The sequence below is a fragment of the Coprococcus sp. AM100_B19A genome (assembly GCF_027662015.1).
GTDB classification, from domain to species: Bacteria; Bacillota; Clostridia; order Lachnospirales; family Lachnospiraceae; genus Allocoprococcus; species Allocoprococcus comes.
The window spans coordinates 173,015-230,685 of sequence record NZ_JAQDKN010000002.1 but is presented as its reverse complement, the minus strand read 5'-3'; the positions used below and the strand labels follow the sequence as shown (position 1 = coordinate 230,685).

The following is a 57,671-nucleotide window of genomic DNA, read 5'->3' as shown; positions in this document are numbered from 1 at the left end:
AGTGCGTCAGGATCCAGGTGCTTACCATCTGTGGGATTTGCATCAAAGTCAGAACTCTTGAAAATGCAATCGATGCTGCAAGGATAAACATGATCGGTGCATAGGTGCGCACGCCTTCCACCAGTGCCGGCCAGATATCTTTAAACGTCATCGTCTTATAAATAAACAGGCTGACGATCAGTGCGTAAAACACTGAAATGACTGCCGCTTCTGTCGGCGATGCGATTCCGGAATAGATGCATCCCAGAATGATAACCGGACTCAAAAGTGCCCAGAAGCTTTCTTTTAAAACCTTCAGGAGTCCTTTCTCATGAAGTTCTCCGACTACTTTCTGGATCTTTTCTTTGTCCTCTCCATTCTTTTTACAGTAATAAACTGCATAGACCATCAGAAGTCCGCCGATCAGAAGTCCCGGAATGATCCCTGCGATAAACAGGTCACTTACTGATTCACCGGAAGCACTTCCGAACATGATAAACGGAATACTTGGTGGAATAATAACTCCAAGACCACCTGCCACGGCTACGATCGCCGCGGAAAAATCCTTATCGTATCCAAGCTCGATCAGAATCGGGATCGTCATACTTCCGACTGCTGCAACCGTCGCCGGTCCGGAGCCTGAAATTGCACCATAAAACAGACAGGTTACAATGACCGCGCACGGCAGACCCGCTGTCAGATTTCCAAGAAAATAGGAAAATACATCAAATAATTTTTTGGAAATGCCGCCTCTTGCCATGATGATTCCGGAAAGTACGAACATCGGAACCGCAAGGAGCGGAAAGCTGTCAATTCCTCCCAGCATAGAACGGATCACAAACTGTCCGCTGGCTGTGAAGGATGGATCAAAAGCACCCGGAAGGACCGATGCGATCGTAAGCGCGATTGATACCGGAATGGCAATGATCAGACAGATTACAAATAAGATAAATACTACTGCTGCCGGCATGCTTTTTCTCCTTTCTCATCTTTTTCTCTTACTACTTTTAATTCTGCAAACCACCGCTGGATAATACGGATCGCTACCAGGATAAAACTTACAAGCGGTGCTGCCTGCACATAATACATTGGGATGTGGCACGCCGGACTTACCTGTCCGCTCTCTACTGCTGACATCATATACTTAAACGCAAACGGTATCAGGTAAAGAAATACCATCAGTTCAAAGGTATGGTTGACCAGTTTAAAAAGTGCCTTCCCTCTTCGTGGGAAAATTGACACAAACTGTTCGATCTTAATGGAAATACATTTTTTTGTGCAATAGCTGACGCTCAAAAATCCCGACCATACAAACAGGTAACGGGTAATCTCCTCCGACCAGGACGGCGCTGAGCCGAGTACATATCTGGAAAACACCTGGATCCCCATGATCACTGTCATCAGGATCAGGCTTATCACCATAAAAAATTCTTCCAGATAGTTATCCAGCCAGATTACTGTTTTCTTCATTCTCATTTGCCCTCCATTCATGTAATCATACAAAAATGATATCAATTACCGAAGAATTTGTCTATTTTTTCTATTTGCTTTTATCTCTTTAAATAGCAAAATTTTCTATAATTTTTTCACTTTCAGAAATCGGTTAGTTTTTTAACAAAACCAGAATATGATAAAGGCCCGCAATCCACCGGAATCCCCGGTATGACTGCGGGTCTTTATCCTGCCTTTTTCACTCTTCATTCAGGTTAAACATAACGGATCCGCCACAGGACTTCTCCGGATGTTTCTTCACTAGATGCTCTTATCGATCAGAGTCAGGATTTCTCTTAAATCTGATGCATTCATCTGTCCAGGTGCAGAAGCTTTTCCTACTGCCCCGAAAGTAAGTGCTGAACCAAATACTTCACCGCACAGGCGACTGATCAGTCCGGTACCTGCCATAGCCATTGTAATGATCGGACGGTCTGCATGTTCTTCTGCCATTTCACGTGTTGCTTCAAGAAGTGTAAGTACATCCTTTTTGCACTGTGGCATTACTGCAATTTTCGGGATATCTGCGCCGAGTTCCTGCATTTTCACAAGGCGTCCTACGATATCGTCTTTGTCCGGTGTCTTATCGAAGTCATGGTTGGATGCAACAACTTTTACGCCGTGTGCATGCGCGCCTTCGATGATATCTTTTACAACTTCGTCCCCTGTAAATGCTTCTACATCCACAAGGTCAACCAGTCCTGTTGCTGCTGCTTTCTTGTTCAGCTCTGCATATGCGTCAGCTTCGATTGCTTTTTCGCCGCCTTCTTTGGAAGTACGGAATGTGAAAAGAATCGGAGTTTCGCCAAGTGCCGGACGAAGATCTTTTAATACATCTTCAACCTGTGCGAAGTCAAATACACCTTCGAACCAGTCTACACGCCATTCTACAACATCAAGCGCAACATTCTCAAAAGATCTTGCTGCTGCAAGAATTTCTTCTTTTGTCTTTCCGACGATCGGTACACAGATTTTAGGTACTCCTTCACCGATCTTAACGCCACGAACTTCTACATATTTACTCATGTCTGTTTTCTCCTTTTTCTAGTTGTCAGCCTGAGCCTGTTCTACCATCTTAGTATAACGTAAGTTTACAAATAATCCAAGAAGGACTCCAACTGCTGTAAGAACGATATTCATAACCATAACCTGTGACGGCTGCATTTTGGATGCTGCTGTAAGGATGGTGTAGTTACACAGGGAAGATGCGATCATAACAAGTGCTGTTACAGTTCCTTTGATCTTCGGGAAAAGCATGTTGCATACAGAAGTTGCGATCTGAAGAAGTCCGCCTGCTCCTGCCCATCCGATCAGGAATGCACCTGCAATCATAAGTGTCTGGCTCTTTCCAACCAGAACAGCGATCATTGTTACAAGACAGATTACCGGGTATCCCAGGATAAATCTTACGTCTTTGATCTTTCTTGTTAAAAGTGCAGTTACAACGAGTGCAAGCATTGTTCCTGCTGAATAGTATGTCTGCATGATGGACGGATCAGCCCAGCCAACATTCTCTTTTGCAAAGTTCTGTGCACAGTTCAGCCATAACTGGAAGGTACCTGTACATGTGAATCCGATCAGGATCATTGCGATGGATTCTACAGAGAAATGGGTATGCTTTAAGCTGTCGATCAGGCCTTCTTTCTTTCCCGCTGCTTTCTGATCTGTATCCGGGAGTGGGAAGATCATAACCAGTACCAGAAGTACAAGATAAGCGATTCCACATGCATAGAACAGTGTGTTGTAAGAGGTTGCTCCTGTTGCTGTTGTAGCGACAGTTACACCAAGTACGAACGGTAAAAGCATCTGCGATACAGAAATAAAGAATTTGATCCCCATAGTTGCAACGCCCGGTGCTTTGTAAATGATTTCTGAAACAGCCGGGTAAATTCCTGTATCCAGGAAAGAGTTTGCGATACCACCAACGATTGCACAGATATATGCGATCTGGTATCCGCCATTTGTTCCTGCATTAAATGCAAGTGCAAGTCCGATCAGGTAGATTGCATAGGATCCACTACCGATCGCTGTTGAAATACGACGTCCGAGTTTGTCAGAAAGCGGTCCGGCGAACGGAAGCGCGATCAGACGTCCAAGTCCGAGTGCTGCTGAAATTGCAGTGATTGCCATAACTTCTACGCCCCAGGAAGCGGCAAGTGCTTCCTTGATGACTGCCTGTCCAAGGATGGAACATCCGACACCATGGATAAAGTAGTTTAAATAAAGGATCAGGGCGCTGGGTATGTATTTCTTATTCATCTCTTTTCCTCACATTCCTGTTTTTCAAATTTTTTCGATTTCTTCTTAAATTCAATACAAGCCTGCCGGGTATTAATCATCGTATCTGATGTTTAATACTTCTTTCATGTGTTCGATCGGCATTTCTTTTCCTGTCCAGAGTTTGAATGCTGCTGCTCCCTGGAATAACATCATTCCAAGACCGTTCATTGTCTTACATCCAACTTCTTTTGCCATAGAACGCATCTTTGTTTCCAGTGGTGAGTAAGGAACATCAATAACAATAAGTTCCGGACGGAAGAATGATTTATCCGGTACAACTGACATTCCTTCCAGTGGTTTCATACCAACACCTGTTCCGTTTACGAAGATGTATGAATCGTTCATTTCTTCTCTTAATTTTTCTTTGTCATCCAGATCGTAAAGAGTAGCTTTGCAATTTGTCTTTTCATTGATCTTTCTTACTGTTTCTTCAGCATTTGCCCAGAATTTATCATGAATATTGAAAATAGAGATTTCTTTTACGCCGTCAAGTGCAGCCTGGATTTCAATTGCTGTAGCAGCTCCGCCTGCGCCTGCGATTGTCATCTTCTTTCCGATCACATCGATATCGTTATCTTTTAATGCCTGCATGAATCCGATGCCGTCTGTGATGTGTCCTGTTAAAACACCATCTTCATTTACGATTGTGTTAACTGCTCCACAAAGCTCTGCTGCCGGAGATAATTTGTCCAGATACTGTCCAACAACTGTTTTATTTGGCATAGACACGTTAGATCCTACCATTTTCAGAGCACGAAGTCCTTTTACTGCATCTTCCAGTGTGCTGTTGTCAACTTCAAATGCAAGGTAAGCATAATCCAGTCCAAGGTAAGCAAATGCTTCATTATGCATTGCCGGTGAGCTTGAATGTCTGATTGGATAAGCCATAAGTCCGATAAGTTCTGTGTGTCCTGTAATTCTCTCTGCCATGATTTGTTCTCCTTTTCTTCTTCCATCGAAATTTATTTCTTTGTTCTTTGAGAATGTTTTTAACGTTTGCCCAATTTTTGTTAATTTTTAAACAACCTCTTGATAGTTAAATTATAGACGATATCATTTGATAGTTCAAATACATCTTATATGTGTTTTTGATAGTTTTTTGGCATCAGTTATGGTATGATTATTTTATATAATATAGAAAGGATTTTTTACCATGACGCTAAATCAGCTTGAATATTTCCAAAAAGTAGCAACCCTGCAGCATTTCCGGCAGGCTGCAGAAATACTTAAGATCTCCCAGCCAAGCCTCAGCCGGTCCATGTCGCTTCTGGAAGAAGAACTTGGACTGATGCTTTTTGAACATCAGGGACGCAATGTTGTCCTCACCAAATCCGGCCGCGTCTTCCTGGAACATGTCAACCGGATCCTCGAGGAGGTACATATTGCCGAGCATAAGATGAAGCAGCTTGCCGGAAGCGGCGGACATATTGATATCGCCTATGTATTTCCGCTGGCAAACTACTATATTCCGCATACAGTGCGATCCTTCCTGGATATAGACCGCAACAAGCATGTAACCTTCAATTTTAACCAAACGCACACTGCAGATATGATCCAGGGGCTCAAATCCGACCGCCACGATGTGATCTTTGGTTCTTTCGTTGCGGATGAACCGGATATTTCCTTTGTACCCATTCTGAACCAGAATATGGTTGTAATTACTCCAAAAGAACATCCTCTTGTCCAGAAAGAATCCGTCTGTTGCAGTGACCTTACCGACTATCCTCTGATCGGGTATGACCGCTATTCCGGACTCGGTGGCTTCACCCGTAACTTCTATAAAGAAAAGAAGCTGAAGGTAAACATCATCTGTGAGTGTCCGGATGAAAACGCAATTGCTGCCCTGGTTGCCGAAGATTTCGGAATCGCCCTTGTTGCCAGGGTCGATGCGGTTGATCAGGCAAATGTAACCGTACTCCCGCTTGCCGATGCAGACCTTACCCACACCGTTTATATGGGATACATCCGCGACAAATACCAGATTCCCGCTGTCAAACGTTTCATCCAGTTTGTCAAAAGAGATGGGAAGGCCTATTAAAGTGCCTTCCCATTGCTTTCTTTTACATATTCAATAAATTCTTTTACAACCGGCGCCAGATATTTTTCCTTCAGCTTCGCCAGATATATATAACGTTCATATGGTGGATTCTCAATATCCAGTACATCTACATTCAGATTTTTAAGTATAGGAATCTCCGGCATTACCGCAATTCCAAAATTTTCTGCCACAAGACCTGCCATCGATGCATCTTCCAGAATCTCATATGCTATCTTCGGCGTCCCTCCGGTCTGTTCAAACAACTGGTCGATCACCGGTCTGAGCCCGCTGTTCTTGGTGAAATATACCTGGGGATAAGGAAGTGTTTCCTTCAGATCAACAGATCCTCTTCCGGCAAGCTCATGGTCTCTTGGAACAACAACAACCAATTTTTCCTTAGCGATCGGTACAAAATCAATCCCGGATTCTTTTTCTTTTCGCGAGCAGAAAGCGATGTCATACTTCTCCTCTTTCAACCCCTGTATGATCTCTGTCGTATTTCCGACAGAAAAACGGAAATTCACATCCCAGTCTTCGTGTTCCTTCAAAAAACCGCCTACAAGCTGTGGAACAAATACACTTCCAAGCGTAAAAATATATGCGAGATCGATCACCCCGCCGGTGTCACTTGTCAACGCCCTTGTCTTTTTTACACCACTGTCCAGAATCTTTAAAGCTTCTTCTACATATTCCAGAAATACTTTTCCGTACTTTGTCAGTACAACGTTACGCCCTCTTTTTTCAAACAGGTTTGTCTCAAGCTCCTGCTCCAGCATACTGATGGCATGGCTCAGACTTGGCTGCGTAATGGACAGCATTTCCGCCGCTCTGGTATAGTGTTCTATATGTGCTAGTGTCACAAAGTAATGCAACTGATTCAGATTCATAAAACCATCACCCTCTTTCCTGTTCTTATATTAAACATAGCATAAATTATTTAATTATTCTATAGTTTTGTTTAAATTGTCTATCTTTTTCCACTTCTCGTCTTCCTGGTATAATTTTGTTTTTATCTTTTTCACTGTTTCTATAGTTATATTCTATTATTTTTCTATGTATTTTCAATTTGTATTTTTCAGTTTTTTGTAGTTATAATGGATTTAACAAAAACCGGTACGCCCAAGCCGGTATAAGACAACCTCGTGTGACTAAGATTTTTTGAGGATTGCAGGAATTGCATAGCAATGGAGCAATCCGATTACATCAGTGAGTGGCAAAATTTACTTTTGACACTCACATCATTTTATTTTGATTATTAAGTCATTTTTACGGAGGAATTTCTAATGAAAAGCAAATACAAACACATTTTCGAGCCATTTACCATCAAACATATGACGGTCAAGAACCGTATCGTCATGACTCCAATGGGAACCAACTACGGTGAACAGAATGGTGAAATGAGTTTTCTTCATATCAATTATTACGAGCAGCGTGCAAAAGGCGGTACAGGACTTCTCATCGTAGAGAACGCCAGCGTTGATTCTCCACAGGGATCTAACGGAACCACACAGCTTCGTATCGATCAGGATAACTACATTCCAAGACTTTTCAAACTTTGCGAAACAGTACACAAACATGGATCCTGCATTGCAATCCAGATCAATCATGCCGGTGCTTCTGCACAGTCAGCACGTATCAATATGCAGCCGGTTTCTGCTTCTGATGTTCCTTCAAAAGCAGGCGGTGAAATTCCGCGTCCACTGGAAAAAGATGAAATCATGCATATTGTTAAAAAATACGGTGAAGCCGCAAAACGTGCTCAGATCGCAGGGTTTGACGCTGTAGAAATCCACGCAGGACATTCTTACCTTATAAGCCAGTTCCTTTCACCTCTTACAAATAAGAGAACAGACGAATTCGGCGGATCTTTGGAAAACCGTGCAAGACTTGCAAAACTTGTTATTGAAGAAGTTAGAAGACAGGTTGGACCATTCTTCCCTATCTTTGTTCGTATCAGTGCGGACGAATTTATGGATGGCGGAAATACTTTGGATGACTGTCTTGATTACCTGCAGTACTTCCAGGAAGAAGTTGACGTATTCGACGTATCTGCCGGTCTGAACGGATCCATCCAGTACCAGATTGATGCCAATTACCTTCCGGATGGATGGCGTTCTTATATGGCAAAAGCTGTAAAAGAACGTTACGGCAAACCATGTATGACAATGGGTAACATCCGTAACCCACAGGTTGCTGAAGATATTCTTGCAAGAGGCGATGCTGACCTGATCGGTATGGGACGTGGACTGATCGCTGATCCGGAATGGGTAAATAAAGTAGAATTCGGTGATGAATGTGATATCCGTAAATGTATTTCTTGTAACATCGGATGTGCAGGACACCGTATCGGAATCAACCGTCCGATCCGTTGTACTGTTAACCCGTCTGTAAATGGCGGCGAAGATTACAAAAAGCAGAAAATCAACAAGCCTTGCAACGTTGTTGTGATCGGTGGTGGTACTGCCGGACTGGAAGCTGCATGTACAGCTGCCGAGGTTGGATGCACTACTTTCCTGATCGAGAAGAAACCGGAACTCGGCGGACTTGCCGCCCTGATCTCCAAGATCCCGGATAAGAAGAGACTTGCTGACTTCCCGAACTATCTGATCCATCGCGCAAGCAAGCTGAAAAACCTGTTCATCTTCAAGAACACGGAAGCTACGATTGAAATGATCAGAAGCATGAACCCGAACATTATTGTAAATGCTACCGGTTCTAATCCGCTCCTTCCACCGATCAAGGGTCTTCATGAGAATATTGACAAAGAGAGCGGAAAAGTTTCTTCTATTACAAATATGATCAACCATGTTATGGAATATCCAGAAGATCTGAAAGGTAAAAAAGTCGTTGTTATCGGTGGCGGTGCCGTAGGTCTTGACGTAGTAGAATTCTTTGCTCCACGTGGCGCTGATGTAAGCATTGTGGAAATGATGCCGGTAATCGGTAACGGAATTGATCCGGTATCCAAAGTCGGAACCTTTGCACTGATGGATAAATATGGTGTAAAACAGTGTCCAAATACTGCTCTTCTTGAAGTTAAAGCAGATTCCTTCCTTGTTAAAACGCCAGAAGGAAATGAAGAAGAAATGCTATTTGATTATGGATTTGTATGTCTTGGTATGAGAGCAAACGCTCCAATCCTCGATGCAGTCCGTAAAGAATTCGAAGATGAAGATGTTGAAATCATGAACATCGGTGATAGTGTACGTGCCCGCCGTATCATCGAAGGTACAGAAGAAGGACGTAACATCCTGAATGTTCTTGCCAAACATGACTACTTATAAGATTTTGTAAATATAGTATCCCCCCTGATGTCCCCTGGTTCTCGTTATGAGAACCGGGGGATTTCTATTTACTTTACTAAAAAGAATGTGCCTTGGCACATTTTCGCGCCGAGCGCAGTCGCTTGCAACATTCTTCATCTTCGTGCGAGTGCACATTTTCGGCACGCAGTGCCTTTTATTTGATAGGAAGTTCCTTCGGAATTTCCTATCAAAAAATGCCCTGCCTACTTGCAGGACATTCTCTTTTCGTTCTCTTTTTTATAGAAATGTAATACAATCTTCTCCAGATATCTTTTCAGCACAATCTGAATCTCTTCTTTTGGATAGATTGGCTTCACCAGAATACTCTTCATCCCGGTACGCTTCGCTCCCCACACATCCGTAAAAAGCTGATCTCCGATAAATACAGTGTTTCCTCTGTCCGTTTGCATCAGCTCCATGGCTTTTATATAATTCTTCGTGGAAGGCTTATGCGCATTAAACACATACTTGCTCTGCACCTTTTCGGCAAAAGGCTTTACACGTGGTTCCTGGTTATTGGAAATCAGGCATGTATCAAACCCGATGCTGCGCAGCCTGTCAAAAAGACAGATTGCTCTCTCATCTGCCGGTGCTCCATGCGGAACCAGCGTATTGTCAATGTCAAATACCAGTCCACGACAGCCTTCCCGATACATTTTTTCAAAATCCAGTACATAAGTGGACGCTACATATTCGTCCGGATAAAAGGTCTTAAACATGATTCTCATCCATTTCCAGAAGCTTCTGAATCAGATCTTCACAGATCTGCAGAACCGTCTTGTTATCTGTATCTACAACGATATCTGCAGCCGCCTCGTATTTTTCTCTTCTTGCTTCCATCAGCTGCTCGATATATTCTACATTCTTGTGTCCATTGAGCAGCGGTCTGTCGTCACTGTCTTTTACACGGTCAAGAATGGTCTGTGGATGTGCAGTAAGGAGTACTACACGACCATTTTTCTTCATCTCCGCGACATTGCGTTCACGCATTGCCACACCACCACCACAGGAAATGATCACATTCTTCTTCTCCTGCATCTCGATCAGAAGATTGGTTTCCATATTACGGAAGTATTCCTCCCCATAGGTCTCAAAAATATCGGAAATACTCATGCCTTCGCGTTCTGCAATCAGCTGGTCCATCTCAACCACTTCCATGGCAAACATGGTACTAAGATAATCAGAGATCGTACTTTTTCCAGCTCCCATAAACCCGATCAGGACAATGTTGTAATCAAAAAGCTTCCTAGCCTGGATCTTCTTACTGTTGCGCTGGATACGCTCAAATACATCATAAATCTCGTCTCTGTGCTTATCATTGTGAAGGCTGAACATCAGTCTCTTCTTCTGCTTTTCTTCCTGTTCCGGCTGCAGGATCGGTATACCATACTCTTCTTTGTATGCCATGATCTTTTCAATGATCGCATATCTTTCTTTTAATGCCTCTGTGATCTTCGCATCACAGTTTGCAAGCTCTTCACGGTATAATTCCAAATCGTTCATCTATCAATTCCTCGTTTCTCACTCTACTGCTTTCCGGGTGCCTTCAATTGCCCGTTATATTAAAACATTATAGCAGACACTTTGAAAGTGAATCAATAGATATTTTTTATTTTGCGTTATCCAGGACCGCTTTTACATCACTTTTAAACTGCTTCCAGGCATCTTCATTTTCGACAAAGTATTTCGGACAGATTTTCCCTGTAATATCATAATGTCGGATCACATCTTCTTCTGTCAGCGAAAACTTTTCACACAGCCATGCTGTAAGTTGTACCATGCTCTTATAAGTTGCCTCGTTGAACTTTCCGGTCTCATCCGGATGACAGCACTCAATGGACACCGTATCAAAATTCCGTGTATTGGACGCATAAGCAACCTCCCAGGTTGGTACGCACTGTACGATTTCCCCGTCCAGTCCTACTACAAAATTACTGCTTGCCTGCGTAATGTGACTGTCCTTCAGTCCCTCAAAATAGTCTCTGTTCTCCATCGCTGTCGAACCAGGATTGGCAGTGTAATGAATGACTATTCCGGTAATCTCATTGGTTGAAAGTCCCGGTCTTGAATATTCATTCACAGTTAACAGTTCTACATCAATATCCGGCTTTTGGGCACTGATCACTTCATCAGAAAGCTCACTGTATGCTCTCTGTGCAAAGATTCCTCTTCCACTGATCTTCATAATAGAAAGTGCAAGAAGCAGTGTGATCAGGATCGTACTTCCCACCTTTATATAACGGCTCATTCTGCGCCTCTTATTCGCCTCATAATAGCTTTTTCCATCGCCACCCCTGTACAGGTTGGCTCTGGTGTTTTTCTTCTTTCTTCGGTTCATTTCGTCATCTCAATCTTTTGTGTTTTTTGCAAATTTTCTGTTGGAATCCCAACTATATCCAGACTATCATAAAATGGTGAGAAATTGTTGAAAAAATTATTATTTTTTTATTAAGGTAGTCGGAAGGGGACGTGTACCCCTCCGAAAAAACAATTGCCGCTGGATTCAGTTGACTGTTGAAGGTTTGGGTGAAGTTTGAAAATAGTTGGATAATGTAAGAGAGAAGAATCGTCTCTCCTACGGAAATGATTCTTCTCTCTTGATTAATTTTGCATCTTATTCATCTACGCTGTAGTTTGGTGCTTCTTTTGTGATGTGAATGTCGTGTGGATGGCTTTCTTTGAGGGATGCGGAAGAAATTTTTACGAAACGTCCTGTTGTCTTGAGAGTTTCGATGTCTGGTGCTCCACAATAACCCATTCCGGAACGGAGACCGCCCATTAACTGGAATACAGTATCTTCTACAGATCCTTTATAGGCAACTCGTCCTTCTACGCCTTCCGGTACAAGCTTCTTCGCATCTGTCTGGAAGTATCTGTCTTTGCTTCCGTTCTCCATTGCTGCGATAGATCCCATTCCACGATATACTTTGTATTTTCTTCCCTGATAGAGTTCGAATGTTCCCGGGCTCTCATCGCATCCTGCGAAGATACTTCCCATCATACATACGTTGGCTCCGGCTGCGATCGCCTTTGTCATATCACCTGAGTACTTAATACCACCATCTGCAATAATCGGAATTCCCGACTCTTTTGCTGCTTCGTAGCAGTCCATAACAGCTGTGATCTGTGGTACACCGATACCGGCTACGATACGGGTTGTACAGATGGATCCAGGTCCGATACCAACCTTTACTGCATCAACACCTGCATCGATCAGCGCTTTTGTTGCTTCTCCTGTTGCAACGTTACCTGCGATCACCTGAAGATTCGGGAATGCATCCTTGATCATTCTTACGGTACGAAGTACATTTGCTGAATGTCCGTGTGCCGAATCAAGTACTACTACATCAACTTTTGCTTTTACAAGAGCTTCTGCTCTTTCAAGACAGTTCGCTGTAATACCGATCGCTGCACCACACAGAAGTCTTCCCTGCGCGTCTTTTGCTGACAGTGGGTATTTGATCTGTTTTTCAATATCTTTAATTGTGATCAGACCTTTTAAGTTAAAATCTTTGTCTACGATTGGAAGTTTTTCTTTTCTTGCTTTTGCGAGGATCTTCTTTGCTTCTTCCAGGGTGATACCTTCCTGTGCTGTTACAAGACCTTCGCTTGTCATGGATTCTTTGATCTTCTTGGAGAAATCTTCTTCAAACTTGAGGTCACGGTTCGTAATGATACCTACCAGCTTTCTTCCCTCTGTGATCGGAACTCCGGAAATACGGAACTTCGCCATCAGTTCATTAGCATCTGCCAGTGTATGCTCCGGCGACAGATAGAATGGATCTGTAATAACACCATTCTCAGAACGCTTAACCTTGTCTACTTCTTCTGCCTGCTGTTCAATCGACATATTCTTGTGAATAATACCGATACCTCCCTGGCGTGCCATAGCGATCGCCATACGATGTTCGGTAACAGTGTCCATTCCCGCACTCATCATCGGTATGTTAAGCTTAATGCCCTTTGTAAGATAAGTTGATAAATCAACCTGATTTGGAATTACTTCTGAATAAGAAGGTACCAGAAGTACATCATCGAAGGTGATTCCTTCTCCAATAATCTTTCCCATGATTTTTCTTCCTTTCTCTCTCGTCTGTAATTTTGATTATCTGCTATGATAACGCATAAATCTATGCTATGTCAAGTCCTTTATCGAGTACATTCGTCCGTCCGTGACAATCACATTTCTACAGATCACTGATAATTTTACGTAACCGTCTTTCCGGATGCAATTGTACCTCGGAACCTGCAAGCTTTTCTGCACGTCTTTCGGGAATTATTTACAAAATACTTTTCTTGGTGCCAGCATCTTCAGTCCTTCACAAACTGTCTTATTTGGCTCAAAAATAATTTTTTTCTTTTCCCCGTTATTTACAACGATCAGCTCATATGTATCTGCCCCCGGCATACCTGAACTGTAATCGGTTCCTTTCAGTCCTTGATAAGGTCTGAGTTCCGGCGAACCGGAAGGTGCCATCATCTCAAGATCCGTCATCTCCATGGAAAACATATTTTTCCGACGGGATTTTGCCATAATCTTATCAATATCAAGACTCCCATTCACAAATAAATACTCATATTCAACATCCATACTCCGGAACAAAAAAACATCCAGTGCGATCATGATCACCGGACCAATTATTCCGAATGGGATCATAAATATAAGTACGACCGACAGAACAGTAAGTATGATAAGTATTGCTTTGATCAGCGTCGTCGAAGATGCTTTCTGCCTCTTCACCAGCTGTTCTGTGTAAAAATCACCCATATCCTAACCTCCAAATTTATATATTAGAACTATTGTAACACTTTTATAATAAAAAGAAAACTCCTCTTCTGAGGAGTTTTCTAAAAATCATATTTTTAGCTTACATCATGCCCATTCCCGGAGCTCCGCCCGCCGGCATAGCCGGTGCATCTTCTTTGATGTTAGCAACAACGGATTCTGTTGTAAGGAGTGTAGATGCAACACTTGTAGCGTTCTGCAGTGCGCTTCTTGTTACTTTTGCAGGATCAAGGATACCTGCTTTCACCATATCTACATATTCTTCATTGTAAGCATCAAAGCCATTTCCCGGTTCAGCTTCTCTTACCTTGTTGATGATAACTGCGCCTTCAAGACCTGCGTTAGCTGAAATGTGGAATAATGGTGCTTCCAGAGCTTTGAGGACTACTTTTGCCCCTGTCTTTTCATCACCTTCCAGAGTTTCTGCAAGTTTGGCAACTTCTTTTGATGCATGGATGTATGCTGATCCACCACCTGCAATGATTCCTTCTTCTACTGCTGCTCTTGTTGCATTAAGAGCATCTTCCATACGGAGTTTTGCTTCTTTCATCTCTGTCTCAGTAGCAGCACCTACACGGATAACTGCAACTCCGCCGGCGAGTTTTGCAAGTCTTTCCTGAAGTTTTTCTTTATCAAAATCAGATGTTGTCTCTTCGATCTGAGCTTTAATCTGTCCGATTCTGGCTTCCAGAGCAGCCTTATCGCCCATACCATCAACGATGACTGTATTCTCTTTCTGAACTTTTACAGATTTTGCACGTCCAAGCTGTGCCATTGTTGTATCTTTCAGTTCCAGACCAAGTTCTTCTGAGATTACCTGTCCGCCTGTTAAGATTGCAATATCTTCCAGCATAGCTTTTCTTCTGTCACCATATCCAGGTGCTTTTACTGCAACTACATTGAATGTTCCACGCAGTTTGTTGACGATCAGAGTTGTAAGAGCTTCTCCTTCGATATCTTCTGCTACGATAAGAAGTTTTGCTCCTGACTGTACGATCTGTTCCAGCAGTGGAAGGATTTCCTGAATATTAGAAATCTTCTTGTCTGTGATCAGGATATATGGATCGTCAAGATTTGCTTCCATCTTTTCCATATCAGTGCACATATATGCTGAAATATATCCACGGTCGAATTGCATACCTTCTACAAGGTCAAGCTCTGTCTTCATTGTCTTTGACTCTTCAATTGTGATAACGCCATCGTTGGAAACTTTATCCATAGCTTCTGCTACCATCTCACCAACACTGTCATCACTTGCTGAAATAGCTGCTACTCTTGCGATCTGCTCTCTTCCTGTAACTTTGCTGCTCATCTTCTTGATAGCTTCTACAGCACAGTCTGTTGCTTTCTTCATACCTTTTCTTAATACGATCGGGTTTGCACCTGCTTCCAGGTTCTTCATTCCTTCGTGTACCATAGCCTGTGCAAGAACAGTTGCTGTTGTTGTACCATCACCTGCAACATCGTTGGTCTTAGATGCAACTTCACGGATCAGCTGTGCTCCCATATTTTCAAATGCATCTTCCAGTTCGATTTCTTTTGCGATTGTTACACCGTCATTTGTGATAAGCGGTGCTCCGAATGATTTATCCAGGACTACGTTTCTTCCTTTTGGTCCGATTGTTACTCTTACTGTATCAGCAAGTTTGTTGACACCTGCTTCCAGTGCCTTTCTTGCGTCTGCTCCGTATTTAATTTCCTTTGCCATTTCTATCACTCCTGATTCTTAAAAATAAAATTCTGTTCTAATCTGAAAATCTGATTTTTATCTGTATATGATATCCTGCCGGATTATCTGATCACTGCAAGAATATCATTCTGTTTTACAATGATGTACTCTTCATCATCGAGTTCTACTTCTGTACCTGCATATTTGGAATAGATAACTTTATCACCTACTGAAACATTCATCGTAACTTCTTTTCCATCAACAACTCCGCCAGGTCCTACAGCAACAACTTCTGCCTGCTGTGGTTTTTCCTTTGACTGTCCAGGAAGTACGATTCCTGATTTGGTAGTCTCCTCTGCAACTAACTGTTTTAATACAACTCTGTCAGCTAATGGTTCTAATTTCATTATAATTCCTCCTAACTCTATCTTGTTAGCACTCAACAAAATCGAGTGCTAAAAACTTTCTAGGTATAAGATAGCACTCTCTTTCTTTTTTGTCAACATTCGATTTTGAATTTTATAATTACTTTAGATTTATTTCATAAAATCCATTCGTCACCTGCAGAACCAGAATCATACCTGCACGGTTCTCATAACGCTCCTTTATCATCCCTGTACACACAGTCTCACAAGTGATCGTCCGGATCCGGCATTCATATACTGCATCCAGTGAAATATCAGAAAGACTGCCTGAGCGCAGGATCAGATGTACCTGCTCCATCTCCTTCTGATATTCTATGACTGTTGCCTCATAAATATTCTCATCTTTTTCCTTATCTTCTTTCAGATACTGTACCATCGTAAGTACAGCTTTATCTCCATCATACATGCTCTCTTCTCTCCTTTTTACAAATATAATTCCCCGTTAAAGAAAAGGGCATCAGATTTGTCTGATACCCCTCTTTTACTTTTATCCTTAATTCATTTTTTCTTTTTTAATCTTATCCAGTTCTTTGAACACGTAATCATTCACAACCTTGATGTAAGTTCCTTTCATACCGGATGAACGGGATTCGATCACACCCGCACTCTCAAATTTGCGGAGTGCATTGACAATTACAGAACGGGTGATTCCCACACGGTCTGCAATCTTGCTTGCCACCAGAATCCCTTCCATTCCGTTAAGTTCATCAAAAATATGGATGATTGCTTCCAGCTCAGAGAAAGAAAGGGTGCTGATCGCAGATTGTACGATCTGTTCTTTTCTGGTCTCTTCTGCACTCTCTTCATTAACAGAGCGGAGCATCTCAAGTCCCACGACAGTGGTTCCGTACTCACTCAAAATGATGTCATCAATTTCGTACATGGACTCTTTTCTGTATAAAAACAGAGTTCCAAGTCTCTCTCCTGCAATGTTGATTGGAGTAATGATCGCCTGATATCCCTGGGATACATCAGCTGTAAATCCAAGTGTCTGCAGATTAACATTCTCTTTTGTGGAAAGAATACTGAGAAGACGTTCATTCAACATCGGATCAATATGTTCTCCCACTTCGTCCTGCAAAAGTTCATGGATCTCCGGGACTCCTTCACATGTGCTGACACCGAGTACCTTTCCTTTCTTACTAACTACCAGTACATTCGATGCCAGAATCTCTGTCAGAACTTCACAGATATCTGTAAACACAACTTTGCTTGAATTATTATTGTGCAACAGTTTGTTAATTTTTCTTGTTTTATCCAATAATTGTACGCTCATATCTGCCTCCATATACTTTTATTAAAAATGTGCGTTTCCGTTCGCATTTTTCACGAATATGAAATATTGTTGAAATTATGCACACAAATTAGTCAAAAAAATGTGCATATAAATATATTATCATACAATTCTGAATAGTTCAATGAAATTTGATTTATTTTTCATCTTTCTCTTTATTTTTAACAAACCCACACTGTTCATTACCGCAGACAAGTTTATTTCCCTTTTCTACCATATAGCTTCCGCATTTCGGACATTTTTCTTCTGATGGCTTCTGCCATGACATAAAATCACATTCCGGATTATCCTCACATCCGTAATAACGTCTGCCTTTCTTTGTCTTACGCAGTACAATGTCTTTTCCGCATTTCGGGCAGGCAACTCCGATCTTCTCCAGATACGGTTTGGTGTTGCGGCATTCCGGGAATCCGGGACATGCAAGGAACTTTCCATGAGGACCGTATTTGATGACCATATTTCTTCCACATTCTTCGCAGACTACATCGGTTACCTCATCCTCAATTTTAACTGTTTCCAGCTCTTTTTCTGCTTTTTCAACCGCTTCATTCAGATCCGGATAGAAATTGCTGATAACCGATTTCCACTCTACCTTTCCTTCTGCGATCATATCCAGAAGTCCTTCCATATAAGCGGTAAAGTTGACATCGACAATGCTTGTGAAAGACTGCTTCATAATATTATTGACCACTTCACCAAGCTCAGTCATATAAAGATTCTTGTTCTCTTTTGCAACGTATCTTCTTGCAATAATCGTAGAGATCGTTGGTGCATAGGTACTCGGACGTCCGATTCCAAGTTCTTCCAGTGTCTTTACAAGAGATGCCTCGGTGTAATGTGCAGGTGGCTGTGTGAAATGCTGCTTATAGTCAAAGGATTCTTTCGTCAGTTCTGAATCTTTATCGATACTCTTGACCATTACATTTCCACTCTGTTTTTCCTCATCGCTTTCCACATATGCCAGACGGAAACCTTCAAATATAATCTTAGATGCCGATACCGTAAAACGGTAATCATCTGCTCCGATTTTAACAGAAGTTGTCTCATATTTTGCCGGCTGCATTCTGCTCGCCACAAAACGCTTCCAGATCAGCTGATACAGACGGAACTGGTCTCTTGTAAGAGATTCTTTGATTTCTGCCGGAACACGGGTAACATCTGACGGGCGGATGGCTTCGTGTGCATCCTGAATATTTTTCCCGTCATTCTTCTGCTTCTGTTCCGATGCAGCCTCTGCCACATACTCTTCTCCGTAGGCTTTTCCAACGTAGGCTCTTGCATTTGCATCCGCCTCCTCAGAGATACGGGTCGAATCCGTACGCAGGTAAGTGATCAGACCAACCGTTCCACTTCCTTTGATATCCACACCTTCATAAAGCTGCTGTGCGATACGCATCGTCTTTGAAGTTGCAAAATTCAATGCTTTGGATGCCTCCTGCTGAAGGGTACTGGTTGTAAACGGAAGCGGTGCTTTTTTGCTTCTCTCACCGCGCTTTACATCGACCACTTTATATTCTGCCTCTTCCAGATCTGCAAGAATCTTATGCAGTTCTTCTTCGTTATGGATGGTGATCTTCTCATCCTTTGTTCCATAGAATTTTGCTGTAAGAGGCTTCTTTTCTCCCTTTACCTTGAAATTGGCGTCCAGTGACCAGTATTCTTCCGGAATAAACGCTGCGATCTCATCTTCCCGGTCTGCAATGATGCGAAGTGCCACAGACTGCACACGACCGGCACTAAGTCCTCTTTTTACTTTTGCCCAGAGAACCGGACTGATCTTATATCCCACGATACGATCCAGCACACGACGCGCCTGCTGCGCATCTACCAGATCCATGTCGATATCACGTGCATTTTTCAGGGATGCCTTTACCGCACTTTTAGTGATCTCGTTAAAGCTGATCCGGTATACTTTCTTTCCTTCCAGTTTAAGTGCTTTCATCAAGTGCCAGGAAATTGCTTCTCCTTCGCGGTCCGGGTCAGTTGCAAGATAAATCTTATCTGCTTTTTTTACTTCTTTTCTAAGTCCTGCAAGGATCTCACCTTTTCCTCTGATTGTAATGTATTTCGGCTCAAAGTCATGCTCCAGGTCTACTCCCATCTGACTTTTCGGCAAATCTCTTACATGTCCGTTTGATGCCATTACCACGTAATTGCTGCCGAGAAATTTCTTTATGGTCTTCACTTTTGTCGGTGACTCTACAATCACAAGATAACGTGCCATATATTATATTCCTCCATATTAATAGTGTCAGATCATTTAGCTCTGACATAATAATTTTTTGATCTTTCCTGAATGCATCCTTTCAACTGAAGAGATACACAGATTCCCATCACCTCCTGTGGAGTAAGTCCGGTTTCTCTCTGTAAATCATCCAGCCCCCGCGGATACAAACCGAGCTTACTATACACCAAATTTTCTTTCGTTTCAAGCTTTATTTTATTTTTCGTGTCTGATATAATTGCGATTTTCTTCTTTAGCAACCCTTTTATAACCAGTTCTTCCAGCAAATCTTCTTCATTCAGAAGAATCCCTGCTCCCTGCCGGATCAGGCGGTTACAACCACAGCTCAGCGGCTCTGTCACCATCCCCGGGAGAGCATAAATGTCTCTTCCTTGTTCAAGAGCCATGTCTGCTGTAATCAGGGATCCGCTCTTTTCTTTTGCCTCCATAACAAGTACCACATCGGCAAGTCCGCTGATCAGACGGTTTCTTGCCGGAAAATGCCAGGCAACCGGTGGAGTTCCCGGTGGCTGTTCAGACAGTATGCCGCCCCGCTTTATCAAATCATTATAGAGTCCTTTATGTGCCGCCGGATAACATACATCCGCTCCGCCTCCCAGGACCGCAAATGTCTTTCCTCCAACATTTAATGCAGCCCGGTGTGCCATCCCGTCAATTCCCAGTGCCATTCCACTGATGATCTGGATTCCACTCTCCGCAAGTCTTTCCACAAAGCGAAGCGTCATTTTTTCACCATAGCTGCTACATCTTCTGGCACCCACCACCGCCACCGACGGGATTCCCTCCTGTGGCATCTCCCCGATAAAAAAGAGTGCATACGGCATTCCCGCAAGTTCTTCAAGCCGCTTCGGATAATTTTTCTGGCCACGGACTGCCATCTGAATTCCCCGGTCCACCGCTTTTTGATACGCTTCCCTCCAGTTCCTTTTTTTCTTACTTTCTTTCAGGATCTCCCACTCTTTTTCTGTAATTGTCTGTTCTCTGATTCCTTTTTCTTCTATATAATAGACTGCTTCCGCAGATCCGTTTTTTCTGCATAATTCACACTTCCTGCCACCGGTGATTCCTTCCACACACGCCAGCCAATATGTATACCACATTTCACTCATTTCTCTTATCCCCAGTATTCTTTATCCATAACCCGATACCCCAGTGCCTCTCGAAGTGTCGCAAGATCGATCTCCTCCTTTTCCTCCAGATCTGCGATTGTCCGTGCCACCTTCAACACTTTATGATAGCTTCTCACCGTCAGCTTCATCACTTCATAAGCCTGGCGCATCATCCGTTCTTCCTCTTTCCCAAGACGGCAGTATTTTTCAATTTCATTTTGCCCCATCTGTGCATTTTTTGTCAGCTTTTCTTCTCGAAAACGCTCCATCTGACGCATTCTTGCAAGCATCACTTTTCCTCGCATGGTTCTGGAATCCATCCCTGTTCCCTTTCCGGTCAGTTCTTCATATTCGACCTTGGGTGCCTCCATGCAGATATCAATCCGATCCAGAAACGGCTGGCTCAACTTTCCCTGATAATTCCGGATCTGCCCGGGCGTACAGGTACATTGGGGACCAGGAGCCATTCCGCAGGGACATGGATTCGTTGCAGCAACCAACATAAAGTCTGCCGGAAAAATATAAGCTCCCTGCTGCCTTGCCAGATGAATGCATTTTTCTTCCAGCGGCTGCCTGAGCACCTCCAGAACACCTCTTGGGAACTCCGCCAGCTCATCCAGAAAAAGGACACCTCCATGCGCAAGTGTTGCTTCTCCCGGCGATGGGATTCGTCCGCCTCCGATGAGTGCTGCCCGCGTCACGGTATGATGGACCTCCCGGAACGGTCTCTTCCAGATCAGCGGATTCTCTCTTTTAAGCAGTCCCGCCGTACTGTAAATCCCCGTGATCTCCAGACTTTCTTCCCGGTCAAGCGGTGGTAGTATCGTCGGAATCCGTTTGGCAAGCATTGTCTTTCCGGAACCAGGCGGACCGACATAAAGCAGGTTATGTCCTCCTGCCACTGCCACCATCGTCGCTCTTTTTACTGCTTCCTGTCCCTGAATATCACTATAATCTATGTCCCATTCTTCCATTCCATGAGCCTCTTCCTGATCAGGTTTCTCCATCTGAGGCATATACTCACCCTTCAGCCATCTGCATACCTCCTCCAGAGTCTCTGCCCCAAAAATCTGTATTCCCTGCGCCAGCCTTCCCTCATCCTCATTTGACTTCGGAATCACACAACACCTAAAACCAGCCTTCTTTGCTTCAAGAACAATCGGAAGGATTCCCTCTACCGGCTGCAGCTTTCCATCCAGTCCGAGCTCTCCTGCAAGTAAAATATCCTTCACTGCTTTTTCCGGGAAAATCCCCATTGCCCCGAGTACTGCAACTGCAATTGGAAGATCAAATACCGATCCCTTCTTGCGGACACATGCCGGCGACAGATTGATTACAATCTTTTTCGCCGGCATGATATAACCGGCATTACGCATGGCAGTTCTTACCCGTTCTGCGGCTTCCTTTACCTCAGAAGACAAATATCCCACCATATGAAACATTGGAAGTCCGTTCCCTGCATCTGCCTCTACCTGCACAAATTCTACTTTCAGCCCCAGAATCGTTGCCGAATGTACCTTATAAAATCCCATATTAAATTCACCCTTGCCTTTCCCCGGCAAAAGTTCAGAAGTTTTATTTCAGAAAATATATGGCGAAATGCCATGAGCGATTTGCTAAAAGAAAACCGATATCTTTTAGAAAATGTATCCTTATGATAGTATGGGGAGGGGATTTTGTCAAGATGATTGGGAGGGGAAATTTGTGGGAGTAGGTTGTGAGGTCATCGTGGGAGAATCATCTCTTTTGATTCTATTGTGCAAACCATTCCGAGAAGCCTCTGAAAGCGAAAATTGTGTCAGCAATGGCTTCCACAATTTTTGAGTCTTCTCTCCATTGCACAATAAGTGAATCGAAAGAGATGATTTTCCCACGATGACCGCCGTACTTTACTGGCAAAGTTTTGCCTTGCTGTATCATAGGTGGGACAAAATGCCACTGCACAGGTGGGATGGAACCCTGTGTGCAGTGGCATTTTCTAAATAAGCATTATTTGCTTAATCTTTGTTTCATGTATTCGTTGGCGTTTAATTCCAGGGTGTCTTCCAGTGGCGCAAGTGGTTCTATTTGACCGTATTTGCGTTCGAGGGCAGTTTGTAATATAAAATCGCAGAGAACCGGGTTCTTTGGTAAAAGGGAGCCGTGCGAATAGGTTCCGAAAACATTTTTGTAGCGGGCTCCTTCAGTTTGGTCTTCTCCGTTGTTACCGTAGCCTTTGAGCATTTTGCCGAGTGGTGATACGCCTTCACCCAGGTAGGTCTTGCCGGAATGATTTTCAAAGCCGACTACGACAGCTCCACTGCTCTCCGGGAGGGTCTCAAACATATAATTGCCGATCATACGCTCTTTTGATCCAACGGTATGAATGTTGATTGCGCCGGTAAAATCGAGCTGGACACCATCCCAGGTCTTATAATACTGGCCAAGCATCTGATAGCCTCCGCAGATTGCGAGGAAGGTCTTTTCATCTTCCACAGCCGCGCGGATCTCTGCTGCTTTTCCGGTCCCCAGGTCTTTCAGAAGGACTTCCTGTTCAAAATCCTGACCTCCGCCAATGAAGAAGATATCATAGCGGTTTGCATCCAGCGTTTCTCCGATCGAGCAGCCTTCTACATTGACCTTGATTCCCCGATCCTCCATACGACGTTTCATTGTGATGATATTGCCCCGGTCTCCATACAGATTAAGGATGTCCGGATAGAGATGACAGATATTCAGTTCCATAATTCCCTCCTTATTCGTAAAATGCCTTGATATCAGTATGCTTGCTGATCTCGCCGCGCAGATCAAACATAGCGGTATAAGTCGGCATAATAAATGTCGGTGTCTCATCCGCTCCGATTGCTTCTAAAAGGTTCTCATAGTCGCGGATCACTTCAATCCGTCCAGTGTCAAATCCTGCATATTTCAGGCGGAGTGCCATATCATCTGCACGGACTCCGGATACCAGAATACGGGTAAAGCGTGCGCTCTGGCGGGCAAGTGCTTCAAAATCCACATCCCAGATCCAGCTGATATCGGTTCCATCTGCATAACGGTCGTTCAGAAGGAACGCAATCTTGCACTCTTCCTCATCATTAGAGATCTGGTTGATGACCTGATTGTACCCTGCCGGGTTCTTGACAAGCATCATACGTGCTTTAGACTTGCCAAGTTCAAACTGTTCCGCACGTCCGAAACCACACTCAAATCTGCTGAGTGCATCAACTGCTGTGTCTTCATCGATTCCAACAATCTCCGCAGCCGCAACACAGGCTGCCGCATTGTAAATATTGTAACCTCCCGGAAGATTAATGTGCACATCATGGCTATGCCCGAATGCATTTAACACGATATCCGAAGAATCTGCTCCGGTACGCACTACCTGCGTCACGCCAACCTGCGGTGTCTGCCGGTGATATCCACATTTCGGACAGCGGAAACCGCCAAGATGGCTGTAAGTTCTGTAATCGTATTCATATTCTGTCTTACAATGAATACAGTACACTGCATCAGACAATTCAAACGCTGTCTCTTTGTAAATCGGCACATCCACCCCAAACCATACAACCTTATTCGGTACATCATCTGCAAGAGATGACGTCAATGAACAGTCCGCATTCAGGCACAGGGTTGCATCCGGTACGTGGGTAATTCCTTCGCGGATTGCATTCAACGTGTGGGTGATCTCCCCATATCTGTCCAACTGGTCACGGAAAATATTGTTGACTACCAGACACTCTACCGGCAGCATCTCACTGGTCTTGCGGAACGCTGCCTCATCGCACTCGATCAGTGCGTGTGTGTAGGAACACTTGCCAGAAAGACTGCAGTGCTGTGCAAACACCGTAATGATCCCGGTCAGAAGATTGGCACCGGACTTATTTGCGAAGTACTTATATCCGGCTTCTTCAAATGCCTGCTCGATCATACGGGACGTGGTCGTCTTTCCATTGGTTCCGGTCACTACCGTAACCTTCACCCCACGTGATAATTCCTTTAAAATATCTTTGTCAATTTTTAATGCGATCTTGCCCGGCAGGTTCGTTCCGCCTCGTCCCATCCGCCGCAGGACTGCATTGGATGTCTTACAGGCAAGTACCGCTAATCTTGTCCTTATTCCCATAATTTTTTCCTTTTCTCTCGTAATCTCATTTCTTTTGTAAAACATATCTGCTACTACATGATTCAACGCTCATTATAACGCATTTTCAGACGTACCACAAGCGCAAAATAACCCGAATGGAAAAGCACAGAACATTTCACTTTTACATACAATGTTAGTAACTCTATTTTGAGGTAATCGTATTGAAATCCTTTCCTCCGCCTCTTACTCCAAAAGAGGAATCCGAGCTTCTGAGACGCAGTGCAGACGGTGACAATGAGGCCCGTCATATTCTGATCGAGCGCAATCTCCGTCTGGTCGCTCATGTCATAAAAAAATATCAGCATCTGGAGGACGATACAGAAGATCTTCTGTCCATCGGAACCATCGGTCTTATCAAAGCAGTTTCCACCTTTAACCCAGACAAAAAAGCCCGGCTTGCCACCTACGCCTGCCGCTGCATCGAAAATGAACTTCTGATGATGCTGCGCACCAAGCGGAAGAGTAACCGGGAAACCTCCCTATACGAACCGATCGGTACAGACCGGGAAGGGAATGAGATCCGCCTGTATGATGTCATCGAATCTGATGAAGAAGATGCCTGTATGCAGCTTGCCCTGAAAAATGATATTTCTCTTCTCTATGAAAAACTGGAATCCGTTCTCACCGACCGCGAACAGCTGGTACTGAAAAAACGCTACGGTCTTTATGGTGAAAAAGAATATACCCAGAAAGAAGTTGCAGCTTCTCTTGGCATCTCACGTTCCTATGTTTCGCGAATTGAAAAAGGGGCGATCCAAAAACTCCGCCCCTGCTTTCTTCCTTCTCATTTTTAATTTTTGCTGGTCTAGATCCTGTCTGTCCATTTTAAAATTCATGATGCTTCTTTCACACCGGCAGACAGGACACTCTACTCAAACATTCCTATACCAAAAAGCAGAATGCCAAGTCCCAGAAAGACGCTACTTGCAAGCACAAGCCCCAGCAGAGTTTTCTTTTTCTCTCTTGGCAGAAGTCCCCTGTCGTATCCCGGCTGTCCTTTATGGATCAGATAATTCCCCGCATAAATCAGAAACGGTCCTGCCGAAGCATAAATAAAATACACCGCCACCGTCACAAGCAAAATGCCTGTCGATGCCATAGCTTCTGCACTTTCCATCTGCTCTGAAGCCACACTGGAAGTAAGCTGTAAAAGCAATGTCGGTAACGCATTATTGATCAGATGGAAGAACATGTTATAAAACATGTTATCCGTCTCGGCAAGCAGATATCCCATGGCGATTCCAAGCATCGATGTCGGCACAAACCGCCAGAAGCTTCCGTGAAATGCACCGAACATTACTGCACTGATCAGAATTGCCGGCCATGGACTCCTAAAGCCACGAAAGCAACTGAAAAGCCCGCCTCTGAATGCTATTTCCTCAAAAATCGCCGGCGTGACACAGATCAGAAGAAATGCAAGTCCAAACGGCAGTCCACCGGATAATTCACTCACACTTTCTGTAGCCCCACTCATCTGCTCCGGAAATACATAAAGCATGATCGATGTCGGAATCATCGTGATCAGAAGGGTTCCGATCCACATCAGCAATGTTCCGACAGTCTTTGCGATCGTCGGTCTGTGAAATGGAAATGCACGCTTTACGTCTTCCCTGAAAAGCACTACTATTCCAAGTGCCAGCACCGCAAGAAGACCCTCATACATTGGAATTCCCCACTCACCAAAATAATAGACACAAAATCCGGAAAGCCAGAATATATCCACGCCGTACAGAAGGATCAGTACGATCGCCGCATATGGCTTCCACGTTTTTTTATTCATCTGCTTCCTCTTTTCTTCTGAGAATATCGTACTTGTCAGCCCTACCGGACAGTTCTACATACAGTACCTGCTTCGGATGTGGTGCACTCTCCTGTTCTTCTCCTTCTTCATTTACGATCCGTTTTACCTGAACCTCCACGTTATCTCCGTTCGGTTTCATGATCTCAATCGTCTCGCCCACCGAAAATTTATTTCTCTGTTCGATCTTCACCATACCGTCTTTAATCTCTTCTGTGATTCCAAGATATGTGTACTCCCGGATATAGGTGTTGCTGTCATAAATCTGTGCCTCTTCCGATGGTTTTCCAAAGAAAAATCCAGTTGTAAACTGCCGATAGGTACAATTCGAGATCTGGTCCAGATACCACGGCATATTCTTCCTGTAAAGCTCCGGATCTTTCTGATAATCATCAATTGCTTTCCGGTATGTTCTCGCTACAGTTGCCACATACAGAGCCGTTTTCATTCTTCCTTCGATCTTGAAGCTGTCAATCCCCGCATCGATAAGCTCCGGAATATGTTCGATCATACAGAGGTCTTTTGAATTGAAAATATACGTTCCTCTCTCATTTTCATAAACCGGCATATATTCTCCCGGACGGGTTTCTTCCACAACAGAATATTTCCAGCGGCACGGATGGGTGCATGCGCCATGGTTTGCATCCCTGCCTGTAAAGAAATTACTGAGCAGACATCTTCCGGAATAAGAAATACACATTGCACCGTGTACGAATGTCTCAATCTCCAGATCATCCGGGATATGTGCACGGATTTCTTTGATCTCACGCATGGAAAGTTCTCTTGCAGATACAACTCTGCTCGCCCCTTGTCTGTACCAGAACATATAAGTTGCATAATTTGTATTATTGGCCTGTGTACTCACATGTCTTTCAATTTCCGGACATACTTCTTTTGCGATCTCAAATACACCCGGATCAGCAATGATCAATGCATCCGGTTTTATTTCCTTTAACTCTTTAAAATATTCCCGCACGCCTTCCAGATCGTAGTTATGTGCCAGAATATTTGCAGTTACATATACTTTTACATCATGCTCATGTGCAAACCGGATTCCTTCCATCATATCTTCTTTGGAAAAGTTCTTTGCCTTTGCACGAAGTCCAAATGCTTCTCCTCCAATATAAACTGCATCTGCTCCAAATACGACTGCAGTCTTCAACACTTCCAGGCTGCTTGCCGGTATCAATAATTCAGGATGTCTTGCCATTATTTTTTTCCTTTCTGTTACTGTTATCTCCTGTTTTTATTTTCGCACGCTCAGTGCCACTCCATCTCCCAGCGGAAGAATAGACGTCTCAAGCTCAGGATGATGTTTCAGAGTATACAGATACTCCCTCATCCGGCTATGGATCGTGCGGTCTCTTCTTTCCACCGCAAACCGTGACTCAATAATATCTCCGTCCTGCAACACATTATCCGTGATCAGGATCCCTCCCGGCACAAGGAAACGCATCACCTGTTCTAAATATGCCGGATATTGTCCCTTTGCGGCATCCATAAACACAAAATCAAATCCTGCATCATCCGGCATGCCTTTCATAATCTCCAGTGCATCACCTTCAAGCAGCGTAATTTTCTGTTCCATACCTGCCCTGGCAAAATTGGCTCTGGCAATTGGAATCCTTTTTTCGTAATTTTCGATTGTTGTAATGTGACATTCCTCCGGAGAATATTTTCCCATCAGAATTGCCGAAAATCCAACTGCTGTCCCAATTTCAAGAATCTTTACCGGACGTTTGATCTCCAGCATTACTTTCAGAAAACTTTTTGTCTCTTTGCGGATGATCGGAACCATGTCCGCAAGGGCTTCCTGTTCGATCTCATCGAGAACGGGAATGTCCGCACTTTCCAGAGAATGGAGGTAAGTCGTCAGTCGTTCTTCTACTATCATATCTTCCTCTTTTCTTCCAAGGGAATTCTTATCCTATACATTTATCATAGAAGCGCAGACAAAGTTTATTTTCTTTTCAACTCTGACTGCGCTTCTTTATGCAGATATCTTCGCATCTGCTTATTTTCATAAAAATGCCACAGGCATCTTTATATTATACATCCATAATGATCGGAAGGATCATTGGTTTTCTCTTGGTTCTTTTCCAGATAAAGTCATTCATTGTGTCGCGGATCACAAGCTTAATCTTGCTCCAGTCAGCATGACGGCTCATCAGACATTTTTCAACCGCTTCCGTAACAACCTTCCGTGCCTCTTCCATCAGGCTTTCAGATTCACGTACATAAACAAATCCACGGGATACGATATCCGGTCCGGCAAGAAGCTGGTTGGTACGCTTTTCCAGTGTCAGAACGACAATCAGGATTCCGTCTTCTGCCAGATGCTGACGATCACGCAGAACAATATTACCGACATCGCCAACACCGAGTCCATCTACCAGAATTTCTCCTGTGTGTACCTTATCTACAACTTCTGCGCTTTCATCATCCAGTGCAAGTACATCGCCTGACTTGAGGATGAAAATGTTGTCCTTCGGAATCCCAAGAGATTTGGCAATACCTGCGTTCGCTTTCAGATGACGGTATTCTCCGTGAACCGGAATTGCATATTTTGGTTTTACCAGTGAATAGATCAGCTTCAGCTCTTCCTGGCACGCATGTCCGGATACGTGCGTATCCTGGAAAATAACATTCGCTCCCTTTTCAGAGAGTTCATTAATGATATTCGATACCGCTTTTTCATTACCCGGGATCGGATTAGAGCTTAAAATGATCGTGTCACCCGGCATGATCGATATCTTCTTATGGATATCTGCTGCCATACGTGACAGAGCCGCCATAGATTCTCCCTGGCTTCCGGTTGTGATGATCGTTGTCTTCTCTCTTGGATAGTTTTTCAACTGATCTGTCTCGATCAGCGTATTCTCCGGCACATTCAAATAGCCAAGCTCTGATGCAACCGAAATGATATTTACCATACTGCGGCCTTCTACAACTACTTTACGTCCATACTTGTAAGACGTATTGATGATCTGCTGTACACGGTCTACATTCGAAGCGAAGGTTGCTACAATAATTCTTGTATTGGAGTGTTCGGCAAAAAGCCGGTCAAATGTAGCTCCCACTGTCCTTTCTGACTGTGTAAAACCAGGTCTCTCCGCATTGGTACTGTCTGACATCAATGCCAGTACCCCTTTCTTGCCAATTTCTGCAAAACGCTGCAGATCAATCGCATCACCAAATACCGGTGTATAATCTACCTTAAAGTCTCCGGTATGCACAACAATACCTGCCGGCGAATAGATTGCCAGTGCCGATGCATCCTGGATACTGTGGTTCGTCTTGATAAATTCAATTCTGAATTTTCCAAGATTGATCGACTGTCCATGGCGCACTACTTTTCTTTTAGTTGAGCGGAGAAGATTGTGCTCTGTGAGCTTTTTCTCGATAATTCCCATAGTCAGCTTTGTTGTATAAATCGGCAGATTAATCTCTTTAAGCACATAAGGAAGCGCTCCAATGTGATCCTCATGTCCATGTGTGATCACAAAACCCTTCACCTTATCCGCATTGCTCTTAAGGTAACTGATATCCGGGATTACAAGATCGATTCCGAGCATATCATCTTCCGGGAACGACAATCCGCAATCTACTACAATAATACTGTCTTCATATTCAAAGGCAGTGATATTCATTCCGATCTTTTCAAGGCCTCCAAGCGGAATGATCTTAAGTTTTGAGTTGCTTTTTTTCTTCAATCTCACACCTCCATATATTTTATGTATCTCATCCGTACATTTAATTATCGTAAAATTCGGAGTCCGCCTCTGTGTGCGAACCCCGTTCTTATCTGTCAGAAATATTCTTTTGACAGTTCCGTCTACACTTCAATCTCCACATCCTCCAGAAGCTCTTCGAACACCTTGAGTACGGCATTAAGCTCTACTTCCTCTTCTACCATCTCATAAACGCTGTCCTTCTCTTCCGGCGCACTTGTATCCTTCAAGATCAGGCACTCTGCATCATCCTCTTCTGAATCTGCAACCAGAAGGTAAGTCACTCCATTCAGTCTGGTCTGCTCCACAACAAAAAATTCTTCTGCTTCGCCGCCTTCTCCGCATGTAAACGTTAATTTTTCATTCTTCATATACTTTCCCCTTATCGTCTGATTGTATTCCAAAGCCTGTTACTTTTGCATACCCAGAGAGTCCAGATATCCCTGCAATATAAATACAGCCGCGATCTGATCCACATACTGCTTGCGGTTCTCCCGTCTTACACCGGATTCCATAAGTGTCCGTTCCGCTTCCACCGTTGTAAGGCGCTCATCCCACATCACGATCTCAATGCCGGTACGCCGCTTCAGCATCTCTCCAAATTCCAGTGCCTTCTCTGCCCGTTCTCCGATATCATTATTCATATGTTTCGGAAAACCGATCACAAACTTCTCTACTCCATATTCGGTTGCAAGGCTCTCAATCCTTGCCAGTGTCTTCCGAAGCTTGTTCTCGTCCTTCCTCGTAACTGTCTCCACTGCCTGTGCCGTAATCCCCAGAGGATCACTTACAGCAACACCTACGGTCTTCGTACCATAATCAAGTCCCATTATCCGCATCATATCTTCAACCTACAGTTCATGTCTGATATAAGCTTTTAATAATTCTTCTACTATCTCATCCCGTTCAACCTTCATCACAAGGCTTCTTGCTCCGTTATAGCTGGTAATGTATGTAGGATCACCGGACATAATGTATCCTACAATCTGATTCACCGGATTATATCCTTTTTCCACCAGAGCATTATATACAATTTCCAGAATATCTTTTGCCTGGATCTGTGGTCCTGTCTCTACCTGAAAAAATTGTGTATTCGTTATATCTTTCATCTTACGACCTCCAATACTTCATATTCATTTTAATATAATCTATACAAAAATTCAATGCATAATTTGTGAAAGTGAAGTAAGTTCTATCTCTTTTAACTGATTGGTCCACCGGTCTGCCTGTTCCGGTTCGCATGGAACCCCAATCCGCAGATATTCCTTGGTGTGCCCTGTGACATAATTTTTTCCATCACGCTCTGTCATCTCTTCAAATAGAACTTCCACCTTTTTTCCAAGCCATCCTTCTTCATAGCGCTGCATTTTTTTGCGGTTCAGTTCCAGCATGATATTGCTTCTTCGCGTTTTTTCATGTTCCGGGATCTGCCCGTCCATCTTCGCAGCCTTCGTTCCCTGGCGCTTTGAATACTTAAATATATGAGTCTCATAAAAATTGATGCTGTCTACAAAGTCCCGGGAGGCTTCAAATTCTTCCTCTGATTCCTGCGGGAATCCTACGATCACATCGGTTGTCAGTGCCGGATTTTCAAAATACTTCCGGAGAAGCTCACATTTTTCCCGATATTCTGCCGCATCATATCTGCGGTTCATCCGTTTCAGGGTTGCATCACATCCGCTCTGCAGAGACAGGTGAAAATGCGGACATATCTTCGGCAGGCAAGCCAGTTCTTTTGCAAATTCTTCCGTCACGATACGCGGTTCCAGAGAACCCAGACGGATCCTTTTGATCCCTTCAACTCCATGTACCGCGCGGATCAGATCCAGGAGTCCTTCTGTCTGCTTTCCATTTTCATCTTTCCATTCCAATCCGTAAGAACTGAGATGGATTCCGGTAAGCACCACTTCCTGATACCCATGTTCCGCAAGTGTACGCACCTCTTCCACTACATCTTCCTTCTTCCTGCTGCGCACACGTCCTCTCGCATAAGGAATGATGCAGTAGGTACAGAACTGGTTGCAGCCATCCTGTACTTTCAGATATGCCCTTGTATGCTCTGCTGTCCGGGAAAGATGGAGGCTCTCATACTCGAAGGTATGGTTAATGTCAATGACCTCCTGCATCTGTTCCGGAATGTCTTCTTTAAAATATTCTTCCAGAAGGCGGATCAGATCCTTTTTTTTATTATTCCCGATTACAATATCTATATTCTCATCCAGCTCACCCATATCCGCCTGCGCCTGCACATAACAGCCGGCCGCTACGATCACTGCATCAGGATTCTGTTTTCGGGCACGATGGATCATCTGTCTGGACTTGCGGTCTGCCATATTCGTCACCGAGCAGGTATTGATCACATAGACATCTGCCAGATCATGAAACGGTACGATCTCATATCCGTTCTTTTCCAGCAGTTCCTGCATCGCTTCTGTTTCATAAGCATTTACCTTACAGCCCAGGTTGTGTAATGCTGCTTTTTTCATAAATTCATCCTACTTTCAATATTTATAACATTTAACGAAAATTTCATTCATTCTTCGGCGTTTTGTTCCTTGACTTTTTTATGTATAACTTTTAATATAACTATAGAAAATGAAATCAAGGAGGTGTGTTTTCAATGAAAACCGTACAAATTTCTTTAAATTCTATCGACAAAGTAAAATCATTCGTAAACGAAATCACAAAATACGATTACGATTTTGACCTGGTATCCGGAAGATATGTGATTGATGCAAAATCTATCATGGGTATCTTCAGTCTTGATCTTTCTAAACCGATCGATCTGAACATCCATGCTGAGAACCAGGATGCTGATAACATCATCGAACTTCTGAAACCATACTTAGTATAATAGAATGCGAAGTATCAGGACGCAGTACATTTTCTGTACTGCGTCCTTTCTTTTTTTGAGGAGAGCCTGAAAAAGCTCCCCTTTTTCTTTTATTATTTTACGATGATCGTCTCCACAGTATTCACTGCTTCTGCAAACAATTCATCAATCTTTTCACTTAAGTTTTCTTCTGATTTGCGGATCACTTCTACATTCGGTTTGGTTACCGGATGTTTTGCCACGAAGATCGTACAACAGTCTTCGTATGGAAGAATGGAAGTCTCATAGGTTCCGATCTTCTCTGAAATATCTACGATCTCCTGCTTGTCAAACCCGATCAGTGGCCGATATACCGGCAATGTACATACATCGTTGGTTGCCATCAGGCTCTGCATGGTCTGGCTTGCCACCTGTCCGATACTTTCACCGGTAATAAGTCCCAGGCATCCGTCTTCTTTTGCAAAATGCTCTGCAATCCGCATCATATAACGGCGCATGATGATCGTCAGTTCATCATGTGGGCATTTTTCATAGATATAAAGCTGGATATCGGTAAAGTTGACTACATGCAGCTTGATCGGTCCTGTATATTTGGAAACCTGCTTTGCAAGATCCACTACCTTCTGTTTGGCCCTCTCGCTGGTGTACGGCGGTGCATGGAAATAGGTTGCCTCCAGTCCGACGCCACGTTTGGAGATCATATAACCTGCAACCGGACTGTCGATTCCACCGGAAAGCAGAAGCATCGCGGTTCCATTGGTCCCGATCGGCATACCGCCAGGTCCCGGAATGATCTCGGAATAGATATAAATCTCTTCTCTTACCTCTACATGAAGCAGTACATCCGGATGGTGTACATCTACCCGGATTTCCGGGAATGCATACAGAATAGCTTCTCCGAGGTCATAATTGATCTCCATTGATTTCTTCGGATAGGTTTTCTTTGCACGACGGGACTCTACCTTAAATGTGATATTCTTATCCGGATAAACCTCATCCATGTATGCGATCACATCTTTTTTCAGTTCTTCAAATCCTTTATCCTCTACGCGGACAACCGGACAGATCCCTACAATTCCGAATACTCTTTTCAGAGCTTCTACCACTTCATCTCCGTCATAATCTCCGTCACAGTCCACATAAACTCTTCCCTGTGCTTTATAAGTATGGAACAATCCGTCCAGGTCCTTTAATGAATGCTTGATCTGTCTTACCAGCGCATCCTCGAACATATAGCGGTTCTTTCCTTTGATTCCGATTTCTCCATATTTTATCAAATAAGTCTGAAACTTCATTCTTTCCTCCTAATGGCGTGTGTACTTTCTAAGCATCGGTACACAATTATATAATGTTTCCAGCGTATAGTCAATTTCTTCTTCTGTAGTAAATTCTGACATACTGAATCTGAGCGTTGCGTCCAGATATTCTTTTCCGGCTCCGATTCCCTTTAGCACTCCGCTGATCGCCGGATGGTTGGATGCACATGCCGAACCGGATGATACATAAATCCCCTTCTCTTCCAGTGTATGAAGAAGAACCTCACTCCGGATTCCTGCAAATCCCACACTGATGATATGTGGTGCACTTGTTTCATCATAAAGTCCGTGGATCACAGTATGATCGATTTTCTGTACCCCTTCGATAAAGTGCTGTTTCAAGGCACGCATATGTGCCACCTTTTCATCCAGGTCTGTGTAAATCGTCTTTGCTGCCAGCCCGATTCCTGCAATCCCCGGTACATTTTCTGTTCCGGAACGCATGTTTTTCTGCTGCTCGCCTCCGAAAATGATCGGTTTTACTTTTGCTTTTTCATTGATATAGATAAAACCGATTCCCTTCGGTCCATGGATCTTATGTCCGCTTACAGAAAGCATATCGATTCCCATCTTTTTCGGGTAAATCTTATATTTTCCAAATCCCTGTACTGCATCCACATGGAACAGGATATTTTTATTATAAGCCTTTACGATCGCAGATGCTTCTGCAATCGGCTGAACCGATCCCACTTCGTTATTCACATACATAACCGATACCAGGATCGTCTCGTCACAGAGCGCTTCCTTTAACGCATCCAGGCGGATCCGTCCATACTCATCAACCGGAAGATAGGTCACACGATAGCCCTCCTCCTCTTCCAGGTAACGCATGGTATTGAGAATTGCCGGATGTTCAATTGAACTGGTGATCAGATGCTTGCCGGCACGGTGATTGGCACGTGCACCTCCGATCAATGCAAGGTTGTCACTTTCTGTTCCACCGGATGTGAAATAAAGTTCCTTTTCCTGCACCTTCAGAATCTTTGCAAGTGTCTCCTTCGCCTCACGGACATACGCTTCTGCATCCACACCTTTTTTATGCATGGAGGATGGATTGCCGTAATCCTCACACATCACTTTTCCGACTATATCCCGAACACACTCATAGGCTCTCGTTGTTGCTGAATTATCCAGATAAACTTCCATTTTTCTTTGTCTCCCAAACACTTCTTCTCTTTATCTTATGCAGTTCTTTGCCTGCCGGTCTACTGTTCCAGTTCAAACATCAGTACAGCAAGCGTTGCAAGTCCGGCTGTCTCTGTCCGCAGGATCCGCCTGCCCAGGGTGATGACCTTCGCCCCCATACTGACTGCTGCATCAACTTCTTCCGGTTCAAATCCACCCTCTGGTCCGATAAAAATCCCAACAGACTGTCCACTTTTAATCTGGCGGATCACTTCTCTTGTCACTTCCATACCACCTGCAAGTTCATACGGAAGCAACGTTACATCAAGCTCTTCTGCCATTTTCAGTGCTTCTTTATAAGAAAGCGGCATGGTAACTTCCGGGATCCGGCTTCTTCCGGCCTGCTTTGCCGCACTTTCTGCGATGGAATTCCAACGGTCTGCTTTTTTCGCTGCTTTCTTATCATCCAGACGAACAACAGAACGCTTCATCGCTACAGGAATCACCTGATACACGCCAAGCTCCACCGCTTTTTGCACGATCAGCTCCATCTTGTCGCTTTTGGGAAGCCCCTGGAAAAGATACAGCTTTGACGCCGGTTCCGTGTCCGCTTCCATCTCTTCCAGAATATGCAAAACCGCCACATCTTCTTCATAGGCTTCCACCTCGCACAGATAGGTTCTGCTTTCTCCGTCACTGATTTCAGCCTTTTCATGCAGCTTCATCCGGAGCACATTCTTCATATGATTAACATCTCCGCCTTCAATCCGGATCTTATCTCCGGAGATCTGCTGTGGTGTTACAAAAAAATGATGCATCTTTTCTGATCCTCTCTGCCTACGCTTTCGTTTCTTTTCTCGCTGTTACAGATACCCATTCTCCCTGATGATGGACCTCCAGAACCGTGAGACCTGCTGCCTCTACCGCTGCTTTTACCGTCTCCTCCTTATCTTCGATGATACCACTTGTCACGTAGATACCACCGTCTTTTAACTGGTTCACGATCACCGGTGTCAGCGGCACCAGTACGTCTGCAAGAATATTCGCCACAACGATATCATAGCATCCATAACCAACTTTATCCTGAACCGCTTTATCATCAATGATATTTCCGATCATTACTTCGTATTTATCCTTTGAAATACCGTTGACTTCCATATTTTCATAGGTTGCATCAATCGCACACGGATCCAGGTCTGTTCCTACAGAATACTTTGCACCGAACATCAGCGCCAGCATTCCAAGAATTCCACTTCCGCATCCTACATCCAGAATTCTGGTGTCCTCTGTCACATATTTGCGGAGCTGACGGATGCAGAGCTGTGTGGTCTCATGCATTCCCGTTCCGAATGCAGTTCCCGGATCGATATGCACGATCATCTTGCCTTCATCTTCCGGCTTTACTTCTTCCCAGGACGGAATGATCAGGATATCATCCACATAGAACTGGTGAAAATATTTTTTCCAGTTATTGACCCAATCCACATCCTCTGTCTGGGATTCTTCTATCGTTCCTTCACCTACTTCCACATAGGCACGCATATCTTCCAGTTCATTTTTCACAGCTTCCAGAAGACTTTCTTTATCTTCATCTTCTTCCAGATAGAAACTGATATATGCGATGCCGTCATTGATTCCTGCCTCCGGAAGGATATCAACAAACATCTGCTCTTTTTCCGCCTGTGTCATCGGAATCTTATCCTCAATCTCGATTCCCTGTACACCAAGGTCCATCAGCATACTACTGACAATGTCTTCTGCCTCGGTTGTTGTCTTTAATCTGAATTTATTCCACTTCATATTGGTTCTCCTTTTATTGTTGTCCAAGCAAATAATCAATAAACTGCTGTGCAGTACGTCCGCTTAATCCACCATGGCTCAATTCCCATTTGTTTGCCTCCAGAAGAAGCTTTTCCTCTTCCATCTCGACACCGTAACGATCTGCAAGCGTGGTGACAATCTTCTGGAATTCTTTTTTATCCGGTTTTCCAAAATAGATGGTCACGCCGAATCTTGCTACCAGCGAAAGTTTCTCCTGTACGGTATCATTGGTGTGCAGTTCTTCATCTCTGTCGGCTTTATCTTTGAATGTCTCACGTACCAGATGTCTTCTGTTGGAAGTTGCATAGATCAGGATATTATCCGGTTTCTTCTCCAGACCGCCTTCGATCACCGCTTTCAGATATTTGTACTCAATCTCGAATTCTTCAAAAGAAAGATCATCCATATAAATAATAAATTTGTAATTCCGGTTCTTGATCTGTGCGATCACATCATTCAGGTCTTTGAACTGATGCTTGTACACTTCGATCATACGAAGTCCCTGGTCATAATACTGGTTCAGGATTGCCTTGATCGAAGAAGATTTACCGGTTCCGGCATCACCAAAAAGCAGACAGTTATTAGCTTTTTTACCCTTTACAAATGCCTCGGTATTATCGATCAGTTTCTTCTTGGCAATGTCATAGCCCACCAGATCGTCCAGATGGACGTGTGCAATCTTGGTGATCGGCACGATCTGTGCTCCTTCTTCCGTATGCTCAATACGGAATGCCTTGTGAAGTCCGAAAGTTCCCACTCCGAATTCTTTGTAGAACTGGGTTACTGTTGTCTTAAATTCTTCTGCATCATCTGTCTGCGCAAGAGCTTTGCTTAAGTCGCAGATCCGGTCGCGAATCCTCTTGTTAAATACATGTCCCTTGGCATTGACCGGATGATAGTCCTCAATCAGTTCCAGACTGTCTGTACCGAGCTTTTCACCCATCTCTTTCAGATCATATTCGAACAGTTCTTTGAAAATCTGAAAATCATGAAGGGCTGCTTTATTGACGCTTCCCTCTACCTCTCCTACCACTTCACAGGCTGTGCTGTAAGCATTCTCACTGTTGGCAAGCAGGAACGTCAGGAAGGTATGCCAGAGGTTCCCCTCGAATCCATAGTTTGCAGCCAGCTCGATCAGCTCATTTAAATTTTCGAAAAGAAGGCTCTTCAAATCCTCTTTGTTGTAATAATCATTATCTGCATTGTCAATCAGAAATGTCATGTCCCGAAGAAGATCTTCATGTTCCATATAACGATATAATATCAGTTCATTTGTTCTCATAGACGTGTCCTCTCTTTTTCAGTCTAATAATTTCCAAGGATTTTCAGGTTCAGTGCTTCTTCCCTCAGTCCACGGATCGCATTTTTCACTGCGGCATCTGCCAGATTTCCTTCAAAGTCCACAAAGAAACGATATTCCCAGCTTTTTCCTTCTACCGGCCGGGATTCGATCTTTGTCATGTTCAGATCATTGTAAATAAAATGGGAAAGCAGATGGTACAACGATCCACTCTCATGCGGTATTTCAAAGCAAATACTGATCTTGGATGCATTTTTCAGGAATACCTTCTGGTTCGTGACAATGATAAATCTTGTACTGTTGTCAGATTCGTCATTGATCTCTCTTGCCAGGATATCCAATCCGTAAAGCTCTGCTGCATATTCGTTGCAGACAGCTGCCTGCGTGGTATCCTGGTCTTCCATCATCTTCTTGGCCGCCATGGAAGTATTGGCAACACTGATCTGCTGCCAGGTTCCGTGTTCATCCAGGAAATGGGATGTCTGCATCAGTCCTTGTGGATGTGAATACACTCTTTCAATGCTGGAAAGTGTAGTTCCTTTCACTCCGGCAAGCATATGCTTAATCGGAAGGACCGTCTCTCCTACAATGTAATTTTCAAATTCCACCAGAAGGTCATACACCTGTGTCACCGGACCTGCGGAAGAATTTTCAATTGGAAGGACTGCATAATCTGCGCTTCCCTCTTCAATTGCTTCCATTGCATCACGGAATGACGGTACATGGAAGTTTTTCACATTTTTCCCAAAATATTTTAACATAGCTGCCTGGTTATTGGCTCCTTCCACTCCCTGGAAGACCACACGTGCACCATCAAGATCCAGCTGATCCAGTCCGATAAAGGGAAGTCTTCCCAGAACTCCTTCCTCAGAAAGACGCTGGTACTGCAGCTTTCTGCTCATGCTCATCAGCTGTTCAAAAAGCTCCCGGATCCCTTTTTTGTTAAAATCTGTGGACACCTTTTCTGCTACTGCTGCCAGTTTCTCGTTCTCTCTTGTCTTATCAAATACCTTTCGTCCGTTCTTTATCTTATATTCTGCAACTCCTTCGCAGACCTTCATACGTCTCTCATAAAGCGTGGTGATCTGGTCATCGATCACATCCAGCTCTTTTCTCATCTCTTCCAGACTCTGCATTGTCCCACTCCTTATCGTTTTATCCTTATGTCTTCTTACGCTGACGTTACTAATTTTTCATTATAATATATTTTTTCTGTAAAATCTACATTTCTTCGCAAACCCGATCAGAAAAAACATGTAAAACTTTGTTGAAATACCCATGTTTTTGTTATATTATAGATAAAGAATATATGAAGCCGCACATTTTCTGCGGTTATTTTTAAGGAGGTTTCTTATGAGACATTTAATGAGTCCTTTAGATTTTTCTGTGGAAGAGCTCGATAAGCTTATGGATCTTGCAGGTGATATCGAAGCTCATCCGGAAAAATATGCACATGCTTGCGCAGGCAAAAAGCTTGCCACTTTATTCTATGAGCCAAGTACCCGTACCCGACTGAGTCATGAAGCAGCAATGATGAATCTCGGTGGTAATGTACTTGGCTTTTCTTCGGCAGCTTCCAGCTCTGCTACCAAAGGAGAAAGCGTAGCAGATACGATCCGTATGGTTTCCTGCTATGCAGATATCTGTGCGATCAGACATCCAAAAGAAGGTGCACCGATGGTTGCAGCGCAGCACTCTTCAATCCCGGTGATCAACGCAGGTGATGGCGGACATCAGCATCCTACACAGACACTGACTGACCTTTTAACCATCCGTTCTTTAAAAGGACGTCTGAATAATCTGAAGATCGGACTCTGTGGAGACCTCAAATTCGGTCGTACCGTACATTCTCTGATCAATGCCCTGGTGCGTTATGAGAACATCGAGTTTGTACTTATTTCACCAGAGGAACTCCGTCTGCCAGGTTATGTACGCAAAGACGTACTGGATAAGAAAAATATCCCATATACAGAAGTAGAACGCCTGGAGGATGCCCTTCCGGATCTCGATATCCTTTATATGACACGTGTTCAGAAGGAACGTTTCTTCAACGAGGAAGATTATGTCCGTATGAAAGATTTCTACATCCTGGACAAAGGAAAAATGGAACTTGCGCCAAAAGATATGCTGGTTCTCCATCCACTTCCGCGTGTCAACGAAATTTCTGTTGAAGTTGATGATGATCCAAGAGCTGTTTATTTCAAACAGGTACAGTATGGTGTCTATATCCGTATGGCACTGATCCTGACACTTTTGGATATTCATGTAGATTAAGGGAGGCGAAAGACATGGTTGAAAATACACTGAATATTGGAAAAATTTCAGAGGGCTTCGTACTGGATCACATCAAAGCAGGAAAAAGCATGGATATCTACAAATATCTGAAACTTGATCAGCTTGACTGCTGCGTAGCCATCATCAAGAATGCCAAAAGTAACAAGATGGGTAAAAAGGATATCATCAAGATTGAATGCCCGATCGATATCATTGATCTGGATATCCTTGGTTTTATCGATCATAATATCACGGTAAACATTATCGAAGATTCCAAGATTGTTGAGAAAAAAGAACTGAAACTACCATCTGAAATCAAGAATGTGATCAGATGCCACAATCCGAGATGTATTACTTCGATTGAACAGGGACTGGATCATGTGTTTGTACTGACTGATCCGGAGAACGAAGTGTATAGATGTAAATACTGTGAAGAGAAATACAACAGAAAGCGGGGCTAGCGTCGGCTTGTTGGACTAGGCGGACAGGTGCCACGCAAAGGACGCATGAAAAAAGAAAATTTTTTCATGCGTCCTTTATTTTTTGTCTCCTTCGTACAGTAAGAAAGGAGATCTTGGTATTGCTCGTCCTGTTTTCTGCAGTATGTTTGTCCGGCACAGCATACAGTGGATATTGACAGAATGCAGTCATAGATTTTCCGTCCATCCTTATCTTTTATCCAATAGCTTTTTATAAGAAAGATCAATCACAAACGCTCCAAGTGGCGCTGTCAGCACGATTGCAAGTACTGCCACCGTAAGTACCATATCCCCACAGGCAAATCCCAGCGAAAGCGGAATTCCTCCGATTGCTGCCTGCACGGTTGCTTTCGGTGTATACGCCATCATCACAAAGGCTTTTTCCTTTCCTCGAAGACTGGCTCCAAGCAGACATACAAATACACCCAGCATCCGGAACACCAATGCGCCTGCGATCAAAAGCACCGCCTTGATTCCAACCTTTCCCAGATACCCGATATTGACCGTTGCCCCCACCAGTACAAACAGGAACACCTCTGCTCCGACCCAGAGTTTCCCGTATTTTACAGAGATTCTTTTTGTAACAACCTCCCGTTTTTTCTGCAGTCCAATTCCAATAAACATAATTGCGATCAGTGCAGAAAATGTGATTGCAGTTGTCATTTTATCTTCGATCGTAACCAGCAGGAACGAAATACTCAAAATGATCAGAACCTTTGTGGTATCCCGAATGTGAACTTTTTTAAAAAAGCATGCCAGCAGGACTCCGATCAGCAGTCCGATCGCAATTCCCAGAATGATCGATACCGGGATATTTACAAAGCTGATGACCGAAGCCCCTTTTCCCTGCATCATTCCAACAAAGGTAGAAAATAATACGATCACATAGACATCATCTACCGATGCTCCGGCAAGGATAAGCTGTGGGACTCCTTCCTTTACTCCATATCCTTCCTCCATCAGCTTTACCATTCTCGGCACCACAACCGCCGGTGAAACGGCCGCAAGCACTGCTCCCATAATTGCAGCTTCCAGCAAGGTGATTCCCATCAGTTTCGGTGCAATCAAAAGCATTCCAAGGAGTTCAAAGCTTGCAGGGACAAAGCACATCATCACTGCGGATCTTCCTATTTTCTTCAGCCCTGACAGATCCAGCCCAAGCCCTGCCCTTGTCAAAATGATAATCAGGGCAATTTTCCGGAGTTCGGATGAAATTCCAAGAATACTGCTGTCCAGCAGATTCAAAACATACGGTCCGAGAACCACACCGGTCGCCAACATCCCAAGCAAACCTGGCAATTTGATCTTCTGACAGATCCAACTCATACACATTCCAACGAGCAGGATCAGCGCAATACTTAATAACATAAAAAATACCTCCTATAGACGCAGAAAAACAAAAGCGAATATGTCTTCGAAATTTCTGGTATTTGTCCATAAAAATCTTTCCCTTGATTTTAAAACAAATCCAGCATATTATCCAGATACAATTCCTCTCTTACATGCAGCTGATATTCCGGCTTTGTCATATAATACAGTAGAAATTCCAGGATCAGCGCACTTCCAAGTCCCCTGCCTTCGATCTTAAAATTTGTAAATCCCATCGGCAAATAGATATTTTTGATATCATCTACACTGATAAATCCCGGATTTTTCATCGCTTTTGAAAAACGATAGCCTTCCTTTGCATTTGGCGCAGTACACCGGTGTTCCTCTCCATCTTCTCCGAGATTCTTCCGGCTCACATCCTCATAACAGGCTTTCCGGTCCCTGCAGCCGAACCAACAACACTCATTACACAGGAATTCAACTTTATCCTTCTGACCTTCTGATAATGTATTCCATTTATCCAACATCTTATTCAGACGGAAATCCGGCACGACATATTGAAAATCTTCTCTCTGGATTTCCCGCAAACACTCCTGAAATTCGGTCAACACTTTCGTGGTAGATGAGACCAGATAGAACCCCGGATACTTCTTTTTCAGATAATCCACCAGCAGCTCTGAGTGCACGATCACACCGTTTTTCACACCTGTGCTTTTCTCAAATAACTGACAAAGCATATTGCATCTCTGATCCGCAAGGTGCTCTTTCCTGAGCAGAGAATTACTAAAGGTCAGACGGGCAGAAATCCCGTACTTCTGCATAAGTGCAAGCACTTCTTCCGGCTCAGCTTCTCCTGCTTCCACACGTCCTCCGCCCCACAGGCAGTCTTCCGGGGCTCCATAAATGGAACCAATCTCACACCAGTCATAGAAATACTCCCTGTGTGTATAAAACAGCGGCAAAAAAAGTCTGTACAGTTCATAAAATTCAAACAAGCCCGGAAGATGGTAATATGCTACATTTCCTCTTTCCCGACTTTGAAAACGATTATTCCTCATTTGACACTCCTACATAACTTTAATCCTCCTAAAACTACCATATTTTTCAAACGATTGTCAAACGGATTATCACGTTTTTTTATTTTTCATTCCACTCAAAAAATCATTCACACAATACTACGATATCATAAAAATTAAAACTTTTTAAAGGACACCGCAACAAAAAAAGAATCTATATCCTTCATAAATATGAATACAGATTCTTTTCAAAATTTCTCAATTAAAAATAAAAAAGCAAGCAAAACGATAAGCCGGGTTATGTCGTGGACGTTCATCTATCCAGTTCTGCTGTTGCCAGCAGACTCAAGCGACCAACCTGAAGCATGACGGGCCGCCATACCACTTCTTTTCGGTCTTGCTTCGGATGGGGTTTACATATGCCCTGTGTGTTACCACCCAGGCGGTAGTCTCTTACACTGCCCTTCCAACCTTACCTGCATCTGCAGGCGGTATATTTCTGTTGCACTATCCTTAGAGTCACCTCTACCGGACGTTATCCGGCATCCTGCCCTGTGAAGCCCGGACTTTCCTCGTCTGCGGCCTTTCGGCACCTGCATCCGCGAACGTCTGTCTTACTTGCCTTAGATACTTTATCACATTTTTTTATCAGTGTAAAGGATTTCTTCTACACTCCCGGATCAACCTGCAGCTCATTTCCGTCTGCGGCCGTTGTCGCAAGAGTATCACAACGTTCATTCTGCGGGTGTCCATCATGCCCTTTTACCCAATTGAAGTTCACCTGGTGCGGCTTTTTCGCTTCCAGAAGACGCTTCCACAGGTCGGTATTCTTGACCGGCTCATTCTTCCCACGCTTCCAGCCCTTTTTGATCCATCCCTCAATCCAGTGCTGATTGAATGCATTGACCACATATTGAGAATCAGAATAAAGCTCTACCTCGCAAGGTCTGTTGAGCGCTTCCAGCCCCCGGATGACAGCCATCAGCTCCATCCGGTTATTGGTTGTCCGCACATAGCCGCCGGAAAGCTCTTTAACGTGAAGTTCTCCCTTCGGGTCTACATATTCCAGAACGACTCCATAACCGCCCGGTCCGTCCGGATTACCTCTTGCCGCTCCATCTGTATAAATACTGACTTTCATAACTTGTCTCCTTATAGTTCAAATACCTGTCCCATTTCCCGGATCCGCATGATCTTCTCCCGGTATGGTTCTGATACTTCCATTCCGATAAGCCGATCCTGCACCTCGTACTGCTTCCACATATGCATCGGAAATACAATCTTCGTATCCGTATGCCGCATATACCAGTCAAAGCCCCAGTAAAACTGCTCTTCCTGTCTCGGGTCAAGCACGACAAATGCAAGATCGATCTTTTCACCGGCCAGCGTTTCAATCTCCTTTTGATAATCGCCGCGCATCATCCGGTTATACGCATCATCTTCCTCTTCCCAGTGCCACCAGTTCAGATCCCCTGCATGATAAATGATCCTGTCTTCGCATCTTACCAGAAAGGCAACCCCTTCATCGGTTGAACGCAGACTTTTTACCTTTGTATCCCCGACAGTAATCTCATCCCTTTTTCGCATGAAATGTTCCGATTCACGCTGCTCCTTTTTCGCAATTCTGATATCCTTCGGGAAAATATATTCCACATCCGGATACACATCCGCAAGCTTCAGGATCTCTCTGTTAAAATGATCCGGATGGGAATGGCTGGCAAACACCAACAGCTTCTTCGCTGGATCAAACTCCGGCATCGTTCCTTCATAATAGTCAAATAATAGAATATGGGATTCCAGTTCCACTGAAAATCCGCTGTGTCCGATATACGTCACCCTCATCTGTCTGCCTACTCCTCAACATCATCATGTTCACCGACTGCCGTCTCTGTCGCATAAACAATCTCCGGAAGAACATATTCCAGACACTCTTTAATGATCTTCGGACTTCCTGGAAGATTGACGATCAGGGATTTACCCCGAATACCTGCTGTTCCTCTCGTCAGCATTGCCCTTTTTCTGGTCCGTGTCATAAAAAGACGCATCGACTCTCCAATCCCCGGAATCTCCTTATCGACCACTGCCTTTGTCGCTTCCGGAACACAGTCCTCTTCTCTGCATCCGATCCCACCGATCGTAAGGATCAGATCTGCCATCTGTGCATCCGCGATCTTCGCAAGGATCTTGCGGATAACCTCCCTGTCATTTGGTACCGGCTGTACAAGCTCTGTCTTGAAGCTGACCTGATCGAGCACTCTTCGCACGATTGGCGAACACGTATCATCCTTCTGTTTTCTGTATATCATGGTGTCTGCTGATACAATTGCTACTTTCATAGATGTCCCTCTTTTCTTTTCTCCTCACGTATAGATTTCATGGTATCTTATATGACCATTCATTCCATGAAAATGTATCCCCTAACGTATAGACTTTAGTATAACATACTCTCGGATTGCCATGCAAGTTTCCTGCCGCCAATCGAATTGATTTAAGAAAAATTTTAGATAATGATGCAAACCATACCTCCGTTGCTGTCATTGACGATCTTCTGCATGGTGTCCTGCAGTTTTGCCTGACTCTCATCTCCGATCATGGCGATCTTGTTTCGCACGCCATCCATCACCAGCTCTTCAATCGATTTTCCGAAAATATTGGTTCCCCAGACTCCATCCGGGCTTTTTGCCGCCTCGTTGATATAATTTACCAGATCCTTTGCCTGCTGCTCACTCCCCACGATCGGCGCGATCTCGGTCTCAATGTTAGCTCGGATCATATGGATAGAAGGTGCTTCCGAACGGATCTTTACTCCGTATTTATTGCCCTGCCGGATTACCACTGGATCGTCCAGCCGGATTTCTTCTCTCGTCGCGCTGACTACACCGTAGCCTTTCATTTTAACCGAAGCAAGAGCATCTTTGACACTTTCATATTCTTTCTGGAGCATGGCAAGATTACGCACTGTATGGATCAGATCATATTCCCCGCTGATCTGCGTTCCGGTCAGATCACTTAACATTTCATAATAACAGCCATCTTCTACCTTGATTTCAACCGAGATCTCACCGGTATCCATGGACACACCTGTTACATTTACTGCATTTATGTAGGTACTCTGCTCCGGCTTCCGGATCTCCATCGCATCCCGGATTTCTCCGATTCTGCCCATGACTTCTCTTGCATAAGATACCAGCTCTTCCCGGACCTTGTGATCTGCTGTAAGTATTTCCACCCATTTTGGAAGGAAAAATTTTACTTCTGTGACCGGAAATGCAAAGAGCACATTTTCCATGATCCGGTGGATATCTTCTTCCCGTAGCTGTTCACAGTTGACCGGAAGTGCCGTTACCTGATATTCTTTCTGGATTTCTTCTGCCACGTTTTTTGCCTCTGCGCTGTACGGTTTCCGGGTATTGACCAAGACCACGAACGGCTTTCCAATGCTTTTCAGCTCCTGGATCGTTTTCTTTTCTGCCGCCCGGTAGCTGTTTCTGGGAAGCTCTCCGATACTTCCGTCTGTCGTCACAACAATCCCGATCGTGGAGTGGTCATGGATTACCTTTTTCGTCCCGATTTCTGCCGCCTTTGTAAACGGAATTTCTTTTTCGTTCCACGGCGTTTTCACCAGACGTTCTGCTCCATTTTCCATGTGACCGGCGGCTCCCTCCACCATATAGCCCACACAATCGATCAGACGCACCAGCACACTCACATCCTTTGCGAGCTGGATTTCGGCAGCTTCTTTTGGCACAAATTTCGGCTCCGTTGTCATGATGCTCTTCCCTGACGCAGACTGCGGAAGCTCATCCACCGTCCGCTCTTTTGCATGCTCATCGGTCATTTTCGGCAGCACCAGCACATCCATAAAACGCTTGATAAAGGTTGATTTGCCACTCCGCACCGGTCCTACCACACCCAGATAGATCTCTCCATTCGTCCGGCACTGTATATCCTTGTATAAATCAAATGTATCCATACACTGTCCCCCTTTGATTGCTGATACAGTGTATGCGGGCTTTCCCCGGTTTAGAACAACTATACTGCCAGTTCACTTTTACTTTCTTGCCATCAATTTCAAAATCGGGTATGATAAATGGTAACAAAAAAGCGTATTACAGGCACGTAATGCCTTTCATTTATCAGAAAATCCTATCGGGATTTTCTTACAGTCAAAAAAGGAGGTATCCTATGCACGTAGGAAGAAAAGCACAAAAAAGAGAAAAAAAAGCCATGTCTGTCTCCCTGTACGGGAATCTGTTTTTCGTTATCGTTGAGATCGTCATGGCAATCTACACCAGTTCCCAGGCAGTTCTTCTGGACGCAATCTATGACGGAGTCGAGTTCTGCATGCTCCTGCCGTCGCTTTTTCTGATTCCGCTACTTTACAAGCCATCCAATGAAAAGCACCCGTTCGGTTATATGCAGATTGAATCTATGTTTGTCGTTGTCAAGGGCATTACCATGACTGGCGTTACCGTCGGGCTGATCCTGAACAATATAGAAATCATGATCCATGGTGGCAGAAAAGTCGCTTTTGATACCATTGCCTGGTTTGAATTATTTGCATTTTTTCTGGGAATTACCGTATCCATTTATCTCAAATATAAGAATCGTCTGATGGATTCCCCACTGATCACAATGGAAATGGAAGGCTGGGAGATCGACAGTATTGCCTCTTTCGGTATGGCAATTGCCTTCTTTCTTCCGGTTCTGCTGCCTTTTCCATGGTTCAGACCCATAACACCTTATCTTGACCAGATCATTACCGTCACCCTGTCCATCTTTATGCTGCCGACGCCGATAAAGACGGTAATAACCGGACTTCGGGATCTGTTCCTGATCCCGCCGGAGGAAGAGACTGTTGATGAAATTAAAGAAACGATCGAACCTGTCCTAAATGCCTATGGTTACAAAAAACTCTACTATGACATTCTCCGTACCGGAAGAAAGCTCTGGATCAGTGTTTACATCACCTTTGACAAAGATCTGGTTTCCATTACCCGGTTTAAGATCGTACAGAATTTCTGTATCCAGGCTCTTGCGAAAAAATATACGGATTTTTATTTTGAACTTCTGCCGGATATTGTGTTTACCACGGATGATGAGGCATTGACCAATCATATCGTAAACCAGTCGGAAGAAGTGGATCAGAATGCAAAATTTGTAGACTGAATTATCTGATCTTTATTCTTTAAAAATACTCATTTTCCAAGAAAAGCTGCCTTAATCGGCAGCTTTTCCTTTAAATTCTTTGATTGGATTCTTGATAAATTTTATGTACTGCTTTCTCAGCCATTCGATCAGCTTCGTCAGATACCGAAGTACCGGCTCGGTCGCGATAGAGAATACTACAAAAAGCATAATGCATTTTCTGGACATTCCCGTAATCGCAAATAACTGTGGCAGGAAGATACTGCATCCTAACAGTCCGATCACGCATCCGATCCAGACGATCATACGCAGTGCATTCATCGGCTGGCAGATCCGGTAAAGGATCATGAATCCGACAATTGCAAGCAGCATCGTCGCCGCCGTAGAAATATCTTTGGATGCAACTCCGAACGTCTGTCCAAATACAACCAGCGCACCAACCGCAAGTACATCCGTAAGTCCTGCCGGAAGTGCCTTTAAGAACACATTGGTCAGGAAGTGGCCCTTAATGATATCCCGGTTCGGCTGCAGTGCCAGGAAGAATGCCGGAATACCGATCGTATACATGCTGATCAGCGATACCTGGGATGGCTCCAGCGGATAGGTAATCATAAAGACTGCCGAGAAAATTGCAAGCAGGAAGGAAAAAATATTCTTCACCAGAAACAGACTTGCTGAACGCTGAATGTTATTAACAACTCTTCTTCCTTCCAGAACAACCTCCGGCATCCTTGAAAAATCGGATTCCAGAAGTACCACCTGGGACGCCTGGACCGCCGCATCGCTTCCTGATGCCATCGCCACCGAACAGTCTGCATCCTTCAGGGCAAGTACATCATTAACACCATCACCGGTCATAGCGACCGTCATTCCCTGCTTTTTCAGTGCCTGCACAAACTGTCTTTTCTGTTCCGGGATTACCCTTCCGAAGACCGTATATTTGCTCACCGCAAGGGCAATATCTTCTTCGGTCTTTAATGTTCCCGCATCCACGTAATTCTCTGCGCCTTCAATTCCGGCCTGCTTCGCAGTCTCCGATACGGTGATCGGATTATCACCCGAAATAACTTTTATCGCAACACCCTGGTCCGCAAAATATTTGAAAGTCGCAGGCGCTTCTTCCCTGACTTTATTGAGAAGGAGGACATAACCAAGCGGCGTTACCGTTCCAGTCAGCGGCTTACCATCCGGCTCTCCATCATAGCTTCCAAATACCAGTACACGGAACCCCCTGGACGTATACTGTTCTATTCTTCCTTGATACTTTGTATAATCCTCACGCAGGACAAATTCCGGTGCACCAAGCACATATGCCTGATCTTTGAAAATTACTCCGCTGTATTTGACCGTGGAAGAAAAAGGAATCACTTTTTCCGGCACTTTATCTGAATGCTCTGTAAAATGTTCTTGCATCGCATGCATCGTGCTGTTATCCGCGTCCATTCCTTTGACAAAATCGCCGATCATCCGGTTCAGATCCGGCATCTTTTCTTCGTCATAGGCCTTGGCTTTCACCACTTCACTGACACACATACTGTCTTCTGTGATCGTACCTGTCTTGTCAACACAAAGCACATTAACCCGCGCCAGAGTCTCGATACTCTTCATATCATGGAGCAATACCTTTTTCGATGCAAGACGCATTGCACTTACCGCAAGTGCCACGCTTGCAAGAAGATACAATCCTTCCGGGATCATGCCGATCACTGCAGCAACCATGGAGATAATACTCTGCCGGAAGCTGTCGTGATTATAGAAATAACTCTGCACAAACAAAATGATTCCTATCGGGATCAGTGCGATTCCGACCATTTTTACCAGCTTATCCAGGGAACGAATCATCTCCGACTGTTCCCCCTGCTGCATGGCTTTTGCTTCCAGAGTCAGCTGTGAAATATAGGAATCCGCTCCAACCTTGTCCAGGCGTGCATGACAGCTTCCTGATACCACAAAACTACCTGACATCAGACGGTCTCCACGCTTTTTCGTGATCTCATCAGATTCACCGGTAAGTAAAGATTCATTGACCTGAACCTCGCCAGCCTCAACAACCGCATCTGCACAGATCTGGTTCCCTGCACGAAATACAACAATGTCGTCCACAACCAGCTGATCCGCCTCCAGATTCAGCGATACCCCTCCACGGATTACTTCTGCGTGCGGTGCATTCAGCATGGTCAGCCTATCCAGTACTTTCTTGGAACGGATCTCCTGAATGATCCCGATCAGTGTATTGCAGATGATGACCGGCAGGAATGTCAGATTTCGCAAAGAACCTACCAGGCACAGCAGAATCGCCAGAATCAGAAAGATCAGGTTGAAATAGGTAAATATATTATTATGAACAATCTCTTTTGTCGTAAGTCCCGGTGGAGCAACCTCATCATTGGTCCAGCCATTCTCTTCCCTTATCCGAATCTGCTCGGGATTAAGACCTACCCGGTAGTCTGGAACCACACGCTGGATCTCGCCGCGAACGACTTCTTCCTCTTGTGTTTCTTTTTCTTTTTTTCCGAATTTCATACAAAAAATCCTCCTGTATACACGTCATTATACGCCTATACGGAAGGATTTTCCATTAAGACTTTATGAAATTTCTTTGAAACTTTAATCCCACGGAAGGTTACTGTATTCGCTGCGTCCGTCACGCATCATCAGTTCGCTTACCGCCTCCTTTGCAGGTTTGCCTTCAAAAAGTACCTGGTTGACCTTTTCCACGATCGGCATGGATACCTCATATTTTTCAGCCAACTCTCTTGCCGCTTTTGCTGAATACACGCCCTCGACTACCATCTTGACCTCAGCCATCGCTTCTTCCATCGTCATTCCCTCACCGATCAGAACACCTGCCTTACGGTTACGGCTGTGCTTACTTGCACAGGTGACGATCAGATCGCCGATTCCGGTAAGTCCGGTAAAGGATTCCAGCTTTCCACCCATCTTTATACCAAGTCTTGTGATCTCCGCAATTCCTCTGGTGATCAGTGCAGCTTTGGTGTTATCCCCGTATCCGAGTCCATCTGCAACTCCGGCTGCAAGTGCGATTACATTTTTCAGGGAACCGCCAAGCTCAATTCCTTTAATATCCGGGCTTGTGTAGACACGGAACACATCATTCATAAAAATTTTCTGCAGATAAATGGCGGTTTCTTCTGTCTCTGCTCCGACTACAACCGTTGTCGGAAGTTCGCGGCTTACTTCTTCCGCATGACTTGGACCTGAAAGAACAGCTACATTTGCCTGCGGAATCTCTTCTTCAATCTGCTCGGAAAGTGTCTTTAAAGTACCCTCTTCAATTCCTTTTGCCACATTGACCAGAATCTGCTCTTCCTTTACATACGGGCACATTTTCTTCGCCGTAGCTCTGGTTGCCATAGACGGAACTGCAAGAACGACCACATCTTTTCCTTCCACGCTTCCCTGCAGATCTGTTGTGATCTCGATCTCCTCCGGGATATGAACGCCCGGAAGCTTACTTGGATTTTCCCGCTTTTCTCTGATCTCATCTGCTTCTTCTTTTAAATAAGACCAGATGGTTACATGATGTCCGTTTTTATTCAGTACCAGCGCCAGGGCCGTTCCCCAGCTTCCTGAACCGATAACTCCGATTTCTGCCATAATTATTACCTCTTATTTTTTCTTTTTTGAAAAACTGATCTTGCTCTCTGTACCATTTCTCAGACGTCCGATATTCGCACGGTGGCGGATAAATGCAGAGAAAACAAAAAGCACTCCGATTCCATACAGTTCAAACAGATACTTCTGCGCCATTCCAAACATTCCCATCTGTCCGTCAATAACAAGTCCGACAAGGAACAGTACGGAAATCACCAGCGATCCCAGTGATACATAACGTGTCACGGCAACAATTACAATAAACACAATCAGACATACTGCCGCAATCCGAATATCTGTAGATAAGATCATACCTGCCGTAACTGCAATTCCCTTTCCGCCCTTGAACTTCAGATAGAATGGAAAATTATGTCCGAGCACTGCCCCAAAACCTGTATACAGCGAAAGGAGCGGTAAAATATCTGCGTGAGACTGTCCGTAAATTCCGCGGACCACCAGAACTGCGATCACGCATTTGAAGCAGTCACCTAGCAGGGTGATCATTCCGGCTTTGATTCCCATGGTGCGAAGTGCATTGGTAGAACCTGCATTTCCGCTTCCCATCTTGCGGATATCTACTCCCTGAGTTTTTCCATAGAAATAGCCGGTCTGAAACAGACCAAATATATAGCCGATCAGCAAACATACAAGACGTTCCATCTTATTTGTCCTTCTCCTTTCTCTCCCTGATAAAGAATTTAAGAGACGTTCCACGGAAGCCAAACGCTTCACGGATCTTATTCTCCAGATATCTCGTATAAGAGAAATGCATCAGTTCTTTATCATTTACAAAGATGACAAATGTCGGCGGTTTGACCGCTACCTGGGTAATATAGTAAAGTTTCAGCCGTTTTCCCTTATCTGACGGCGGCTGCTGCATTGCAACAGCTTCGGTCATGATCTCGTTAAGGACACCCGTAGCCACACGGAGTGTCTGGTTCTCAATAACGGTGTCGATCATGTCAAAGAGCTTCGGAAGTCTCTGACCTGTCAGTGCAGACACATACATGATCTCTGCGTAAGGCAGGAAAGACAGCACCATCCGGATCTGATGCTCATATTCCCTCGTGGTCTTATCGTTCTTTTCAATGGCATCCCATTTATTTACAACGATGATGACACCTTTTCCACGCTCATGTGCGATTCCTGCGATCTTGGCATCCTGCTCGGTTACTCCTTCTGCCGCATCGATCACAACCAGGACCACATCCGCTCTTTCTACTGCCGTAACTGTACGGATAATACTGTAGCGCTCCAGTTCCTCTTTGATCTTATTCTTACGGCGAAGTCCTGCTGTATCAATGAATACGTACTCTTTTCCATTGTGCACTACTTCCGTGTCAATGGCATCTCTTGTAGTTCCGGCAATATCGGATACGATCACACGGTCTTTTCCGATCAGACGGTTGATGATCGAAGATTTCCCAACGTTCGGTTTCCCAACGATTGCAACTCTCGGACGGTCATCTTCCTCTTCCTGGCCTGCCCCTTCCGGAAAATATGCCAGAACCTTATCCAGCATATCTCCGATTCCAATTCGTTCCGATGCTGAGATCGGAACCGGATCTCCGATTCCCAGATTATAAAATTCATACACATCCGGCATCATCTTGTTAAAATTGTCCACTTTATTGACAACAAGGATGACTGGCTTGTGGGAGCGGCGGAGCATATCTGCCACTTTTGAATCGGAATCTACAAGTCCCTGCTTTACATCTGTCATAAACAGGATCACATCTGCAGTGTCAATGGCGATCTGTGCCTGCTCTCTCATCTGGGAGAGGATCACATCACGGCTGTCCGGCTCGATTCCACCGGTATCGATCAACGTAAATTCTTTATCGAGCCAATTCACTTCTGCATAAATTCTGTCGCGGGTAACACCCGGCGTATCTTTAACGATTGCTATCTTTTCTCCTGCCAGTGCATTAAAAAGCGTCGACTTTCCAACGTTCGGCCGCCCTACAATGGCAACAACTGGTTTACTCATATTTTCTTCCTCCTGATATTTATTCGGAATTCTGCTTCTATATCATACTAGATTTCTTCAAAAAATGCAATTTTTTAACGCCTCTTTCTTGTCATTGCTTTTAAATAATGGTATAAAAGATAAGTAAGATTAGATAAAAAGCACTTAAAACGCTTATTATAAGGAGGAACTCATGACAAATATCGAACTTATGGAAAAAGCTCTTCCGACAGCACCACTTAAAATTGCTGCCCTGGAAAGCTGCAAGGACCTGGCAGAAAAAGTGGATCAGTACATCGTATCGTTCCGCAAAAATTCTCTGCATGATTTTCTGGATCCTGCAATCTATTCATCTTATGAAGCAGATTCTTATCTTGCAAAGAACAGTTGCCCACGTTTTGGTTCGGGGGAAGCAAAGGGAATGTTTGGCGAAAGTATCCGCGGAAAAGATCTCTTTATTATGGTGGATGTCTGCAACTACAGCCTGACATACACAGTAAACGGACATATCAATCATATGTCACCGGATGATCACTATCAGGATCTGAAGCGTATCATCTCCGCTTCTACAGGAAAGGCACACCGTGTAAATGTAATTATGCCATTCCTTTACGAAAGCCGCCAACACAAGAGAACCAAACGCGAATCTCTGGACTGTGCAATGGCTCTGGAAGAATTAACCGCAATGGGTGTATCTAACATTCTGACATTTGACGCACACGATCCGCGTGTACAGAATGCGATCCCACTCAATGGTTTCGACAGCTTCAACCCTCTGTATCAGTTCATCAAAGCTTTGTTTAAAGCAGAACCGGATCTGAAAGCAGACAAAGATCATCTGATGATCATCAGCCCGGATGAAGGTGCAATGCAAAGAGCCGTATACTTCTCCAACGTACTCGGTGTTGATATGGGTATGTTCTACAAACGCCGTGATTATTCTACCATCGTAAATGGTAAAAATCCGATCGTTGCACATGAATTCTTAGGTGACGATGTACATGGAAAGACCGTTATCATCATCGATGACATGATTTCTTCCGGTGAAAGTATGCTGGATGTTACCAGGCAGTTAAAAGACCGCGGAGCTGAGCGTGTATTTGTATGTACTACTTTTGGTCTCTTCACAGAAGGTCTTGACAAGTTCGATGAATATTATGAAAAGGGCTATCTGGACAGACTGATCACAACCAATCTGACCTATCTGCCTCCTCAGCTTCATGATAAACCGTATTTCATTGAAGCAGATATGAGTAAGTTCCTTGCACTGATCATTGATTCGATGAATCATTCTACATCTATTAGTGCGGTTATGAATCCGACGGATAAGATTCATGATTTGCTTGCGAAGAGAAATATGAGATAAATTTTGTTGGCGGGAAAGTAAGGATATATTAGCGAACAAACACCGCAAAAGAACCATAAAACAGGACAGCTTCCTGCTTTTCTTCTCTTATCGCTTTTCTATTTTTGTTATATAATAACCATTGGTTATATACGATCTTCTGGTAGAAATCAATAAAAATGATGACATAACAAAAAGAACTATTGCATATGCGCAGAAATTAACTCAAATGCCGTAAAACCAATATCTTTCATGGTCTTACGGCATTCTTATTTATCGTATTTACTTATACCATCCTGTCCCCATCAAAGAATTCCTGTCCGGTCGGGTATGTATAGGAATCTCCGATTTCATGGAGAAGGACGACTTTTAATTTATTATTCAGTGTTTTTTTATCCAGCTTGATTGCTTCGGTAAGCTGTGGGAGTGGGACATCGGCTTTTACCGGAAGTTTATAAGCTTCCAGGACTTTCCGGATGTGCTCGGCTTCGCCTTTTTTGGTGAGTCCTTTCTCTTCAGCAATCTTTGTGATCTGGTACATTCCGATGGCTACGGCTTCACCGTGGCTTTCTCTTTCATAGTGGAAGTGCTGCTCAATGGTATGGGCAAGGGTATGTCCGAAGTTCAGGAGAATCCTCTCTCCGGTATCAAACTCGTCTTCTTCTACAACACGGCGTTTGATATCGACACAAGTTGCGATCACATCGGTTAAATGCTCTTTCAGATTCTCATAGGATCCGCATTTCTCCAGAAGCTCAAAGAGCTTGCGATCCTTGATGCATCCGTATTTGATAACTTCCCCCATGCCGTCCGTCACGTAACGCTCCGGCAGGGTTTCCAGTACATCCGGATCGATCAGTACCATCTTCGGCTGGTAAAAGGCACCTACCAGGTTCTTCCCCTGCGGAAGATCGACTGCAACTTTTCCACCAACAGAAGAATCTACCTGTGCAAGAATGGAAGTTGGAATCTGTACGAACTTGATTCCTCTAAGAAAGGTCGCTGCCACAAATCCGGCAAGGTCTCCTACCACTCCACCGCCAAGTGCAACGATCAAGTCTGTTCTGGAAATCTTTGCTTTCAGAAGAGAGCTGTATACACCCGGAAGGGTTTCGAATGCTTTTGACGGTTCTCCATGTGGAATCACGGTTTCCGTACACTCATATTTTTCAGAAAGATTTTTCTTAAGCGCTTCTCCGTAATAAGAATAAACTCTGTCATCGGAAATGATCATGATCTTTGATCCCCGATATACTTCTGCTATTCTTTCTGCTGCTTCTTTCAAAATTCCTCTTTCAATATAAATCGGATAGCTGTGTTCCTTTAAATCTACCGTCATTTTCATCGTTTTGTTCCTCCCAGGCTGCTGTTTTTTACATTTCTTTACCGACTGCTTTTGCGATTCCGGTAATCTCTTTTAACAGTGTATCATATTTTTCCGGTTTCAGCGACTGTGCTCCGTCACAAAGTGCCGTTTCCGGACTGTTATGTACTTCGATAATCAGTCCGTCCGCTCCTGCTGCAATTGATGCCTTTGCCATCGGATCAACCAACCACCATTTTCCTCCTGCATGGCTCGGATCTACAACTACCGGAAGATGGCTGAGCTTTCTCACTACCGGAATAGACTGAAGATCCAGTGTATTTCTGGTATAAGTCTCGAAGGTACGGATTCCTCTTTCGCAGAGGATAACATTTGGATTTCCGGATGCCATAATGTATTCTGCTGACATCATCCATTCTTCGTAAGTTGCATTAAGTCCTCTCTTTAAAAGGATCGGTCTCTTCGTCTGTCCGAGCTGTTTTAACAGGTCATAGTTTTGCA

Annotated in this window: 54 protein-coding genes and 1 other RNA gene (2 of these 55 running past the window's edge); 8 read left to right on the top strand and 47 right to left on the bottom strand. The window is 44.1% G+C overall.

Annotation, left to right across the window (positions count from 1 at the left end):
- The 5 genes from PGQ33_RS03280 to PGQ33_RS03260 all read right to left on the bottom strand — a co-directional run.
- Nucleotides 1-949, bottom strand: the 5' portion of a protein-coding gene (locus PGQ33_RS03280; protein ID WP_055260595.1) for a TRAP transporter large permease. 341 nt of this gene lie to the left of the window's left edge; 949 of the gene's 1,290 nt are visible here — the first part of the coding sequence; it begins with the start codon at nucleotides 947-949; the stop codon falls past the left edge of the window.
- Nucleotides 934-1,449: a TRAP transporter small permease gene (locus PGQ33_RS03275; protein WP_055155619.1), complete on the bottom strand. Its 516-nt coding sequence runs from the start codon at nucleotides 1,447-1,449 to the stop codon at nucleotides 934-936. The genes PGQ33_RS03280 and PGQ33_RS03275 overlap by 16 nt, the downstream gene beginning before the upstream one ends.
- Nucleotides 1,450-1,731: 282 nt before the next feature.
- The gene (aroD, locus tag PGQ33_RS03270) at nucleotides 1,732-2,496 is read right to left on the bottom strand and encodes a type I 3-dehydroquinate dehydratase (protein ID WP_270205249.1); all 765 of its coding nucleotides are present in this window, start codon (nucleotides 2,494-2,496) and stop codon (nucleotides 1,732-1,734) included.
- An 18-nt stretch (nucleotides 2,497-2,514) separates the two neighbouring features.
- Nucleotides 2,515-3,729 (bottom strand): MFS transporter, encoded by a 1,215-nt coding sequence (locus PGQ33_RS03265; protein ID WP_008375049.1) that lies wholly within the window; start codon nucleotides 3,727-3,729, stop codon nucleotides 2,515-2,517.
- Nucleotides 3,730-3,801: 72 nt separating this feature from the next.
- The gene (locus PGQ33_RS03260; RefSeq protein WP_008375048.1) at nucleotides 3,802-4,680 is read right to left on the bottom strand and encodes a shikimate dehydrogenase; all 879 of its coding nucleotides are present in this window, start codon (nucleotides 4,678-4,680) and stop codon (nucleotides 3,802-3,804) included.
- A 223-nt stretch (nucleotides 4,681-4,903) separates the two neighbouring features.
- On the opposite strand from PGQ33_RS03260, the gene PGQ33_RS03255 reads away from it, so the two are divergent.
- A complete protein-coding gene (locus PGQ33_RS03255) occupies nucleotides 4,904-5,788 on the top strand; it encodes a LysR family transcriptional regulator (protein ID WP_270205248.1) in 885 nt (294 codons plus the stop codon).
- Here PGQ33_RS03255 and PGQ33_RS03250 read toward each other — a convergent pair.
- Nucleotides 5,785-6,675, bottom strand: a complete 891-nt coding sequence (locus PGQ33_RS03250; RefSeq protein ID WP_117556097.1) for a LysR family transcriptional regulator — start codon at nucleotides 6,673-6,675, stop codon at nucleotides 5,785-5,787. The two genes, PGQ33_RS03255 and PGQ33_RS03250, sit on opposite strands and share 4 nt — an antisense overlap.
- Before the next feature lie 396 nt (nucleotides 6,676-7,071).
- Here PGQ33_RS03250 and PGQ33_RS03245 point away from each other — a divergent pair, with 396 nt between their 5' ends.
- Nucleotides 7,072-9,072 (top strand): oxidoreductase, encoded by a 2,001-nt coding sequence (locus PGQ33_RS03245; RefSeq protein ID WP_195501767.1) that lies wholly within the window; start codon nucleotides 7,072-7,074, stop codon nucleotides 9,070-9,072.
- A gap of 224 nt (nucleotides 9,073-9,296) precedes the next feature.
- On the opposite strand, the gene PGQ33_RS03240 is transcribed toward PGQ33_RS03245, so the two are convergent.
- The 14 genes from PGQ33_RS03240 to PGQ33_RS03175 form a co-directional block, all read right to left on the bottom strand.
- A complete protein-coding gene (locus PGQ33_RS03240; RefSeq protein WP_055155622.1) occupies nucleotides 9,297-9,812 on the bottom strand; it encodes a YqeG family HAD IIIA-type phosphatase in 516 nt (171 codons plus the stop codon).
- Nucleotides 9,805-10,596, bottom strand: coding sequence for a shikimate kinase (locus tag PGQ33_RS03235; RefSeq protein ID WP_270205247.1), 792 nt, complete (start codon nucleotides 10,594-10,596; stop codon nucleotides 9,805-9,807). Before PGQ33_RS03235 ends, PGQ33_RS03240 begins: the two co-directional genes overlap by 8 nt.
- Nucleotides 10,597-10,702: 106 nt before the next feature.
- Nucleotides 10,703-11,431, bottom strand: a complete 729-nt coding sequence (locus PGQ33_RS03230; protein WP_008375036.1) for a peptidoglycan recognition protein family protein — start codon at nucleotides 11,429-11,431, stop codon at nucleotides 10,703-10,705.
- A 276-nt stretch (nucleotides 11,432-11,707) separates the two neighbouring features.
- Nucleotides 11,708-13,162, bottom strand: a complete 1,455-nt coding sequence (gene guaB / locus PGQ33_RS03225) for an IMP dehydrogenase (protein WP_117834063.1) — start codon at nucleotides 13,160-13,162, stop codon at nucleotides 11,708-11,710.
- Nucleotides 13,163-13,369: 207 nt separating this feature from the next.
- Nucleotides 13,370-13,861 (bottom strand): DUF6106 family protein, encoded by a 492-nt coding sequence (locus PGQ33_RS03220; protein WP_055155625.1) that lies wholly within the window; start codon nucleotides 13,859-13,861, stop codon nucleotides 13,370-13,372.
- A gap of 100 nt (nucleotides 13,862-13,961) precedes the next feature.
- Nucleotides 13,962-15,587, bottom strand: a complete 1,626-nt coding sequence (gene groL, locus PGQ33_RS03215) for a chaperonin GroEL (protein WP_008375030.1) — start codon at nucleotides 15,585-15,587, stop codon at nucleotides 13,962-13,964.
- Nucleotides 15,588-15,670: 83 nt separating this feature from the next.
- The gene (locus PGQ33_RS03210) at nucleotides 15,671-15,955 is read right to left on the bottom strand and encodes a co-chaperone GroES (RefSeq protein ID WP_022220380.1); all 285 of its coding nucleotides are present in this window, start codon (nucleotides 15,953-15,955) and stop codon (nucleotides 15,671-15,673) included.
- A gap of 118 nt (nucleotides 15,956-16,073) precedes the next feature.
- A complete protein-coding gene (locus PGQ33_RS03205) occupies nucleotides 16,074-16,379 on the bottom strand; it encodes a hypothetical protein (protein ID WP_008375025.1) in 306 nt (101 codons plus the stop codon).
- A gap of 87 nt (nucleotides 16,380-16,466) precedes the next feature.
- The gene (gene codY, locus PGQ33_RS03200; RefSeq protein WP_022220379.1) at nucleotides 16,467-17,249 is read right to left on the bottom strand and encodes a GTP-sensing pleiotropic transcriptional regulator CodY; all 783 of its coding nucleotides are present in this window, start codon (nucleotides 17,247-17,249) and stop codon (nucleotides 16,467-16,469) included.
- Between the two features lie 154 nt (nucleotides 17,250-17,403).
- Entirely contained in the window at nucleotides 17,404-19,491 is a 2,088-nt protein-coding gene (gene topA / locus PGQ33_RS03195) for a type I DNA topoisomerase (protein WP_270205246.1), read from the bottom strand.
- Between the two features lie 32 nt (nucleotides 19,492-19,523).
- Entirely contained in the window at nucleotides 19,524-20,612 is a 1,089-nt protein-coding gene (gene dprA / locus PGQ33_RS03190) for a DNA-processing protein DprA (RefSeq protein WP_117556107.1), read from the bottom strand.
- Between the two features lie 14 nt (nucleotides 20,613-20,626).
- Nucleotides 20,627-22,153: a YifB family Mg chelatase-like AAA ATPase gene (locus PGQ33_RS03185; RefSeq protein WP_270205245.1), complete on the bottom strand. Its 1,527-nt coding sequence runs from the start codon at nucleotides 22,151-22,153 to the stop codon at nucleotides 20,627-20,629.
- 457 nt (nucleotides 22,154-22,610) lie between these two features.
- The gene (locus PGQ33_RS03180; protein ID WP_022220376.1) at nucleotides 22,611-23,345 is read right to left on the bottom strand and encodes a type 1 glutamine amidotransferase; all 735 of its coding nucleotides are present in this window, start codon (nucleotides 23,343-23,345) and stop codon (nucleotides 22,611-22,613) included.
- Between the two features lie 10 nt (nucleotides 23,346-23,355).
- Nucleotides 23,356-24,726: a Mur ligase family protein gene (locus PGQ33_RS03175; RefSeq protein ID WP_070098607.1), complete on the bottom strand. Its 1,371-nt coding sequence runs from the start codon at nucleotides 24,724-24,726 to the stop codon at nucleotides 23,356-23,358.
- Nucleotides 24,727-24,908: 182 nt separating this feature from the next.
- Between PGQ33_RS03175 and sigK the strand changes: the two genes are divergently transcribed.
- Nucleotides 24,909-25,541: an RNA polymerase sporulation sigma factor SigK gene (gene sigK / locus PGQ33_RS03170; RefSeq protein WP_055260587.1), complete on the top strand. Its 633-nt coding sequence runs from the start codon at nucleotides 24,909-24,911 to the stop codon at nucleotides 25,539-25,541.
- A 74-nt stretch (nucleotides 25,542-25,615) separates the two neighbouring features.
- Here sigK and PGQ33_RS03165 read toward each other — a convergent pair whose 3' ends face one another.
- The 8 genes from PGQ33_RS03165 to mtaB form a co-directional block, all read right to left on the bottom strand.
- Entirely contained in the window at nucleotides 25,616-26,527 is a 912-nt protein-coding gene (locus PGQ33_RS03165; RefSeq protein WP_270205244.1) for a CPBP family intramembrane glutamic endopeptidase, read from the bottom strand.
- Nucleotides 26,520-27,755 carry a peptidase U32 family protein gene (locus PGQ33_RS03160; RefSeq protein ID WP_008375008.1) on the bottom strand — a complete coding sequence of 412 codons (1,236 nt, stop codon included), beginning with the start codon at nucleotides 27,753-27,755 and terminating at the stop codon, nucleotides 26,520-26,522. The genes PGQ33_RS03165 and PGQ33_RS03160 overlap by 8 nt, the downstream gene beginning before the upstream one ends.
- A gap of 36 nt (nucleotides 27,756-27,791) precedes the next feature.
- The gene (locus PGQ33_RS03155) at nucleotides 27,792-28,439 is read right to left on the bottom strand and encodes an O-methyltransferase (protein ID WP_008375007.1); all 648 of its coding nucleotides are present in this window, start codon (nucleotides 28,437-28,439) and stop codon (nucleotides 27,792-27,794) included.
- 154 nt (nucleotides 28,440-28,593) lie between these two features.
- Nucleotides 28,594-30,258, bottom strand: coding sequence for a ribonuclease J (locus PGQ33_RS03150; RefSeq protein ID WP_117556117.1), 1,665 nt, complete (start codon nucleotides 30,256-30,258; stop codon nucleotides 28,594-28,596).
- A 122-nt stretch (nucleotides 30,259-30,380) separates the two neighbouring features.
- A complete protein-coding gene (locus PGQ33_RS03145; protein WP_008375002.1) occupies nucleotides 30,381-30,647 on the bottom strand; it encodes a DUF1292 domain-containing protein in 267 nt (88 codons plus the stop codon).
- 39 nt (nucleotides 30,648-30,686) lie between these two features.
- The gene (ruvX, locus tag PGQ33_RS03140) at nucleotides 30,687-31,115 is read right to left on the bottom strand and encodes a Holliday junction resolvase RuvX (protein WP_044999233.1); all 429 of its coding nucleotides are present in this window, start codon (nucleotides 31,113-31,115) and stop codon (nucleotides 30,687-30,689) included.
- A gap of 12 nt (nucleotides 31,116-31,127) precedes the next feature.
- Nucleotides 31,128-31,385: an IreB family regulatory phosphoprotein gene (locus tag PGQ33_RS03135; RefSeq protein WP_008374998.1), complete on the bottom strand. Its 258-nt coding sequence runs from the start codon at nucleotides 31,383-31,385 to the stop codon at nucleotides 31,128-31,130.
- A gap of 51 nt (nucleotides 31,386-31,436) precedes the next feature.
- The gene (gene mtaB / locus PGQ33_RS03130; RefSeq protein WP_008374996.1) at nucleotides 31,437-32,762 is read right to left on the bottom strand and encodes a tRNA (N(6)-L-threonylcarbamoyladenosine(37)-C(2))-methylthiotransferase MtaB; all 1,326 of its coding nucleotides are present in this window, start codon (nucleotides 32,760-32,762) and stop codon (nucleotides 31,437-31,439) included.
- A gap of 134 nt (nucleotides 32,763-32,896) precedes the next feature.
- On the opposite strand from mtaB, the gene PGQ33_RS03125 reads away from it, so the two are divergent.
- Entirely contained in the window at nucleotides 32,897-33,130 is a 234-nt protein-coding gene (locus PGQ33_RS03125) for an HPr family phosphocarrier protein (RefSeq protein WP_008374994.1), read from the top strand.
- Between the two features lie 92 nt (nucleotides 33,131-33,222).
- Here the strand turns inward: PGQ33_RS03125 and thiI are convergent, their stop codons facing one another.
- The 6 genes from thiI to pheA are packed head-to-tail and all read right to left on the bottom strand — an operon-like array spanning nucleotide 33,223 to nucleotide 39,807.
- The gene (gene thiI / locus PGQ33_RS03120) at nucleotides 33,223-34,404 is read right to left on the bottom strand and encodes a tRNA uracil 4-sulfurtransferase ThiI (protein ID WP_008374992.1); all 1,182 of its coding nucleotides are present in this window, start codon (nucleotides 34,402-34,404) and stop codon (nucleotides 33,223-33,225) included.
- A gap of 9 nt (nucleotides 34,405-34,413) precedes the next feature.
- Nucleotides 34,414-35,571, bottom strand: coding sequence for a cysteine desulfurase family protein (locus PGQ33_RS03115; protein ID WP_008374989.1), 1,158 nt, complete (start codon nucleotides 35,569-35,571; stop codon nucleotides 34,414-34,416).
- A 59-nt stretch (nucleotides 35,572-35,630) separates the two neighbouring features.
- A complete protein-coding gene (locus PGQ33_RS03110; protein WP_117823152.1) occupies nucleotides 35,631-36,368 on the bottom strand; it encodes a 16S rRNA (uracil(1498)-N(3))-methyltransferase in 738 nt (245 codons plus the stop codon).
- Between the two features lie 19 nt (nucleotides 36,369-36,387).
- The gene (prmA, locus tag PGQ33_RS03105) at nucleotides 36,388-37,350 is read right to left on the bottom strand and encodes a 50S ribosomal protein L11 methyltransferase (protein ID WP_270205243.1); all 963 of its coding nucleotides are present in this window, start codon (nucleotides 37,348-37,350) and stop codon (nucleotides 36,388-36,390) included.
- 13 nt (nucleotides 37,351-37,363) lie between these two features.
- Nucleotides 37,364-38,653 carry an ATP-binding protein gene (locus PGQ33_RS03100; RefSeq protein WP_022220371.1) on the bottom strand — a complete coding sequence of 430 codons (1,290 nt, stop codon included), beginning with the start codon at nucleotides 38,651-38,653 and terminating at the stop codon, nucleotides 37,364-37,366.
- Between the two features lie 23 nt (nucleotides 38,654-38,676).
- Nucleotides 38,677-39,807 (bottom strand): prephenate dehydratase, encoded by a 1,131-nt coding sequence (pheA, locus tag PGQ33_RS03095; RefSeq protein WP_055155638.1) that lies wholly within the window; start codon nucleotides 39,805-39,807, stop codon nucleotides 38,677-38,679.
- A gap of 217 nt (nucleotides 39,808-40,024) precedes the next feature.
- Here pheA and pyrB point away from each other — a divergent pair, with 217 nt between their 5' ends.
- Both pyrB and PGQ33_RS03085 read left to right on the top strand, forming a co-directional pair.
- Entirely contained in the window at nucleotides 40,025-40,945 is a 921-nt protein-coding gene (pyrB, locus tag PGQ33_RS03090) for an aspartate carbamoyltransferase (protein WP_117823146.1), read from the top strand.
- Between the two features lie 14 nt (nucleotides 40,946-40,959).
- Nucleotides 40,960-41,406 carry an aspartate carbamoyltransferase regulatory subunit gene (locus tag PGQ33_RS03085; RefSeq protein WP_008374977.1) on the top strand — a complete coding sequence of 149 codons (447 nt, stop codon included), beginning with the start codon at nucleotides 40,960-40,962 and terminating at the stop codon, nucleotides 41,404-41,406.
- A gap of 207 nt (nucleotides 41,407-41,613) precedes the next feature.
- On the opposite strand, the gene PGQ33_RS03080 is transcribed toward PGQ33_RS03085, so the two are convergent.
- From PGQ33_RS03080 to spoIVA, 7 genes are all read right to left on the bottom strand, one after another.
- On the bottom strand, nucleotides 41,614-42,792 hold the full coding sequence (locus PGQ33_RS03080; protein WP_270205242.1) for a cation:proton antiporter: 1,179 nt from the start codon (nucleotides 42,790-42,792) through the stop codon (nucleotides 41,614-41,616).
- Between the two features lie 89 nt (nucleotides 42,793-42,881).
- A complete protein-coding gene (locus tag PGQ33_RS03075; RefSeq protein WP_173689837.1) occupies nucleotides 42,882-43,811 on the bottom strand; it encodes a hypothetical protein in 930 nt (309 codons plus the stop codon).
- A gap of 231 nt (nucleotides 43,812-44,042) precedes the next feature.
- Nucleotides 44,043-44,390: RNase P RNA component class A (rnpB, locus tag PGQ33_RS03070), an RNA gene on the bottom strand.
- 46 nt (nucleotides 44,391-44,436) lie between these two features.
- Complete coding sequence (gene rnhA / locus PGQ33_RS03065; RefSeq protein WP_008374972.1) at nucleotides 44,437-44,910, bottom strand: ribonuclease HI; 474 nt, start codon at nucleotides 44,908-44,910, stop codon at nucleotides 44,437-44,439.
- 11 nt (nucleotides 44,911-44,921) lie between these two features.
- Nucleotides 44,922-45,611: an MBL fold metallo-hydrolase gene (locus PGQ33_RS03060; RefSeq protein ID WP_055246903.1), complete on the bottom strand. Its 690-nt coding sequence runs from the start codon at nucleotides 45,609-45,611 to the stop codon at nucleotides 44,922-44,924.
- A gap of 8 nt (nucleotides 45,612-45,619) precedes the next feature.
- Entirely contained in the window at nucleotides 45,620-46,105 is a 486-nt protein-coding gene (locus PGQ33_RS03055; RefSeq protein ID WP_117834041.1) for a MogA/MoaB family molybdenum cofactor biosynthesis protein, read from the bottom strand.
- Nucleotides 46,106-46,269: 164 nt separating this feature from the next.
- Nucleotides 46,270-47,742, bottom strand: coding sequence for a stage IV sporulation protein A (gene spoIVA, locus PGQ33_RS03050; protein WP_055155641.1), 1,473 nt, complete (start codon nucleotides 47,740-47,742; stop codon nucleotides 46,270-46,272).
- Nucleotides 47,743-47,954: 212 nt separating this feature from the next.
- Between spoIVA and PGQ33_RS03045 the strand changes: the two genes are divergently transcribed.
- The gene (locus PGQ33_RS03045; RefSeq protein WP_195250116.1) at nucleotides 47,955-48,938 is read left to right on the top strand and encodes a cation diffusion facilitator family transporter; all 984 of its coding nucleotides are present in this window, start codon (nucleotides 47,955-47,957) and stop codon (nucleotides 48,936-48,938) included.
- A 51-nt stretch (nucleotides 48,939-48,989) separates the two neighbouring features.
- On the opposite strand, the gene PGQ33_RS03040 is transcribed toward PGQ33_RS03045, so the two are convergent.
- The 4 genes from PGQ33_RS03040 to der form a co-directional block, all read right to left on the bottom strand.
- Complete coding sequence (locus PGQ33_RS03040; RefSeq protein ID WP_270205241.1) at nucleotides 48,990-51,440, bottom strand: cation-translocating P-type ATPase; 2,451 nt, start codon at nucleotides 51,438-51,440, stop codon at nucleotides 48,990-48,992.
- Between the two features lie 84 nt (nucleotides 51,441-51,524).
- Complete coding sequence (locus PGQ33_RS03035) at nucleotides 51,525-52,535, bottom strand: NAD(P)H-dependent glycerol-3-phosphate dehydrogenase (protein ID WP_270205240.1); 1,011 nt, start codon at nucleotides 52,533-52,535, stop codon at nucleotides 51,525-51,527.
- Nucleotides 52,536-52,547: 12 nt separating this feature from the next.
- Nucleotides 52,548-53,192, bottom strand: coding sequence for a glycerol-3-phosphate 1-O-acyltransferase PlsY (plsY, locus tag PGQ33_RS03030; RefSeq protein WP_195501749.1), 645 nt, complete (start codon nucleotides 53,190-53,192; stop codon nucleotides 52,548-52,550).
- Nucleotide 53,193: 1 nt separating this feature from the next.
- Nucleotides 53,194-54,522, bottom strand: coding sequence for a ribosome biogenesis GTPase Der (der, locus tag PGQ33_RS03025; RefSeq protein ID WP_008374955.1), 1,329 nt, complete (start codon nucleotides 54,520-54,522; stop codon nucleotides 53,194-53,196).
- 172 nt (nucleotides 54,523-54,694) lie between these two features.
- On the opposite strand from der, the gene PGQ33_RS03020 reads away from it, so the two are divergent.
- Nucleotides 54,695-55,867, top strand: a complete 1,173-nt coding sequence (locus tag PGQ33_RS03020; protein ID WP_008374954.1) for a ribose-phosphate pyrophosphokinase — start codon at nucleotides 54,695-54,697, stop codon at nucleotides 55,865-55,867.
- A 265-nt stretch (nucleotides 55,868-56,132) separates the two neighbouring features.
- On the opposite strand, the gene aroB is transcribed toward PGQ33_RS03020, so the two are convergent.
- Complete coding sequence (gene aroB, locus PGQ33_RS03015) at nucleotides 56,133-57,191, bottom strand: 3-dehydroquinate synthase (protein ID WP_270205239.1); 1,059 nt, start codon at nucleotides 57,189-57,191, stop codon at nucleotides 56,133-56,135.
- A gap of 28 nt (nucleotides 57,192-57,219) precedes the next feature.
- On the bottom strand, nucleotides 57,220-57,671 hold the 3' portion of the coding sequence (aroF, locus tag PGQ33_RS03010; protein WP_117556157.1) for a 3-deoxy-7-phosphoheptulonate synthase. It continues 562 nt past the right edge of the window; 452 of the gene's 1,014 nt are visible here — the last part of the coding sequence; its start codon lies off the right edge, out of view; its stop codon occupies nucleotides 57,220-57,222.

Coding starts and splice junctions, on each gene's coding strand:
- rnhA (WP_008374972.1), bottom strand. CDS start 44,910: ATGAAAGTCAGTATTTATACAGATGGAGCGGCAAGAGGTAATCCGGAC.
- PGQ33_RS03115 (WP_008374989.1), bottom strand. CDS start 35,571: ATGGAAGTTTATCTGGATAATTCAGCAACAACGAGAGCCTATGAGTGT.
- PGQ33_RS03055 (WP_117834041.1), bottom strand. CDS start 46,105: ATGAAAGTAGCAATTGTATCAGCAGACACCATGATATACAGAAAACAG.
- der (WP_008374955.1), bottom strand. CDS start 54,522: ATGAGTAAACCAGTTGTTGCCATTGTAGGGCGGCCGAACGTTGGAAAG.
- PGQ33_RS03020 (WP_008374954.1), top strand. CDS start 54,695: ATGACAAATATCGAACTTATGGAAAAAGCTCTTCCGACAGCACCACTT.
- PGQ33_RS03180 (WP_022220376.1), bottom strand. CDS start 23,345: ATGGAACTGAATATCTGTCATCTCTATCCGGACATCCTTAATCTGTAT.
- thiI (WP_008374992.1), bottom strand. CDS start 34,404: ATGAAGTTTCAGACTTATTTGATAAAATATGGAGAAATCGGAATCAAA.
- PGQ33_RS03275 (WP_055155619.1), bottom strand. CDS start 1,449: ATGAAGAAAACAGTAATCTGGCTGGATAACTATCTGGAAGAATTTTTT.
- PGQ33_RS03110 (WP_117823152.1), bottom strand. CDS start 36,368: ATGCATCATTTTTTTGTAACACCACAGCAGATCTCCGGAGATAAGATC.
- PGQ33_RS03085 (WP_008374977.1), top strand. CDS start 40,960: ATGGTTGAAAATACACTGAATATTGGAAAAATTTCAGAGGGCTTCGTA.
- spoIVA (WP_055155641.1), bottom strand. CDS start 47,742: ATGGATACATTTGATTTATACAAGGATATACAGTGCCGGACGAATGGA.
- PGQ33_RS03235 (WP_270205247.1), bottom strand. CDS start 10,596: ATGAACGATTTGGAATTATACCGTGAAGAGCTTGCAAACTGTGATGCG.
- PGQ33_RS03040 (WP_270205241.1), bottom strand. CDS start 51,440: ATGAAATTCGGAAAAAAAGAAAAAGAAACACAAGAGGAAGAAGTCGTT.
- PGQ33_RS03035 (WP_270205240.1), bottom strand. CDS start 52,535: ATGGCAGAAATCGGAGTTATCGGTTCAGGAAGCTGGGGAACGGCCCTG.
- PGQ33_RS03075 (WP_173689837.1), bottom strand. CDS start 43,811: ATGAGGAATAATCGTTTTCAAAGTCGGGAAAGAGGAAATGTAGCATAT.
- PGQ33_RS03155 (WP_008375007.1), bottom strand. CDS start 28,439: ATGATAGTAGAAGAACGACTGACGACTTACCTCCATTCTCTGGAAAGT.
- plsY (WP_195501749.1), bottom strand. CDS start 53,192: ATGGAACGTCTTGTATGTTTGCTGATCGGCTATATATTTGGTCTGTTT.
- PGQ33_RS03220 (WP_055155625.1), bottom strand. CDS start 13,861: ATGGGTGATTTTTACACAGAACAGCTGGTGAAGAGGCAGAAAGCATCT.
- PGQ33_RS03160 (WP_008375008.1), bottom strand. CDS start 27,755: ATGGCAAGACATCCTGAATTATTGATACCGGCAAGCAGCCTGGAAGTG.
- PGQ33_RS03100 (WP_022220371.1), bottom strand. CDS start 38,653: ATGAGAACAAATGAACTGATATTATATCGTTATATGGAACATGAAGAT.
- PGQ33_RS03185 (WP_270205245.1), bottom strand. CDS start 22,153: ATGGGATTTTATAAGGTACATTCGGCAACGATTCTGGGGCTGAAAGTA.
- codY (WP_022220379.1), bottom strand. CDS start 17,249: ATGAGCGTACAATTATTGGATAAAACAAGAAAAATTAACAAACTGTTG.
- PGQ33_RS03175 (WP_070098607.1), bottom strand. CDS start 24,726: ATGGGAATAAGGACAAGATTAGCGGTACTTGCCTGTAAGACATCCAAT.
- dprA (WP_117556107.1), bottom strand. CDS start 20,612: ATGTGGTATACATATTGGCTGGCGTGTGTGGAAGGAATCACCGGTGGC.
- PGQ33_RS03080 (WP_270205242.1), bottom strand. CDS start 42,792: ATGTTATTAAGTATTGCGCTGATCCTGCTCGTTGGAATGTGTATGAGT.
- PGQ33_RS03250 (WP_117556097.1), bottom strand. CDS start 6,675: ATGAATCTGAATCAGTTGCATTACTTTGTGACACTAGCACATATAGAA.
- PGQ33_RS03255 (WP_270205248.1), top strand. CDS start 4,904: ATGACGCTAAATCAGCTTGAATATTTCCAAAAAGTAGCAACCCTGCAG.
- PGQ33_RS03230 (WP_008375036.1), bottom strand. CDS start 11,431: ATGAACCGAAGAAAGAAGAAAAACACCAGAGCCAACCTGTACAGGGGT.
- PGQ33_RS03245 (WP_195501767.1), top strand. CDS start 7,072: ATGAAAAGCAAATACAAACACATTTTCGAGCCATTTACCATCAAACAT.
- topA (WP_270205246.1), bottom strand. CDS start 19,491: ATGGCACGTTATCTTGTGATTGTAGAGTCACCGACAAAAGTGAAGACC.
- ruvX (WP_044999233.1), bottom strand. CDS start 31,115: ATGCGGATAATGGGACTTGATTATGGTACGAAGACCGTAGGTGTTGCT.
- PGQ33_RS03165 (WP_270205244.1), bottom strand. CDS start 26,527: ATGAATAAAAAAACGTGGAAGCCATATGCGGCGATCGTACTGATCCTT.
- aroD (WP_270205249.1), bottom strand. CDS start 2,496: ATGAGTAAATATGTAGAAGTTCGTGGCGTTAAGATCGGTGAAGGAGTA.
- PGQ33_RS03045 (WP_195250116.1), top strand. CDS start 47,955: ATGCACGTAGGAAGAAAAGCACAAAAAAGAGAAAAAAAAGCCATGTCT.
- mtaB (WP_008374996.1), bottom strand. CDS start 32,762: ATGAAAAAAGCAGCATTACACAACCTGGGCTGTAAGGTAAATGCTTAT.
- PGQ33_RS03145 (WP_008375002.1), bottom strand. CDS start 30,647: ATGAAGAATGAAAAATTAACGTTTACATGCGGAGAAGGCGGCGAAGCA.
- PGQ33_RS03060 (WP_055246903.1), bottom strand. CDS start 45,611: ATGAGGGTGACGTATATCGGACACAGCGGATTTTCAGTGGAACTGGAA.
- PGQ33_RS03240 (WP_055155622.1), bottom strand. CDS start 9,812: ATGTTTAAGACCTTTTATCCGGACGAATATGTAGCGTCCACTTATGTA.
- PGQ33_RS03125 (WP_008374994.1), top strand. CDS start 32,897: ATGAAAACCGTACAAATTTCTTTAAATTCTATCGACAAAGTAAAATCA.
- PGQ33_RS03260 (WP_008375048.1), bottom strand. CDS start 4,680: ATGGCAGAGAGAATTACAGGACACACAGAACTTATCGGACTTATGGCT.
- groL (WP_008375030.1), bottom strand. CDS start 15,587: ATGGCAAAGGAAATTAAATACGGAGCAGACGCAAGAAAGGCACTGGAA.
- PGQ33_RS03205 (WP_008375025.1), bottom strand. CDS start 16,379: ATGTATGATGGAGATAAAGCTGTACTTACGATGGTACAGTATCTGAAA.
- guaB (WP_117834063.1), bottom strand. CDS start 13,162: ATGGGAAAGATTATTGGAGAAGGAATCACCTTCGATGATGTACTTCTG.
- pheA (WP_055155638.1), bottom strand. CDS start 39,807: ATGCAGAGTCTGGAAGAGATGAGAAAAGAGCTGGATGTGATCGATGAC.
- aroB (WP_270205239.1), bottom strand. CDS start 57,191: ATGAAAATGACGGTAGATTTAAAGGAACACAGCTATCCGATTTATATT.
- prmA (WP_270205243.1), bottom strand. CDS start 37,350: ATGAAGTGGAATAAATTCAGATTAAAGACAACAACCGAGGCAGAAGAC.
- PGQ33_RS03265 (WP_008375049.1), bottom strand. CDS start 3,729: ATGAATAAGAAATACATACCCAGCGCCCTGATCCTTTATTTAAACTAC.
- PGQ33_RS03135 (WP_008374998.1), bottom strand. CDS start 31,385: ATGAAAGATATAACGAATACACAATTTTTTCAGGTAGAGACAGGACCA.
- pyrB (WP_117823146.1), top strand. CDS start 40,025: ATGAGACATTTAATGAGTCCTTTAGATTTTTCTGTGGAAGAGCTCGAT.
- PGQ33_RS03210 (WP_022220380.1), bottom strand. CDS start 15,955: ATGAAATTAGAACCATTAGCTGACAGAGTTGTATTAAAACAGTTAGTT.